Source organism: bacterium (genome assembly GCA_022616075.1).
GTDB lineage: Bacteria > Acidobacteriota > HRBIN11 > JAKEFK01 > JAKEFK01 > JAKEFK01.
This window is the reverse complement of sequence record JAKEFK010000266.1, coordinates 1-53,523: the sequence shown is the minus strand read 5'-3', so window position 1 is coordinate 53,523 and position 53,523 is coordinate 1. Positions and strand designations below refer to the sequence as shown.

Genomic DNA, 53,523 nt, shown 5'->3' with positions numbered 1-53,523 from the left:
GTGCCTGCCCGTGCGGGCGACCACAAGGGTCGCCCCTACTTCTCCAGTTTCGAAATTTCTGACAGCAATGTTCTTGCGCCATGGTGTTGGGGCGCGAGTTTGACAGCTTTTTGGCATTGCGCCAGTGCCCTTTTCGAAAGTCCATTCGTGTAATAGAAACGCGCAAGGTCCACATGATAGTCAGGGTTCCACGGATCCATCTCTAAGGCTTTATAAAAACATTGCTCCGCATCCTTTCCAAATTTCGGATGCTGCGCGTATGCTCTGGCCATCAAGTTGTAGTATTTCGGTTCTGTAGGATTATTTTTGATTGCCTGTTTGCACAGTTGAGCTACGTTCCAGTGATCTCCCAGATCGTACTTCCCTTCCGCGAGTTTGTAGAACTGTTCTGCAACTCTTACGTGATGTTCCATCTCAACGATTTTGTCTGATTTCAAGACTTCCAATCGTACCTGGTGTTTGGAGCGATCCATTTCATCACGTCCCTGTTTATCTTCTTCTTCGGGTTGAATAATCCTTCGAGCTGCGCTGAGCCGCTCCAGCAGTTCACTATCCGATTTTCCTGTTGGCATTTGCTTAATCCGGTTCAAGCTTGTGGGCTCAGGCATGGGCGGAGTTGGGGGAATGGCAGGAGGGGGTGGCGGTTGCGGAGCCGGAGTCTCGAGCCTTCGGGGAGGTCGTTTTTCGAGAGTTGGCTTAAACTGAATGGCTCCCATTTTTGCGAGCGCAAAAACAAAACGAGAAACAATTTCCGCGGGCAAACCGGTAAGTAACTGAAGAGTTTCAAGCGTCGCATCTTCCCCTTCAAAGCGAGATGCGATGAAGCTTTCTTCCGGTTTCAAATTCAAAGTGGAAAGAATGGACTCAAAATCTGCAGTTCGGCTGAGAAAATAATTTTGCGGCAGCTGATTCTTGACCGCTTCAAAATCGACAAGGGTCCGCGCGGCTTCCAGCATTATTTCCGTGATCCGGATGGAGGCAAAAGCATCCTGTTGAATGGAGCCGGTCGCGAATTCGCCTTCAAAAACGGGCCAGAAAAAAACTTGCATCAGCGCTACCTTCATCAGATCCCTGTAAGCCGTTTTGAAATCTGCGAGTGTAAAACTGCGATTCAGAAGAAAGCGGTTTAAGCTGCTTTCCATGTCTTCGGATTTCGGTGGCGAGTCCTCTTTTTTCAGCAGTCCTTTTTGAATCATGGAATTCCATATGTTTTCATCCGGCTGGCTCGATTCGAACAGAATGATCTCCCGGTGCCTTACAAGAAATCGTTTCTGCAGAGCGGCCCATCGCACAGTCAAAACGCCGGCCAGCGTTTCTGAATAAAGCGCCGTGATCAGGTCGAACAGACTCTGGCTCTTCAAAACCGGGACCGCGCTGATATTGATGGCACGCGGGAGTTTCCAATGCGATTGACTCAACAGGTCATTTCTGAGTTTATCGAGGTCTTGAATCAGTTTTGCATAATCCGGATACCGGTCATCCGGATTCTTTCCGGTCATCTTCGCGATGATGTCGTACGCCTGCCGCGGCACCAGGGGATCGAGACTTTCATAATTTGGAAATATTTGGGACGCGTGTTTGATCACCATCTCTATTGCTGATGCTGCGGTGAAGGGAAGTTTTCCATACAGCATGAAAAAGAAAGTGATTCCCAGTGAATAAATATCGGCGCGATGATCCACGGATGCGTTCTGCGCCTGTTCCGGAGCCATGAAGCTCGGAGTCCCAAGCAACTCTTGAACCTGCGTGATACGCACATTCATTTTTTCGGAAAAAGCCAGACCAAAATCCACAATTTTTACTTGCTGATTTTCATCAAACAGTATGTTGCTCGGCTTGATATCGCGGTGCACAACACCTTTTTTGGAAGCCGCTTCCAGTGCCCGCGCACTTTGCAAAATGATATCGAGCGCGGGAACAATATCGATTCTTTGCTTCTTTTTAATCAGATCCGCGACAGAGCCATTGGAACACCATTGAATGGCAAAATAGTGTTCCCCTTCTTCCTCGCCGAAACTGTAAATGAAAGCGATCCCGGGATGATTGATGGCGGCAAGCACTTTTGCTTCGCGGCGGAAGCGTTCCACAAATGCAGGGGAGTTCGATAGCTTTCTTGACAGGATTTTGATCGCAACAAAACGCTCCAGTGGCTCATCATAGGCCTTGAAAACATGCCCCATCGCTCCGCTTCCAATGAGCGTCTCAATCCTGTATACGCCGTACTTCGGCCGAATCTTTACAGCGGTGTCGCTGGAAGAGGGAGCTCCAATAAAATCCACAGTGGGAAAACTTCTTTCCTTTTCAGAAAGAACCGTTTTGGGAATCTCAAGCTGCGGAGTTGCAACAGCGATTCCCCTCCAGGATTCGATTAGACGTTGAAAACTTTTGACTCGAGCCACAAGCTCCCTCAACTCGATGGGCTTAACGAGATATTCGTTGGCGCCCATCGCGAAACAGGCAAGCTTCCGTTCCAAATCAGCGCTACCGCTGAGTATGATCACTGCGATATCGCGAAGAAAGGGGTCTTCCTTAATCACCCTGCAAATTTCATCTCCATTCATTCCAGGAAGACCGAGATCAAGGAGCACTAGGGACGGTTTTGCGCGCAGGACTTGCTCAATCGCTTCGGCGGCAGACGACGCCGTTTGAATGTCGAAACCTTCTTCTTTCAGCGTCTTTTCGAGAAGGTGCCGGTATTCCTGATTATCCTCAACAATGAGGACACTTGCGGAATTCAAACGTGAAACTCTCCTGATGGGTGATAATTTGCGCTCTCAATCATAACACGGTCACCCCTCCGTTACATTGACAAGGAGAGACCCCTTATCTATAATCTGTGTTTCATTTTTGATGTTGAGGACAGTAGTGTCATGAAACGCACGTACCAGCCGAACAACCGGAAGCGGAAGCGAACTCATGGTTTCCTTGTCAGGATGCGTTCTCGATCCGGAAGAAGAGTTCTAAGCAGACGACGGGCCAAAGGAAGGCATAGACTGGCCGTTTGATGCCCGAAAAGCGGGACGAATCTTTCTCGAAAGAACATCGACTTAGAAAATCCACTGAATTCAGACGCGTCTTCTCCAGGGGAAAACGAACAGGTACCCGTTATTTCGTGGTCTATTCGCTACCGAATCGCCTCCCCCTTCCCCGTCTTGGAATTCAAGTGAAAGCGAAAATCGGATCTGCTGCCAAACGGAATTATATTAAGCGTATGGTCCGGGAAACTTTCCGAAAGATGAAAACCGACTTTCGCCAGCCGGTGGACTTGATCTTTATTGCTGAGAAAGAGATTCTCAATCTAAGATGTTCAGAATTCGAAGAAGAATTTCGAAAGGTTGTTTCGCGGCATTTGCGATGAATCAAAGCGCGGGAAGTATCGTTGTGCTGTCACTTCTGCGGTTTTATCAAAGATTTCTTTCCCCGTTGTTGATACCGGCGTGCCGGTTTACACCGACCTGTTCGCAATACGCTCACGATGCCGTTTCAAAGTATGGGGCGTTCAAAGGAATATATCTTGGCATCAAACGAATTCTCCGATGCAATCCTTTCTGTAAAGGAGGGTTCGATCCGGTACGGTAAATTATGGATAAAAAATTAATCTTTTTTCTAGTTGGTTTTTCCTTATTTTATTTTCTCTATTATCAATTTGTTCTCCAGCCAATGGAGAAAAAACTGCCTCGCAAAACGGTTACGGCGCCGGCTCCTTCGACTCCTTCAAAGACCACGACGACACCAGCGCCCGCACCTACTCCAACTGCTCCCGCGCCTTCTGTAGCGCCGGCGACTCCCACAACGGCGGAACCGGCAAAGGTGGTGGTTGTGGATACGCCGCTTTACCGGGCCGAATTCACAAATCAAGGTGCCCTCCTTACTTCCTTTCGCTTGAAGAACTATCTGGATGATCATCGCCAGTCTCTGGAAATGGTCCCGCAATCGGCTGACGGAACGGAACATCCTTTAAAGCTGGAATTGAATGACAAAGAACTTTCGAAATTGGCGAATACTTCAGTCTATTCTGTTTCGAATGATTCCATTTCTCTTTCAGGAAGGGACAAGCAAAGGATGGAATTCACCTTTTCGGATGGCCGAAATAGCTTTTTGAAATCCTTCGAATTCCGCGCCGATAGCTATTTGATTGACTTTTCTGTTGCTGCCCAGCAGGAAAATCAATTTTTGCCGGTAAAGGTGGGTTGGGCACCTGGAATCGAGACGGTCCGCAGCTATTCCAAACCCTCGTTCCTGAATCCCTCACGGGGACTTGTAAATACGGGTGAAAAAGTGGAGCACCTCGATCCGAAGGATGGGTATCAAAGAATCGGTTCCACAGTAAGATGGGCCGGCGTCGAAAATAACTACTTTCTCGCCATCTTCATTCCGTCCAATGCTGGCTCGCAACCTGCCGACACCTACATGGCAAAAGTATCCGCTGACAAAAAACCGCAAAATGTGAACGTGGTGCTTGCGGGAGTTCGTGCCGAGCCGCTGAAAATGACCCTTTTCGTCGGGCCCAAGGATTATGTCATTCTCGATCAACTGGGCATGGATCTCAAGAATGCTGTGGATTTCGGATTCTTTGGTCCCATCACCAAAGCGCTCTTCTTCGGCATGCGTGAATGTTACAAATTCACCAGTAACTATGGCTGGGCCATCGTCCTCATTACGATTGTCATAAAGATTATCTTCACGCCCTTCACTCAAATGAGTTTTGCTTCGATGAAAAAGATGCAGCAGATGCAGCCGGAAATGAAGAAGATTCAGGAAAAATACGCCAAGATGAAAAGCGATGATCCGCGCAAACAGAGCATGAACGTGGAGGTCATGGCGCTTCACAAGCGCTATGGTGTAAATCCTCTAGGTGGTTGCCTGCCGATGTTATTGCAGATGCCTGTTCTGTTTGCCTTCTACAAATTACTATCTAATGCAATAGAACTTCGCGGGGCTCCCTTTGCATTATGGCTCCAGGACCTTTCCCGGCCGGATCCGTTCTGGGTCACCCCGATCCTGATGGGCGCAACGATGCTTCTCCAACAGAAAATGACTCCTGCGACCGATCCAATGCAGAAGAACATGATGTACATCATGCCGGTCATGTTCACATATATTTCGTTAAACCTTCCGAGCGGTCTTGTTCTATACTGGCTGTTGAGCAACGTGCTGGCGATTTCGCATCAGTATTATTTTCAACAACAGCAGCAAAAAGCGATTCCCGCCGTTGTGAAAGCGACCTGATTTGCGAGGCCCCGCGTTATGGTGTTTGAAACGGAAGATACCATCGCAGCCATCGCCACACCGTATGGACGTTCAGCGCTGGGAACCATCAGAATCAGCGGCTCCGACTCTTTTCCAATTACTTCTAAGGTATTCGTAGCCAGGAATGATTCCGCAATAACGCCGTATCGTCCTACGCTAGGAAGGATCCTTACTCAAAGCCGTGAAATCGATGAGGCTTTGCTGATCTATTTTCAAAAACCGCACTCCTACACAAAGGAAGACCTGATTGAGATCACCTGCCATGGCAACCCTTTGATCCTGGATCAAGTGCTCGGTTCTTTGGTAAGCGCCGGCGCGCGACATGCCAAACCCGGGGAGTTTACGTATCGAGCATTCTTAAACGGAAGGATTGATCTGGTTCAAGCGGGCGCTGTCAATGATTTGATCACAGCTGATTCTGTGTACCAGGCGGAGCTTGCCTTAAATCAACTGGAAGGAAAACTCAGTCGACGATTTCAAGAGTTGAGGAGCGGCTTCATTGAGCTGATTTCACTGCTGGAAGGAAATATCGATTTCAGCGAGGAGCAACATTATAATTTTATTGACAAAACGGAAACAAACCGCCGCTTGAATGAATTGATCGCGCAGGTTGAAGGACTCCTCGGCACATTTGAGCGTGGCAGACTGATCCGGGAAGGGTTTCATGTTGCTCTTGTGGGGAAACCAAATGTCGGTAAGTCCAGTTTATTCAATGCTTTACTTGAGGAGAGCCGTGCAATTGTAACGGCGATTCCTGGAACAACGCGAGATTACTTGCGAGAGCGAATGACCCTCGGGAATTTTCTTGTTCAGTTGCTCGATACGGCTGGTGTTCGTGAGAGTGGTGAAGAAATTGAGCAAGAAGGAATCAGGCGTACTCGGCAAGTTATTGCAAAAGCTGATCTTATCCTGTTTGTCCTGGACGGAAGCGGTGTGCCGGACGACCAGGACACGGCTCTATGGCAGGAAACAGAGGGAAAGGACCGGTTTATTGTTTGGAATAAATCTGATCTGTCAGGTTTTCGAGAATCAGATTGGGCTGGTGAAGCCTCGATGCGGGTTTCTGCGATGACGGGAAATGGGATTCAGGAGCTGAGATCGCGGATTCAAAAACATATGGAGGAGCGTGTTCGTTTCAACGGCGAGGATTTCCTTATTTCAAACGTCCGGCACCGCGAGATCCTGGAATCGGCTCTGCTGTCACTTCGAAGAGCCGGTGAATCTGTCAAGAAAGGAATGAGCGAGGAGTTTGCAATGGTTGATTTGCACCAGGCGCTTGGCAAAGTCGGCGAAATTACAGGCGATGTTACGATTGAAGATGTATACCAGCATATTTTCAGCAATTTTTGCATAGGCAAATGAGAAATTTTGATGTGATTGTGATCGGCGGCGGCCACGCGGGCTGCGAGGCTGCATCGACTTGCGCCCGTGGCGGCGTCCGGACGGCGTTGATTACCATGTCTCTGGATGCGATCGGTCAAATGTCTTGCAATCCTGCAATTGGAGGAGTCGCGAAAGGTCAGCTGGTACGGGAAATCGATTCTCTGGGCGGTATCATGGGCAAGTTAGCGGATCGCACCGGGATCCAGTTCCGACTACTGAATCGCAGTAAGGGAACAGCCGTCTGGTCTCCAAGATGTCAGTCTGATAAGAAAGAATACAGACACGTGATGCGTTCCCTGCTCGAATCGACCCCGAATCTGGAACTGATAGAAGGAATCGCATCTGAACTGGCCGTGGAGAAGAATGCGATCTCGGGTTTGCGATTGCTCGGTGGAGAGGAGTTATCCTGCCAGGCCGTAATTATCACCACCGGCACTTTTCTAAACGGGCTGATCCACATTGGCGAGCGGAAGATTCAGGCGGGACGCATTCAGGAACCAGCGGCCACTCACCTTTCCGAATCGTTGCGAAATTTTGGCTTCGAGATGGGTCGGCTGAAGACTGGCACTCCTCCTCGAATTCATAAGAACAGCATAGATTTTGACCAATTGCAGGAACAATGGGGAGATGAAGAACCATTCTTCTTTTCGCCGGAAACCGAGAACTGTTTTCTGCCTCAAATAGCCTGTCACATCACTTATACAAATGAGGCGGTCCATGATTTGATTCGTGCGAATCTGGACCGATCTCCGATGTACAGCGGCCAGATTCACGGGATCGGTCCCCGTTATTGCCCTTCGGTGGAAGACAAAGTGGTAAAGTTTCCGGACAAGGACCGGCATCAGCTATTCATCGAGCCTGAGGGATTGGAGACGGATGAATACTACATCAACGGACTTTCCACTTCGTTGCCGGAGGAGATTCAGCGATTGATCTTGAGGGAGGTGCCTGGACTGGAAAAAGCAGAAATGCTCAAGCCGGGCTACGCGGTCGAGTACGATTACATTCAACCGACCGAACTTTATCCGACCTTAGAAACGAAGAAGATTCCTGGTTTGTTTTTGGCAGGCCAGATTAATGGGACGTCCGGCTATGAAGAGGCAGCAGCTCAAGGCATGATGGCCGGGATCAACGCGCTGCAAAAGGTCCGGAAAGAGGAGCCATTCGTCTTAAACCGCTGGGAAGCGTACATCGGTATCTTGATCGACGATCTTGTTACCAAAGGTACAGCAGAGCCTTACCGAATGTTCACATCCCGCGCCGAATATCGCTTGATGCTGAGGCTGGACAATGTGGAGGAGCGATTGACTCCCTATGGCAGAAGGCTCGGTATCGTCGACGATCAACGTTTCGAACGGTTTGAATCAGAGCAGGAATCATTGAATAAGAGCCTGGAGCATTTGCGAAACACGAAAATCGTTTATCAACAGCAAGGCCAGACCGCCGAGCAACTACTTCGACGTCCCGAAGTGCGTCTCGAACTGGTCGAACAGCTATCGGGTCAGACGCTCCATGAGCTGAATAAGATGCAGCGTTTTGCCATCGAGAGCCGGATCAAGTATGAAGGCTACATCCAGAGACAGATTTTGGAAGCGGAAAAGATGAAGAAGTGGGAGAAGAAGGGGATTCCTGCAGATATGAGTTTCCGCTCCATTCCGGGTTTAACTCGTGAGATCGTTGAGAAACTGGAGAGGATTCGACCACAGACTTTCGGGCAAGCGCAGCGGATTTCCGGTATGACTCCCGCCGCTCTTTCCCTCCTCCGAATTTATCTCGAAAAACGTTACAGAACTACCCATGGCTCTGTTGAAGCAGTGGAGCTCTGAGGGGCTCCTACCCCAGATCGTTTTCCAAAGACTCAACCTATTTCTGGATCTTCTCGTCGAGTGGAATCAACGGATCAATTTAACAGGTCTTCGTTCGCGAGACCAAATGGAAGGTCTGCTGATCGGCGAATCGATTCTGGCCGCTCGAGCTTTTCCAATGTCCGGCAAGAGGGTATTGGATTTTGGTTCAGGCGCCGGCATTCCGGGTCTGGTTTGGGCCACCTACGATCCCTCCATTCACTTGACTTCCGTCGAGATTCGCGAGAAAAAAGTCGCATTTCAGAAGGAAGTGGTAAGAAAGCTGCAAGTAAAGGCCGAGATAATTCGGGGGAAATTTCCGGAATCCGTGAGTGATCGGCAGTTTGACGTGATTGCAACCCGCGCCATCCGATTCTCGAACCAGCTTTGGACGCAAGCGTCGTTGCTTCTTTCTCCTGGAGGCAGCTTGATGCACTTCGCAAATCCGGATGTCGAAGAGAAAGGTTGGCGTTCCCTGCCGGTTTCGGATCGGACATCCTTATTGATTCGTACGTAGCGTCGAATTCATACGCTACAATCAGCGACCAAAGTGGCTACTACAAACAAATGTTCCACGTGAAAACATTCGTCTCATGATATTCTTCTTAGAACATGGGAAAGGTAATCGCCGTAGTCAACCAGAAAGGGGGCGTAGGGAAGACCACCACCGTCGTGAATCTGTCTGCTTCGCTGGCGGCGGCCGAGCGGGAAACGCTCGTTGTGGATCTCGATCCCCAGGGTAACACCACCAGTGGATTTGGTGTCTCCAAAACACATCAGGACAACATCTACCACGGCCTCCTGTTTTCCCGTCCTCTCGTCGAGCTCTATATCACGACGCAGCTGGAACACCTGAAACTGGTGCCTTCGCACCGAGACTTGACCGGGGCAGAAGTTGAGTTGCAAACCATACCTGAAAGGGAGCAGCGCCTGAAACTACTCCTCGAACCGATACGGGCTCATTTTGATTACACTCTGATCGATTGTCCTCCTTCGCTCGGTATTTTGACTCTCAATGCACTCTGCGCCGCTGATTCGGTGCTCGTCCCCATTCAGTGCGAGTACTTCGCTCTGGAGGGACTCGCCGACTTGCTGGAAACGCTCCGGCGTGTTCAGCATCAGTTGAACCCGCAACTCGCTATGGAAGGGATCCTGCTTACCATGTACGATGAACGAACAAATCTTTCCCGGCAGGTGAGAGAGGACCTCTCCAAACATTTCGGCGATTCGTTGTTAAAAACCATGATTCCGCGCAACATCCGGTTGGGGGAAGCTCCCTCGTTTGGAAAACCAGTGTTGCTCTATGATATAAAATCCAAAGGGGCAGAAGCTTATTTGCATCTTGCCCGGGAGATTATCGCCCATGGCAACCAAAAGAAAAGCGCTCGGTAAAGGGCTCGGCGCCTTGCTCCCGTCGGTTCCAGCAGGGGCTGCCGAGAAGACGTACATGGAGCTGCCCATCGATGAAATCATGCCAAACAAGTATCAGCCGAGGACGAACTTCAATGATGAGTCCTTGAACGAGCTGGCTCAGTCGATCAAGAGTGACGGCGTGATCCAGCCTGTGATTGTACGGCGGTCCGGAACCGGATATGAGCTGATTACGGGGGAGCGTCGTTGGCGAGCTGCAAAAAAGGCCGGGCTGAGGACAATTCCCGCGGTGGTGCGGGACGTCTCTGAGTTTCGAACTCTGGAATGGGCGCTCATCGAGAACATTCAGCGTCAGGACCTGAATCCCCTTGAAGAGGCGACTGCTTATGCCAGCCTGATTGACGATTTTCACCTGACGCAGGAAGAACTGGCGCAGCGCGTGGGAAAAGACCGGTCTTCCATCGCTAACTATCTGCGTTTACTTAAGTTACCGGCAGAAATAAAAGAAAAAATTGAACGCAATGAACTAACCATGGGACACGCCCGGGCTTTAATCAGCCTGGAGAAAGCGAAGGACCAGCTTGAACTGGCAAACAGAATCATTTCTGAACAGCTGAACGTGCGACAGGTTGAGAGCCTAATCCGGTCGGGAAAAGGTTCCAGGAAGAAGAGGAAAGGTGGTTCCGGAACTGCAGCACAGGACCCGAATGTCCGGGCTGCCCAGCAAAAGCTGCAGGAATATCTGGGTACGAAGGTCCTTATCGGTCCTTCTAAAATTGAAATCCACTACGAAAATCCCGACGATCTGATCCGGATCTACGAGAAACTAATAGGTTAGTTCTAATGAAGTAGTTGCAGAGCATTTGCCACAGCAAATGTTGTTTTGTTGCCTGAAACGGCACACAGTGATTGAATCCGGACGGACCGTATGGGCAAATGCTCTGCCATTACACACCTTGACTTCGACCCTCCCTCCTCTATAATGTTTTACTTTTAAGAGAGAATCCACTATCATAGCCAATGAGTATTCGTCTTTTTTGATGGCATCCAAGGAGTAAATTGTGAAAGTACTGTTGATCAATCCCCCTGCAACCATGACGTTGTCCGGGAATCTGCCTACAGTTGTTGATGAAGAACGTGGTCATAATCCCCCGCTGGGTATTCTTTATTTAGCCGCTTTTCTCCGGAGAGAAAAAGTCTGTGACGTCGAAGTCATTGATGCTCAGGTCGAAGAGCTGGATTATCCCGGCTTGAAAGAAAGAATCCGCAATGTAAACGCGGATATGGTTGGCATCAGTGCGATGACATTTACTCTCCTGGATTGCATCAAAGTGGCGCGCATCGTAAAAGAGCTCCATCCAAACATTCCCATTGCATGGGGCGGTTCTCATATTCATATCTATGCTGACGAAACCATTCGCCTTCCGGAAGCAGATTTTTGCTTTACCGGTGAAGGGGAGCACGCTTTTGTAGAATTGATCAAAGTCTTGCACAAACCTGACGAATGGGACAAGATCCAGGGCCTCGTTTTCAGGCGCAATGGAAAAATTGTCCGCACTCCTACTCGTAAACTTCTTGCGAATGATGATTTGGATTTGCTTCCTTTTCCCGCGCGCGAGCTTGTTCCTTACCAGAAGTACAGCTCGGTCATGGCCAAACGGGATCCGATCACAACGATGTTCACGAGCCGGGGTTGTCCTTTCCGTTGCAGTTTCTGCGATCGCCCGCATCTGGGCAAAAACTTCCGCGCGAATTCTCCGAATTACGTCGTCAATGAAATGGAAGAATGCATCAACATGGGCATTCGCGAATTCCTAATCTACGATGATACCTTCACGGTTGACAAGAAGCGCGTTCATGCGATTTGCGATGAGATCCTGCGGCGCAAACTGGATATCGGCTGGGATGTCCGCGCAAAAGTAAACACGATCGATGCAGATCTGTTAAAACACATGAAAGCGGCTCACTGCGAACGCATTCACTACGGCGTCGAAGCCGGAACGGACCGGATCATGAAGGTTCTCCGGAAAGGAATCACAACAGAAGAGACCCGGAAAGTCTTTAAAATGACGAAAGAAGCCGGAATTGATACTCTTGCGTATTTCATGATCGGTTCTCCGAGCGAAACCCGCGATGAAATCAGACAGACCTTCGAGTTCATGCAGGCGCTGGATCCCGATTACACACACATCACGATCCTCACTCCATTTCCTGCTACGGAAATCTACTATCAGGGTTTGAGCAGCGGTTTGCTGAAAGAAGATTACTGGAAGAATTTTGCGCTCAACCCGAATCCGGAATTCAAGCCGAAGTTCTGGACAGAAGTTTTGAGTGAGGCGGAACTGAACCAGTTGATTGTGGAAGCGTACCGCTCTTTCTACTCGCGTCCTTCTTACATCTTCAAGAAAATGGTTCAGTTGCGCAGCTTCTCTGAGCTAAGACGCAAGGTGAAAGCCGGATTCCGCATTCTTACAATGTCTCCGGCCCCTGCCTCCGCCTAACCACGCAAAGACTCCGACGCGCACAGACGCGCGACGCCAGACTCGTTGACGCATAAGTTAGCGTGTGCTAGATTACTTGCTTTGCAAAGCACGTTCATGCGAGGCGAAGTGTGGAACACAGCATCACGCACGAGATTACACTGCTCATTTTACAACTCGCATTTATTATTTTCATAGCCCGTATTTTCGGGGAGATCTTTGAAAGATTTCTGAAGCAGCCTGCGGTCTTGGGTGAGTTAATTGCGGGAGTTCTGTTTGGTCCTTATTTGTTGGGGGCCACGATTGCTTTTCCCGGAATCGGACCGTTGTTTCCGCCGCTTGGCGCTGGCTCGCTGGAAACTCAATCTCACATTCCGATTCCACTTTCGCTCTACGGAATCGCACAGATTGCTTCCATTTTACTTTTGTTTGTTGCCGGACTGGAGACGAACCTTGCAAGTTTCCTGCGCTTTGCCGGCAAGGCAAGCGTTGTGGGTGGCGCAGGGATCGTTCTCCCATTTTTCCTGGGCGCAGCGACAACAGTCTGGTTCGGTTTTGCTGACAGTTTTTTGGATGGACCTGCGTTGTTCATGGGCGCCATCATGGCAGCGACTTCTGTGGGGATTACGGCTCGCGTTCTCAGTGATATCAAGAAGCTTGACACTCCGGAAGGGATCACAATTCTTGGCGCGGCAGTAGTGGATGATGTTCTGGGGATTCTAGTGCTCGCAATCATTGTGAACCTGGCGCAATCCGGCACTCTCAATCTTGTAGATGTTGGCTGGATCGCTTTGAAAGCGATAGGAATTTGGGTTGGCCTTTCTGCTTTCTTCATTTTACTGGCGCCCTGGCTCACGCGAATCTGGTCCTGGTTTCGCGGATCCGGATCCGCGCTCGTTCTAACTTTTTTTGCCTGTTTGATCGCTGCGGTCTTATGCGAACTGGTTGGATTGGCGATGATTATAGGTGCATACAGTGTCGGCCTCGCATTTTCTAATACACCCATCGCTCAAAAATTGATCGATGAACTGCGCGGGGTTTATCATCTCTTTGTTCCGGTCTTCTTTGTAGTGCTCGGGATGCTGGTCAACATCGATGCAATGAGTGCTGCATTGAAATTTGGACTCGTGATTTCGTTGTTTGCAATCTTAGGAAAAATAGTGGGCTGCGGAATCGCCGGGCTGGGATGCGGTTTCAACATGCTGGGAGCATACCGCATTGGAGTGGGCATGGTCCCGCGCGGTGAAGTTGCTCTGATCATTGCCGGTTATGGTTTAACACGGGGTGTGGTGAATCAGGACATGTTTGGTGTTGCTATACTCATGACTCTGGTCACGACTGTGCTCGCGCCGGTTTTTCTGGTTCGGGCCTTCAGAAATCAAAAATCAGGTTCAAGGATGGTTCATGCTAATTGAAGTTCGCGGTTCTGAAGAGATGCTCGATGAGATTCGATTGTTCTTTGAAGATGAATTACAAAAGACAGGATATGGAACCGGACCGAGGTTGGGGTCGATGGATGCCGGCATCCTCCTGAGTTTTGTAAAGGGGGATGCAATCGTCAGCATGCAGGTTACGGAAGAATCGGAAGCCGGAGTGACTACGTTAAGGATTGAAGCCGAACACGAGATCCCCGAGCTCCATGAATTGTGGGATTCGGCTTTGATTCGTTATGGAAAGAAAGTGATGAGTACTCTTATTGATTTTGCATCGGAGAAAACAAGAGTAGAGCAGGGCTTTAAATAATGGAGATTTTTCCCAACTGGACTTTTGTACCGATCGTTTTTTTCTTGATCGTCCTTACTTTTATTTTGAACCGGACATACTTTCGCCCCCTGGGAAAAACGCTGGAAGAAAGGCATCGGAGAATCGGTGGAGCCCGCAGCGAAGCAGAAGAGATCAAGAAAGCTTCGCAGGAGAAAGCTCTGGAGTTTGAACGCAGACTACGCGATGCAAGACGCGAAGCAGATCAGCAAATTGCCCAAGTAAAAACGGCGGCACTGGGAGAAAAAAATCAAGTGGTCGCGCATCAACGTTCGGAAACTGAAAAGATGCTGCAGGAAGCAAGAGCGGATATCCGGGCGAAAACAGAGGAAGCACGGCGTTCACTCGAATCACAGGCGCAGACATTCGCGGCGCGAATCGCTTCACAAATCTTAAAAAGACCCATCCAACGAAAAGGATCTTTATGAGAAAACTGATTCTGGTTTTTGTCTTTCTTTTTCTTGTAGGAGGCTCGCTCTGGGCTGCGGAGGAGGCGGCTCACGGCGCGGAAGGCGAACACCACGAGACCATCTGGCAGACTATTGGAAAGTGGGTAAATTTCGCGGCGCTTGTGTCCATCCTTTATTTGTTTCTCAATAAATCTATTCGTGTTCAAGACAAATTCAAAGCTGAAGCGGACGAAATCCGGCGTTCCATCGAAAGCGCCAGGGAAGCAAAGGAAGAAGCCGAACGCCAGCTGCAGGCCATGGATCAACGCATGCAGTTGATGAGCCAGGAGGTCACGCGAATCAAAACTCAGGCGTTACAAGATGCCGAAGAAGAAAAGAAAAGGATTCTTGACTCGGCCCAAAAAGAAGCGCAGAGAATCGTGGAGATGGCTCACCGCGAAGTGGACAACGAAGTCAGGTTGGCCCGCAAAGTGCTGCGCAGGCACGCTGCAGATCTTTCCGTTCAGCAGGGCCAGAAAATCATTGAACAGGAAATCAACGACGAAGACCAGCGACGTCTGGTCAAGACTTACATCGAAGAGTTTGGAAAGTGAAAAGAGATATTTTGATCAGTACCATTGCCCGCCGTTACTCGCGCGCCATGCTGGAAGTCTCCATCAAACAACGCAATTTTTCTACAGTTTTAGAAGAGTTGGAAAATTTTGCTGGCTTGCTCGGCTCCACCCCTCATCTCCGGACGCTCTTTGCAAACCCCGCAATTTCGTCTGAAGCCAAACAGCGAGTGTTGAAGGAGCTCAGCGCCAGGGCCAAATACCTGGAGCTGACTTTCAATTTCTTAAAAACGTTAATCCACAGGGACCGTTTGAATCTTCTGGATCAGGTGATCGTTTCAGCTGAGCAGCAATTCCTGGAGAAGCAGGGAATCATGGTGATCGAAGTCATCACGGCGCAGAGACTGTCGCAAGAAGAGGAGAGCCGCCTGGTGGAAAAACTTCAAGGTTTTACAGGTAAGAAAGTGCAGTTAGAAAATCGCGTGGATCCTTCTTTAATTGGCGGAGTCATTACCCGCATTGGCACGACTTTATATGACGGCAGCGTTCAGGCGCAGCTGGAACAATTGAGAGCGAAGATTCAGGAGGCATAGATGGCAGCAACCATTCGAGCGGAAGAAATTACATCCATCATTCAGCAGGAGATCGAAGGATATCAAACAGTACTGGATGTAAAAGAAGTTGGCACTGTGTTGTCTGTGGGAGATGGCATTGCGCGCATTCATGGTTTGGAAAAGGTCATGTACGGTGAGCTGATCGATTTTCCGCACAACGTTGTCGGCATCGCAATGAACCTCGAAGAAGATAACGTTGGCACAGTGTTGCTTGGAGAATTCGCAAAAATCAAAAGCGGAGATCAGGTCAAGCGCACCAAGCGGATCATGTCGGTTCCGGTGGGTGAGGAAATGGTTGGGCGTGTGGTGAATGCAATCGGTGAACCACTCGATGGGAAAGGTCCGATTGCTGCCACAGAATTCTCTCCCGTGGAACGAATTGCACCCGGAGTCATTGATCGCCAGCCCGTGAATCAACCGCTGCAAACCGGATTAAAGGCGATCGATTCGATGATTCCGATCGGACGTGGTCAGCGCGAACTAATCATCGGTGACCGTCAGACCGGAAAGACTGCAGTAGCACTCGACACGATTTTGAATCAGAAGGACAGCGAGGTCATCTGTATTTATGTTGCGATCGGGCAAAAGAATTCAACGATCGCACAGGTAGTTAAAATCTTGCAGGATAACGACGCGATGCGCTACAGTGTCGTGGTTGCCGCGCCGGCCAGCGAGCCGGCTCCGATGCTTTACATTGCTCCGTATGCCGGTTGCGCGATCGGTGAATACTTCCGTGACAAAGGAAAACATGCACTCGTAATTTATGATGATCTTTCCAAACACGCCGCGGCTTACCGGGAGCTTTCTCTCGTATTACGTCGTCCTCCCGGACGGGAAGCTTACCCGGGAGATGTCTTTTATTTGCATTCCCGTTTGTTGGAGAGAGCTGCGAAAATGAATGATGAAAAGGGCGCAGGCTCACTCACAGCGTTGCCGATTATTGAAACGCAAGCGGGTGATGTCTCTGCGTACATTCCCACAAACGTAATTTCAATTACTGATGGTCAGATTTATCTGGAATCGGATCTTTTCTACTCCGGTATCCGCCCCGCCATCAACGCAGGTCTTTCCGTTTCCCGCGTTGGTGGAGCTGCTCAGATCAAAGCAATGCGCCAGGTTGCAGGTATGTTGCGACTCGAACTTGCTCAGTACCGCGAACTGGCCGCTTTTGCACAGTTCGGTTCTGATCTGGATGCTGCAACACAAAGACAGTTAGCACGCGGTCAGCGTTTGACGGAAATCCTCAAGCAGAATCAGTACGCGCCGCTAACAACCGACAAACAAATCATGACAATCTTCGCGGCTACGGCCGGCTATCTGGACGATCTTCCGATAGAGGCTGCGCGAAAATTTGAAGACGGCCTGCACCAATTCTTAGACAATCAGCGACCGCAGCTTGGAAAAATGCTTCTGCAGAAAAAGCAGATCGATGACGAGCTAAGAAAAGCGATGAACGAGGCTCTCGGCGATTACAAAGCCACGTTTGTGGAAACCTACAAAAAGTAAAAATTATGCCGGCACTCATTGATCTTCGCAGAAGAATCCGAAGCGTAAAGAGCACGCAGCAAATTACGAAGGCCATGAAAATGGTTTCCGCTGCGCGTTTACGACGCTCCCAGGAAAGAATGATGGCCGCAAGACCTTTTGCAGCAAAGATGCTGCAGGTGTTGACGAGTCTTGCAACGCGCGCGAATCCCGAAAACCATCCGTTATTGAAAGTGAAAGGGGACCAGAACGTCGAGCTGATGGTGGTCACTGCCGACCGTGGATTGTGCGGATCGTTCAATGCGAATCTAATCAAGGCAGCGCTTCTGTTCCTGGAAGAAAGACGTAATTACAATCTCACTCTTCATCTGGCAGGCAAGAAAGGTTACGAATTTTTCAAGAAACGGAAGTATGTGATCTCACATCATTACCTGAATATTTTCCGGAATCCGCAGTATCACCATGCGAAAGAGATTGCGCAAAAATCGATCCATTCTTATCTGGAAGGGAATCTGGATGCAATCTATCTGATATACAACGAATTTAAATCGATGCTTCAGCAGCGAATCGTTGTGCAGCGTTTGCTGCCGCTGGAAAGATTGCCCGAAGCAACTGCGGAACAAACACTGGATTACATTTATGAACCGGATGCGGCTACCATTTTCGACAGACTCTTGCCGCTGCATCTCGAGATCCAGATCTATCGCGCATTGCTGGAGTCCGCGGCCGCAGAACATGCCGCCCGCATGGCTGCTATGGATGCAGCTACGAACAATGCAAAAGATATGATCGAAGCATTAACGCTGAAAATGAATAAGATCCGCCAGGCCGCAATTACCAAGGAAATCATCGAAGTGGTAGGCGGAGCCGAAGCATTATCCTAGAGGTCAAAAATGGCAACACCCGATTTTGAATACAAAGGCATCGGAACGATCGTGCAGGTGATCGGACCTGTCATCGATGTGCAATTTGAAGATGAACAATTACCGCTGATTTATAACGCGGTTCGCGTTTTTGATGAAAGCACGAATAACGTGCAGGTCGATATCTTTGCAGAAGTGGAGCAGCATCTGGGTGAGAATCGAGTGCGTGCCGTTTCGATGGAACCGACCGAAGGATTGATCCGCGGCATGAAGGTTTACGATACAGGAAAGCCGATCACTATACCTGTAGGCCGAGCAACGCTCGGCCGTGTGATGAACGTAATCGGAAAACCGGTGGATATGCTCGGGCCGATTGAAGCGAAGGCCTTTTATCCCATTCACAGACTCGCTCCGACGGTTGAAGAGCAGGACACGGGCTTGAGCATGCTGGAAACCGGGATCAAGGTCATCGATCTGCTGGAGCCATATCTAAAAGGTGGAAAGATCGGTCTGTTCGGCGGCGCCGGTGTTGGAAAAACAGTCATCATTATGGAGCTGATCAACAACATTGCGACGAAACATGGCGGCTTTTCTGTTTTTGCGGGAGTCGGTGAACGAACCCGCGAAGGAAATCAACTTTGGCTGGAAATGAAAGAGTCAGGTGTTATCGATAAAGCCGCATTGATTTACGGTCAGATGACGGAACCTCCTGGAGCGCGATTGCGAGTGGGTCTGACTGGCCTCACTGTCGCGGAATATTTTCGCGATGAAGAAGGCCAGGATGTTTTGTTTTTTATCGATAATATTTTCCGTTTCACTCAGGCTGGATCGGAAGTTTCCGCGTTGCTCGGCCGCATGCCATCCGCCGTGGGCTATCAGCCGACACTGGCAACGGAGATGGGTGTGCTGCAAGAACGGATCACTTCAACGAAAAAAGGTTCGATCACATCCGTGCAGGCGATTTATGTGCCTGCCGATGATTACACCGATCCTGCGCCGGCAACTGCCTTCGCTCATTTGGACGCTACGACCAATCTTTCGCGTCCGATTGCAGAGCTTGGAATTTATCCTGCAGTCGATCCGCTTGCATCCACATCGCGCATCCTGGATCCGCGCGTTCTTGGTGATGAACATTATGGAGTGGCTCGCGGAGTTCAGGGGGTCTTGCAGAAATACAAAGATCTTCAAGATATCATCGCGATTCTTGGAATCGATGAACTTTCAGAAGAAGACAAGCTCGTGGTTGCCCGCGCAAGAAAGATTCAGAAGTTCCTGTCTCAACCCTTCTTTGTTGCGGAACAATTCACCGGCACGCCAGGAAAATACGTGAAGCTGGAAGATACGATTCGCGGATTCAAAGAAGTCGTGCAAGGGAAGTACGATGAAATTCCGGAGCAGGCCTTCTACATGAAAGGCGGAATCGATGAAGTGCTGGAAGCTGCGGAAGTGATGAAAGGCGAATAATGGCAACTCTCCCTACAAGTATCCGGCTGGAAATTGTTACACCGGAACGTTTGCTTCTTTCAGAAGAGGTGCAGGAAGTAACCATTCCCGGTTCAGAAGGGTATCTGGGTGTCTTGCCAGGGCATCTTCCTTTGCTGACAACTCTGGGTGTGGGCGTTCTCAGTTATCATCAGGCGGGCAAAAAACATAGCTTTGCTGTGAGCGGCGGATTTGCGGAAGTGCTCGGTGATCGCGTGATCGTTCTTGCAGAAACTGTGGAACGTCCGGAAGAAATTGATGTGCAGCGCGCGCAGGAAGCAAAACAAAAAGCTGAACAATTGCTCCATTCCAAAGAACAAATCGATGTTGAAGCAGCAATGGCTTCGCTGTTAAAAGCTACCACCCGCATTCAAGTCGCCGAAATGCGTTCCTAGTTCGTTTGTAGTAGCGATTTCAAGTCGCTATATCAGGTTGACTTTTGCCAGAAGACTTTCCTATATATTCCAGCAGTGGGTTGCACAGAATCAGGATGATTCGTTTTCCCTGAGAGCGCAAAGCTTTCTGCGATTCAATGTTTATCGTATTGTATCAAGCCCACACGCACTAAGTAGATTTCCTGTTTTGAGGATTGGAGGAGGTTAACTTCATGAGAAAATCTTATGTTTTTTTCTTTCTCGTTTTTGTTCTGACGGCTGCGTACGCGGCTGCTCAGAGCAAATACATTCCAGCAAAAAAGAATCCTGTGAAGGGCCAATACATCGTTGTGTTGGATGAAAAATTCCTATCCGGTCCATCTGGGGTCCGTCAGACAGCAAAAGACCTCGGGTTCCGGTACAACGGGAAGATCCGCAACCTTTACGAACATGCCCTCAAGGGTTTTTCTATCCGGATGCCGGAAGCACGCGCGCGACAGCTAAGCGCCGATACTCGCGTAAAATTTGTGGAAGAAGATAGTGTGGTCAGGACATTTGCCACTCAATCGCCCGCCACGTGGGGACTGGACCGTATCGATCAGCGGAATCTGCCGCTGAATAACACCTATGTGTACAACGCTACAGGCGCAGGTGTGCACGCTTACATTATTGATACCGGGATTCGTGCAACACACACCGAGTTCTCCAGTCGGATGGGAAATGGATTCACTTCAATCAATGATGGAAATGGAACCAACGATTGTCATGGCCACGGCACGCACGTGGCCGGGACGACTGGTGGAACCACATACGGAGTTGCAAAATCAGTTGTCTTGCATCCGGTACGCGTTCTAAACTGCAGCGGCTCCGGCACATGGGAGCAAGTCATTGCCGGAGTGGACTGGGTTACTGCTAATGCTGTGGATCCCGCCGTAGCCAACATGAGTTTAGGTGGTGGCGCAAATTCAGCCGTGGATACCGCTGTGACAAATTCCATAGCATCCGGCGTTACGTATGCAATTGCAGCAGGAAACAGCAACGCGGATGCTTGTGGTTTCTCACCGGCAAGAACGCCCAACGCAATAACGGCTGGTGCCACTACGATCAGCGATGCGCGTTCCTCATTCTCGAACTTTGGAACGTGTTTGGATATTTTTGCTCCCGGTTCGAGTATCACTTCCGCTTGGAACACCAGCGATACCGCAACGAATACGATCAGTGGAACTTCGATGGCTTCGCCGCACGTTGCGGGTGCCGCGGCCTTGTATCTGGAAGGGAATCCGACAGCCAGTCCTGCAGCTGTCGCCAACGCATTGACGAGTAATGCAACAGCTGGAGTTGTAACCAGTCCGGGAACCGGTTCACCCAATCTCTTGCTTTACACAGGCTTTATCGGAGGCGGTGGTGGATGTTCTCAAACCGCTAACCTGTCCAGTTCACTGAACGCCAAGAACAATACAAAGACTTCTGCTCTTACACCCGCTTTCACAATTGGTTCGGCTAGCAGTGCGCAGCTCAATTGGAGTCTCAGCGGTAACACCAACCTTACAGACTGTGCACAAATCGTTTTGCGCGCTCCCGATTCATCGACTCAAGTTGTGAAGCCTTTTAGCCAGGCCAATGATGGTACTGAATCAGTGTTGAGTCTTTATCAATCAGCCGGTCCGGGAACCTATACATTGGAGCTAACCGAAGCAACTGGTTGCGGAAACAACGGTCGCAATGCAAGGATTACAAGCGCGAGTATGCAGGTTCAAGGCAGTTCCTGTCCTTAGAATCTCAGCAATACAAGTAAAGGGCGGCTTTACTCGCCGCCCTTTTCCTTTTTACCTCAGCAGCAATGATATAATCCACTGACGTGATTACTGCTTCGCGCTGACGTACGACATGAGCCTGCAACCTGGTCAGCACCTGGGTCCTTACGAAATTGAAAAACTTCTCGGTCGGGGAGGAATGGGCGAGGTTTATCTTGCCAGAGACACACGTTTGAACCGCCGCGTGGCAATCAAAGTTCTCCCTTCCGAGATCTTACCTGGCTCCGACTTGATGCGACGCTTTCGCAGGGAAGCAGGGTTCGCTGCGGCGTTGAACCATCCCAACATTTGCACCATCCATGAAACGGGAGAATTGGACGGACAGACGTACATCTGCATGGAGTATGTTGAAGGAATAACCCTGAACGAACGCATCAAACAGTCACGAATGGAATTGCCGGAGATTCTGGATGTAGCGATTCAGATCGCTGACGCGCTGGATGAAGCTCGCAAAAAAAATATTATTCATCGCGATATCAAGAGCGTGAACATCCTGTTATCCGACCGGGATCGCGTGAAGATTCTTGATTTCGGTCTTGCAAAACAAATGCGTGACTCGGAGCAATGGAGCGAACAGGCAACTGAACCTTACTTGAGTCAAACGGGAGATGTACGCGGCACGCCTGCATTCATGTCACCCGAACAGGCCCTGGGGAAAAAGATCGATCATCGTAGTGACATTTTTTCTTTTGGAGTTGTTCTGTATCAAATGCTCACTGGACGGTTACCCTTCACCGGAAGCTCCACAACCGAAGTGGTCGATTCGATTTTACACAAGGCGCCCACTCCCGTGACGCGCTTTAATGATGATGTTCCGGTGGAGCTCGTGCGCGTGCTGAACAAAATGCTCGAAAAAGATCCGGAAATGCGCTATCAGTCCGTGCATGAAGTCTGGGCAGATCTAAAACGGATCAAAGCAGAAACCGGCGAGGGAAAGGCGTTCGATCGCAAGAAGGCCTGGGGCTACGCAGCGACTGCTGCGGCGATTTTGATTGCTGTAGCAATCGGATGGATCTATTTCCCGCGTAATGAGGTTAAGCCATCAATCTCGCAACCGGCGGTTGCAAAGAAGGAACAGCATTCTCTTGCAGTCCTCCTTTTTCGTTATACAGGAAACGATCCCTCACGGAATTATCTTGGGATCCTTGTCACTGATGGTTTGATTGCCGGTTTGCAAACCGTGCCGGGTCTTGCAATCGCTCCTTATGCAAACGTGCGCGAGATTAAAGAATCGACTCCCATTAAAGAGATCGCGGGGGATCTCGGCGTTCGTTGGATCATTAAAGGAAACGTCACTGTGCAAGGCGAGAACACACAAGTCACAACGGAGGTTTACTCCGCTGATGGTTCGCGAATCTTGAATCAAAAACTTATCGGATCGCCGGTAGCAACCCTGGATCTCATCAAAAAGAGCATTTTAAGCGCCATTGAAGTTAATACAGCTCCCCCCAAGGATATAGAGCAGGTGCGTACGCCCAGCATGGATGCCTACAAAACGTATCTCGACGCGAGAAATCACGAGGAAGGCTGGGACGTGGAAGGTAATCAGGAAGAGGCCATCAGATTGTATCGCGAAGCTCTTCAAATCGATCCTGATTTTGCGGCTGCTCATGCTCGCCTTGCTATGGCTCTTGTAAGGCAATTTCATCTTTTGCACCACCCTTCGTTACTTTCATCATCCAGCGAAGAAGCGAAACGCGCTCTTGCATTAGATTCGGATTTGCCTGAGGCTTTGCTTGCTCATGGAATAGTACAGTTAGAAAGCGGAAACTCAGCAGAGGCAAAGAACGCCTTTGCCAGAGCACTATCTCTTGCCCCCGGAGATGATTCAGCGTGTAAGAATCTAGCCACCGTGTATTCTTCACTCGGACGGAATAGAGAAGCACGGGAAATGTATCAACGTTCAATTGATCTGCGTCCCAACTACTGGGTAAATCATTATGAATTAGGTAGGTTCGAATCACAGCTTGGCGGCGATCTCAAATCCGCTAAATTGCATCTCGAAAGGGCAATTGAACTCCATGCGGAAGGATTTGCTCCTTTGGTCATGTTAGGGCTTGTCCATTACAATCTTGGAAATCTTGAAGACGCAGAAATCTCTTTCCGCAGGTCGTTAGAGCGCTCTCCTAATAGATATGCATATAACAATCTGGGATTGATTCACTACTATCGAGGTCAATATGATCTCGCCTTAAGAAACTGGCAGACACTTCTAAACGAAATGCCGGACCGGCCGGTGTACCAGAACAATGTAGGTGATGCACTACGACAATTGAAGCAATTGGATCAGGCGAACGCAATGTATCTCAAAGCCATCAGTGCATTTCGGGAAGCTTTAAAACTGAATCGTTTAGATGATGACAGCCGGGCTGGGTTAGGAATGGCTCTGGCAGGAGTAGGACAATGCAAAGAGGCGTTCGATCAGACGCGCGAGGTTTTATCTCGGCACGCGGACAGTCCTGAATTAACTGCTTATGCGGCAATTACAGTCAGCCGTTGTGGTGATTACAATTGGGCAAAACAGATTGTGCTGGCTTCTATCGCCAGAGATAATCTATCCATGATCCAGTTTGACCCTGATTTAGAGCCGGTCAGACGACTACCGGATGTTAAACAAGCTCTGTCGCGCGTTCAGCAACTTACTTCCTCGGCGGGACCTCAACCATAGGATCTTTTTTATCCGGTGGTCCACCTAAACAAGACACTGAATACTTGTAATACCCACCATAGTCCCCTACGGTGGCGACAATGCTCGTTTCACTTTCGTATTCAGGTTGGTCAAACGGGATCGGGTCCGCGTCTTTCCATTTGAAGAAGAAAACTTGTTCTTTCAATTCATGAATTTTAATCCTTTTGCCAGCAGGAAGATTCCACGTAATGGTACCTCCTTTTTTGACGCATATTTCATTCTTGTCAACCGATGCCGGATCACACGAAATCGTCACATTCTCAATGTTTTTACAATGCGATGGTGCTGCCAGCAGCCACGAAACGGCAAACAAAAAGACTCCTGCAAAAACTATCGGCACTATCAACTGTAGCGACAGCAGCGAAATGCCGGCAAGGCCAGGTGGTGTCACTGCCCGTAAAATAAGAAAGGCAACAATCCCGGCAACAATAGCCAACACAAGCGAGATGATCAGTCTGCTGTGGGGAAAGAAAAGATCAAAAGTAAGGAACCAAACAGCGAGCGAAACAAGCAGAGCAATAACAAGGGACCTTTGCATGGTGAACCCCCATTAGCGAGCTAGATTCATAGAAACATATCCTATTACAGCTTTACGGTGAATGACAGCGGTCAGTGGATTCTGGTGAGCCCCGGCAGCAGATCGAAACCGATATCGAACGTTAGAATCTGAACAATTTCATGTTTTTGCATGATGGAAGCATGAAGAGCGTCCCGCGCTGACAATTTCTTGTAACCGAGGAGAAGCTCTTTTGCTTTCTGCACATCGGATAGATCAACCGGTAGCACCCGATCCACAATACCGAGCAAAGCATCGAAACAAGGCTGTATTGCATCCCGCCTTTTAATCGCGGTGTACCGGTGAAGAATTTCTTGCAAAACTTCGGTGTCGGTAACAAGGCGTTCCTCCTGCAAGATCAGTTCATGACAGAGACGAATCGCTCTAATTTTTAGTGGATGTTCTTTTCCGATCAGGTACATCGGAATGTTGGAATCGATCAGTACCATCGGAAGTCTCTCCATAACCGGATTCGATTTCGGCCAGCAGAATGTCCAGATCGGCGATCGGGAAGGAATATTTGGCGGCCCTTTCAATGACTTTCAGTTTCTCGGACGCGTCGTCCGCGCTTCTTTGAGGAACCGCATCCTGTAATAGCTCCCGTACGAATCTCCCTAGCGTCTGCTTTCGGCGCTTTGCCATCCTCTGTACTCGAACGTACTCCGCGTCCGAGAGTACGACTTGCAACCGCTTACTCATGAAATGAGTATAGCATACTCATTTTGTGCTCATATGTGAGTAAAATGGGAATATGAGAGAATGGGTCTATGAAAACTGTATTTCTTTCATTGGCCATTTTCTTTTGCGCGAGCGCATTTGGCGCTGATGCTCCGCTGAACGTCGGATTTCTGGTTCTACCGTCCGTATACAACAGCGAGCTGATGGCTCCATACGACATATTTCATCACACTGTGTTTCACACAAAACCGGGGATGCGCGTGTTTACTGTTTCCGAGAATCAGAAGGCGATCCGGACATTCGAAGGATTGCACCTTGGAATCGAATACACTTTCGCAGACGCACCGGCGATTGATGTCCTTGTGATTCCCAGCGCCGAACACAACATGGATGCCGATCTGCAGAATCAGGCGGTGCGGAACTGGGTAAAGAAGACAGCGGACAAGGCCAGGTACGTCGTGACGCTGTGTGATGGCGCTTTCATTCTTGCCAATACGGGTTTGCTGGATGGTAAGAAGGCGACAACCTTTCCGTCGGATATTGACGCGTTCAGAAAGCAGTTTCCCAAAATAAATACTCTGGAAAACTATAGTTTTGTTCACGATGGAAAGTATTTGACGTCACAGGGGGGCGCGCGCAGTTATGATGTTGCCATGTATCTGGTGGACCTCCTTTACGGTGAGAAGGTCGCGGCGGGAGTCGGGCGTGGTCTGATTATTTCATGGCCGCAGCCGGGCTTAACTTATCACCGGGCGGGACAGTAAACCTTTGAGTTTGTCGGGATTACTAATAATGTAGATAGATTGGATGGTATTGCCGGCCACTTCGGGAACGATCACACTGTGAGGCTGGTTGCCGATATAAAACGCAATTCCCGGAACACCGTTCACTTCTACATAGGACATTGTCAGACCGGCCGGAAGTTTCGGCATCACTCCCAGAATAAAGCGGGACACCCTGTCGGCTCCAAGGATGGGATTCAAAGCTGCGGCAACTTTTCCGCCGCCATCAGAGATGAGAGTCGCATCCTCTTTGAGTAACCTGAGCAATCCTTGCAGATCTCCGCTGGAGGAAGCATGGACGAACTCATTCAGCAAGCGGTCTCTGTCTGCGCGAGACGTTTCAAATCGGGGCCTGCGCTCAGAAATTTGTTTTCGAGCGCGCCGGACGAGCTGTCTGCAATTCTGTTCGTTTTTCATAATGATTTCTGCAATCTCCGAAAATTCGAATTCGAAAACTTCCCGCAGAAGAAATACGGCACGCTCAGCCGGAGAGAGAGATTCCATCAGTAATAGAAATCCCATTGCAAGACTTTCTGCGAATCTTGAATCGAGATCCGGTTGAGTGAAAACCGGTTCGGGCAGCCATGGCCCGACATATTGTTCGCGTTTTACCCGGGCGGATTGAAGGTGATCCAGGCAGAGACGCGTGAGAGTTGTAGCCAGATAGGACTTTGGAGCGTGCACATCCACCTCCGAAGGTTTATGCCAACGCAGAAAAGTTTCCTGCACCATGTCTTCCGCGTCGGAGATCGTTCCCAGCATGCGGTAAGCCATGGAAAAAAGCATCGCCCGGTATTGCTCAAAGATTTGAAGGCGATCCTCTAACATCTAGGCCACTTTTTGCGCTTTGTCTTGCTTGTTGAGTATGATTTCCGCAGCCTTTTTCGCGCTTGCAAAACTTGCATCGCACAGCATCCCGCGATCCCCTACCCAATCTCCACATAGATACAAACCGGCCACTTCCTTCACTTCTACAGCCGGCCTTCCCTGAAATCCGTTTGCAGCGGCCGTCACTTCTGCGGTTGCAACTGTCATTTTTGGAAGATAACTGTAAGCGACTAGCTCGTTCTTCCATCCCGGTTGGCAAATGTCTAGAAATTGTTCCAGCTCCAAGCGATCTGATTCAGCATGCGATTCCTTTCCGGGCACTAAGTATTTTCCAGCGTGGATCAATGCCGCGCCTTTTTCCATTGTGAGTTTGGCCCACGCGGAATGTACGGACAGGTACCAAGGTGAATCCATGCCGAATGCAGCGAGAAGTTTTGGGAAGGGAAGCCTATTGAGTCCGACAGTCAGAGCAGCCATTTTCACCGGCATCAAATCCAGCTGAGGAAGTCCCAACAATCTTGCTGCTTCGGTGGCGCTAGTCGCCAGAATGACGTTATTCGCAAGATAAGACTCACCGTTTGCCAGGTCGACGCCACGCACAGATGATTCCCGATCGATTCTCTCTACCGGTCTCTGCGTCAATATTTGAACTCCGGCATCTTCCGCTGCTGCGCGCAAACCATCCACCAGAACTTGCCACCCGTGATCCAAATACAGGACGCCCTTGGCAAGTACCATCTGCAATTGCGATAACGCTGCGCCAGCGCTCAGATTCTCGGCGTCGTTGGTGTATGTCGCAATGCGCAATAACATGGTCACAAAGTCTCGAACTTCCTGGTGTTGAAATGTCTGATCGAGCCAGTGTTTTAGATTTTGATTTTGCAGCTCCGCCGTTTGAGTCTTCTCCACATTCTTGAAGAACCGGATGAGTTCGAATTTGCATCGCCAGGAATCAAAGAGATTAGACCCGGTTAGTGAGAAGGGCTCGTACGGAAGTTTCGTGAGTTTATTCTTGTAGAAAACGTGACTTCTTTTAGCTGAGGGCGATTTACCAGTGAACTTGATGCCGAGTTCACTCAAGATCTTGAATCCTTCTCCACTCCGGTAGAGCGCGTGTGGCCCGAGATTCATCTGAAATCCAGCTTCATTCTCCGTTACTGCGCGCCCGCCTGCGCGTGTAGATTTCTCAAATAGAATTATAGATTTACCGCCGCGTGCAAGAAATGTTGCAGCCGTCAATCCGGCCAGACCGCCTCCAATAACAATTGCATCGAAGTTCTGTTTCATCGTGTACTCCTGGCAAAGTAGCGCGGGCGTCCCGCCTGCGTTACGTATTTTCAGGAGATAAGACGGAATGGGTTTCTGATTTGTGACACCAAGTAGCGCGGACGCCCGTTCCCCGCCAACCGCGGGCGTCCCGCCTGCGCTACTTTGCCTACAATTCTTTTTTTAATCGAGCCACTATCGTTTTCAAAACCTTGATCCGTGCGTACCATTTGTCATTAGCTTCCACAATAGTCCAGGGGGCCTGAACGGTGCTGGTCTTGAGAAGCATTTCTTCAGCGGCTTGTTCGTAGTCTTCCCATTTCCCGCGATTGCGCCAGTCCTCTTCTGTAAGTTTCCATGATTTGTAATGAGTGCGTTCGCGTTCCTTGAAGCGTTTGAGTTGTTCTTCCTGAGTGATATTCATCCAAAATTTCATCAGGATCGTTCCGAAGCCGGTCAATTGTTTTTCAAACTGATTCAATTCGCTATAGGCACGTTTCCATTCCGCTTCGGAGCAAAAGCGTTCCACGCGTTCGACTAGCACTCTTCCGTACCAGGACCGATCCAAAATGGCGATCTCGCCTTTAGCAGGAAGGCGGCGCCAAAAGCGGTACAGATAGTGGCGAGCTTTGTCGTCTCCCTGCGGCGCCGAAATCGGCCATACGGCGTATCCGCGCGGGTCCAGTTTGGCGGTGAGCCGCTTGATTGTTCCTCCCTTGCCGGAAGCATCCCATCCTTCGAACAGAATGACAACGGATTTCTTTTGTAGATATACCTGATAGCCAAGCAAATGAATCTGATTCTGTAGCTTGTCCAGTTGAGCGGAATACGCCTTACGAGAGAGACGTAGTTTCTGGTTCAATTTTTCAAGCATGCGCGCGTGTTTTCGATTTCAAACGCTTGCTGAAAGCCTGGACCAAGGATTCGTAGATTTTGATGCGCGTAAAGTACTTGTCGGTTGCTTCTACGATCGTCCAGGGAGCGTAATCCATGTCGGTTCTGGCAAGCATCTCTTCTACGGCTTTCAGATGCTTCTTGTAGGATTTATTTTGAAAAGCATCCTCTTCCGATACTTGCCATGATGTCAATTTTTTCTTCATCAGTTCCTTCAGTCGTTTCTTCTGTTCTTTTTTGCTGATGTGCAGCCAGAGTTTTACGATTGCAGTTCCGCTGTTTGCCAGTTGCTCTTCGAAGTCGTTGATATCCTGATAGGCGGTTTCCCATTCGCGTTTGGTCACGGTTTTCATCAATCGATCTGTTAGAACGCGGCGATACCAGGATTGATCGAAGATCATCATCTGACCTGAAACAGGTATCTTCAGCCAGAAGCGCCAGAGCCAAGGGTACTGCGTCTCGAAGGTTCGTGGCGGCATGATAGGGACGACACGAAAACCCCGCGCATCGAGGCGTTCGGTCAGGAGTGTGATGGTGCTTCCTTTGCCGGAAGTCGCCCATCCTTCGAATACGACAACGCTTGGGATGCCGGAGTGAAACATCGTATGGACCTGTCCATACAATTGTTCCTGAAGCTCAGGCAATCTTCGTTTGTATTCCTCTTTGGAAACAGAGAGAGTCAGATCTACGTGCTCAAGCATCCTTTTTTACCGCAGAGAACGCCGAGAGCGCAGAGTTAAAGAAGAATCTATTTTTTCTCTGCGTCCTTTGCGTTCTCTGCGGTAAATCTTTTTTCAAGTTCTTCGATTTTGGTTTTGAGTGCTTGCAGATCGCGGAGCATTTCGGGAAGGCGATTAAAGACGGCGCTCGACTTCAGCCAGGAGCGATTATCAATGGCTGGATATCCAGAGATGAAACTATTCTCTTTCACAGAGTTTGGAATGCCGGTTTGAGCCGTTGCAATTACGTTATCCCCAATCTCGAGATGTCCTGCCACTCCTACTTGACCGGAAAGAATCACATTCTTTCCGATGATGGTGCTTCCAGCTAAACCCACCTGCGCGCAAAGAATCGAATCTTCTCCCACATCGTTCGAGTGTCCGATCTGAACCAGGTTATCGATTTTTGTGCCTCTGCGAATCCTCGTTTCACCGACCGCCGGACGGTCAATCGTTGAATTGGCTCCAATTTCTACGGAATCTTCAATCACGATCTTTCCGGTTTGAATAATCTTGTAATGACTTCCATTTTCAGCTTTTGCAAATCCAAATCCTTCGCTGCCAATGACCGCACCATTCTTGATTACCACGCCGTTTCCAATCTCAACATTCTCCCGAATGGAAACGTTGGAATGAATGACGCAATCATCACCGATCTTCGCTCCCTGGTAGATTGTCGTATTGGGAAACACGTAGCAGCGGTTGCCGATTTCTACAGAATCATCGATGTAAACGAACGGTCCGATGTAGACATCCTTTCCGATCACGGCTGTAGGAGCGACGTAGGCTTGCGAAGAAATGAACGGCGCCGGTCTGTAAGGCTTGTAGAAAAGTTCTAGTGCTTTCGCGTATGTTAAGTATGGATTGGCATGTCTCAGAACGTTTTTACCGTTACAATCGGTGTTGAAATCGGTGATGATGGCTCCAGCCTGTGTCGATTTTAGTTTGGATAGATACTTCCGGTTGGCCAGAAAAGTCAGCATCTGAGGTCCGGCTGTTTCAATCTTATCAACACCCAGAATTTCAGTGCTCGGATTCCCTTCGAGCTTACATTCGAGCTTCTCTGCAATTTCACCTAATCTCATAACTCTTTCAAACCGCCGAGGCGCCAAGGTCGCCAAGAAAAAATCTATCTTTTTAAGTCTTGGCGTTCTTGGCGTCTTGGCGGTAAAAACATTATAGCATCGAGGGGCCCGGCCCTTTGGGGGCGAAGAAGCCGCTCGGGAAAAACTGATTTACCTTCTCTAAAATGTATTCGTTTACTTCGCGCGCCGTAGCCAGAGCGAGACAATGTTCCAGCACTTCTCGCGCATCCGAATAGTCTACGGAACGGATCATATGTTTGATCAGAGGAACAGAAACAGGATTCATGGAAAGTTCATCGAGCCCCAGACCAAGAAGCACAATCAAATTCTGAGGATCGGAAGCAACTTCACCGCATAACCCGACTTTCACTCCGACTTCATGAGCTTTATCCACGACGTATTTCATGATCCGGATCACAGCAGGATGCAGCGGATCGTAAAGATAAGACAGATGATCATTGTTCCGGTCGATTGCCAGGAGATACTGAATGAGATCATTTGTGCCGAGACTGAAAAAGTCGACTTCCTGTGCCAGCAAGTCGGCGGACAGAGCAGCCGAAGGAACCTCAATCATAATTCCGATGGAGATGTTCTCATTAAATTCTATTTTTTGCAGCCGCAATTCTTCTTTTGATTCCTCTAAGATTGCCTTCGTTTCGCGGAGTTCGCTCAAGCCGGAAATCATCGGGAACATAATCTTGAGCCGCCCATAAATGCTGGCGCGCAAGAGGGCGCGGAGTTGCGTTTTGAACATTTCTTTTCTTTGCAGGCAGAATCGAATTCCACGGATACCCAGAGCCGGATTCGGTTCATGATTCATTCCCATGGCGGGCGTGAATTTTTCCGCCCCGAGATCCGCAGTTCGAACAATAGCGGAATAAGGATAAACTTTTTCTGCTAATTTTCGGTAAACCACAAAATGTTCCTCTTCCGATGGAAGACGGTCCGGGTTTGATAAGTACAGAAACTCGGAGCGATAGATACCGATTCCGTGCGCCCCGGATCGAATTGCCGCTTCGAGCTCCTCCGGCAGTTCGATGTTTGCCTGCACCACAACTTTTCGCCCATCTTTCGTCATGGCAGGCAATTCTCTTTGCGTCAGCATGACCCGGGAATGTTCTTCGTAGTAATTCTTTTTGTTTTGATACTCTCGCAGCTGCGTGGTCGCCGGATCTACGATGACAATTCCTTCGTAACCATCGATGATCACGATTTCTCCCGACTTCGCGATGTCGTCGATGCCGGAGATACCTGTGACAGCCGGTACTTTTAAGGATCGCGCAATAATCGCAGTATGGCTTGTTTTGCCCCCAATCTGTGTTACGAAGCCGACGACCCTCGTATTTTGTAGTTCTACAATATCCGAAGGAGTCATCTGATACGACAAGATCACCGCGTCTTCATCAACTTGTGTCAGGTCATGAACATTAATGTGAGCCAGATTCGCCATAACCCTGTGAATAACATCCTCGACATCCGTCACGCGCTCCCTGAAGTATTCGTCTTTCATGTTTTCAAAGATGGTTGTCCATTGTTCGGCTGTCTCATTCAATGCCCATTCGGCATTCACTTTTTCTTTGCGGATCAAATCAATTGTGTTTTCGACAAGCAGCTTGTCAGAGAGCATCAACAGCTGCGAATCCATAATGTAGCCGTGTTCTTTGCCCAGACGATCGCTTAGTTGCTCTTTTAACAACGTAATTTGCGCCGTCGCTTTCTGGATCGCTTCTTTCAGACGCTGGATTTCGGATTCGACTTGCTGCTCTTCCAGGTCGATCCGGTACACAGCAACATCCTGCTTCTCCAGCAGCAGACTCTTCCCGATTGCAATCCCTGGTGAGATCGGTGTTCCCTTATACGTATTCTTCTTCACTATTCCCCTTCGTCAAATTTCCGGTTGATTAGATCGATAAGCACATCCATTGCTTCCTGTTCATCCTCTCCCTCAGTGATGATCGTCAGCAGAGAGCCCTGATGCGCCGCAAGCACCAGAACGCCCAGAATGCTCTTTCCATCGCTCTGCTGTCCGTCACGGCCGAGCAGAATCTTCGATTTGTATTTTGCAGCCAATTGCACAAGCTTGGATGCGGCGCGAGCGTGTAATCCTTTCTTATTTGTGATCTCAACGTCCTGCGTAATCATTATCTGCCTTTTTACAAGCGGGTAAACAAAGTAGCGCTGGCGTCCCGCCTGCGGAGCTCAGCGCAGACGAGACGTCTGCGCTACTTTGTTATTTATGCAAAGAAAGAATCTCACTCGCAAGATAAATGCTTTTTTTGCCCTGTTCATGAATGAGATGAGCGAGCTCCTTGAGTTTGTGCCGTTCTCCTACGTTCATGATTTTGATCAGCATCGGAAGATTTACACCGGTTATGATTTCCACTTTATCAGATAAAAAAGACAAACTGATATTGGAAGGCGTGCCCCCGAACATATCGGTCAGGATCAAAACTCCGTCACCTTGATCCACCTTGGCGATTGCCGTTGAAATGATTTTCTGAATGTCCGCCATGTCATCATTCCAGCCGACACTGATCGGAACCAGGTGATCGATGCCTTTTCCTACGATGATTTTCGTCGTTTCCAGCAGTTCCTGAGCGAGCCTGCCATGCGTGACGATTAAGATGCCAACCATTGTCTTACTCCTTATTCATATCTCTATGCTTACAGCGGACCATGTGCCCCTTTTCTTTCAATAGTTTTTCCAGATAATCGGCAATTGCCACAGACCGGTGCTTCCCGCCTGTGCAGCCTATCGAAAGCGTCAAATAGGATTTTCCTTCCCGTACAAATTTGGGCAACAAGAAAAATAGAAGGTCCGCCAGCTTCTCCCGAAACTGCATCCATTCTTCATTTTCAAAAACATATTCCTGGACCCTTGCATCGAGTCCCGTCTTGTTCTTCAGATCCTGAACAAAAAAAGGATTGGGAAGAAAACGAACGTCAAAAAGAATATCACTGTTAAAAGGGATTCCGTATTTGTAGCCGAAGCTGATCAACGAGATGATCAGAGGCTTCGCTTCGGCGGACGGCGAGTAGATCTTGTTGATGTGTTCGCGAAGCTCGTGAATGGTCAGATTCGATGTGTCAATGATTATGTCCGCCATGTCACGAAGGGCGCGAAGACGCTCCCGTTCTTCGACGATTCCTTGCAAAACCGGCCGGTCGAACGCAAGCGGATGAGGCCGTCGCGTTTCACTGAATCGCCGCACAAGTACTTCATCGGAAGCTTCCAGAAAAAGGATGGAGAAGTCATAGCCTTCCGCCTTCATGCTGTGATAAATTTCGGGGAAATCATAAATGAAATCTCGCTCGCGAATATCCATTGTCATGGCTACCCGTCGAATTTCTGCTCCTGGTTTCGTGCATAGCTGGACAAAGGTGGGAATGAGCTTTGCGGGCAGATTGTCCACGCAAAAGTATCCGAGGTCCTCGAAACACTTGTTCACGCCGCTTTTCCCTGATCCGGACAGACCTGTAATGATCAGGAATTGGGTCGGATTCTGAGGTTCCACCATTTGTTATATTCTAACCGCCAAGGCGCCAAAGTCCGCCAAGAGATAATCATAGTTCTATCTTGGCTTCTTGGCGTCCTGGCGGTTAAATTACTTGATTTTGGGCCCCGCGATCTCGTCGATCTTTTGTACGAGGTCCCCTGGAGGCGTTGTAGCCTTGCGAGCGAAGCAGGTAATTCCGAGAAGCTACTTCAATTAAGATAGCAATATTTCGTCCCGGCGCAACCGGCATCCGTATCAGTGGCGGATCTTTCTAACCCGAGCATCAGATTTACCTCGGTAGCCAATTGCCACAAGTTCTCATTTTCAGCGAGTGTGGTTGACATAATCCAAGAAAAGTTAAAGATAGAACCAGTACGATATCAGTGGCAACCTTACTCCTCAGTTTTCCATGCAAATCAAAATGAACTTTGGATACCCGTCATTGATAGAAAAAACGATCAGCATGGAGTCGCGTACCTGGGCGAACAATAGTTTAGTTTTGAAAAATTGATGACCAGGCAATCGCTTTGGTATTTTTTAACAATGGCTATTGTGTCAGTATTCCCCATCGCTTTAGCATTTTCCGATTCGAGTGTAATTTATGCAATTTCTCACGTGATCAAGGAGCCGTTCGGATACATGTAAAGAATCACGGCGATCGAACGATCACATTACACCGCTTTCTTGTAGTTTTTCTTGACTCGCAAGGAAACAGTATCGACGAACAGGATGTTCGGTGTAATGAAGATTGCACGCTACTACCACTTGAAAAGAAAGAGTTCGGGCCGTTCACTCCTCCTCCAGGTACAGATCGTATTAAGGTTCGTGATTTTGAATACACATAGGGAACTTCCTATTCTTGGCGTCTTGGCGGTTAAATTACTTGATTTTGGGGCCCGCGATCTCGTCGATCTTTTGTACAAGGTCCCTGGAGGCGTTGTAGCCTTGCGAGCGGAGCAGGTAATTCCGGGAAGCTACTTCAATTAAAATAGCAATATTTCGTCCCGGCGCAACCGGCATCCGTATCAGTGGTAGGTCGAACCCGAGGATTTCATAGCGGTTCTCTTCCAGCCCCAGCCGGTCGTACTCGACATCCGGCTTCCATCGTTCCAGCGATATCACCAGCTCAACTTTCTTGTTCAAGCTGATGGCTGAAATACCGAAGAGATCCCGGATGTTGATCACACCAAGACCACGGAGCTCCATATGATACCGGATCAAATCGGGAGCCGTTCCGATCACGATCGTGTCCGTTGTCTTTTTGATGATGACGATGTCATCCGAGATCAGGCGATGACCGCGCACGATCAGATCCAGCGCGCACTCGCTTTTTCCAATGCTGCTCTCTCCGATTAACAGAACTCCCAGACCGAAAATATCGAGCAGATCGCCGTGCAAATAAGTCCTGGGCGCAAGCATGTCCGAAAGAAAGGTCGTCATCTTTTCGATGCAAACCGAAGTAACGTGAGGAGTTACCATCAAGGGAATCTGATGCTTCTCTGCTTCCAGCAGGATTTCTTCGGTCGGTTGCATTCCTCTTGTGATGATGAAACAGGCAACATCCACGGAACAAAGTTGATGGAGTACGTCGCGCCGTTTCTCCGGTTCCATCTGGCGTAGGAAGGCGAGCTCGCTCTCACCTAGAATCTGGACGCGTCCCGGACGAACATACTCAGTAAATCCCGTAAGAGCGAGGCCGGGTTTCTGAATTTTTGGGAAGTTGATTCTCTTGCTGAGTCCCTGTTTCCCGGTGATCAGCTGAAGATTCAGGTGGGTTGCTTTTTCGGAAAGTAGCTCCGATACATGAATATAAGGGCGGTCAATGTTTTGAACTTGCATACTATGAACCGCCAAGGCGCCGAGTCCGCCAAGGAATAATTATGTCTTTGTTTCTGCAAACTTGGCGTCTTGGCGGTTGAACTTGCATTTATTTTACTAAGGTACTCTCTTCTTCGCGAATCAAATCTACAAGTTCTTTTTTCCCGGGTCTCTTCTGAAGTTGTGCCATGAAATTCGTGGATTTGAGTAGCCGTGATAGAGCGGCCAGCGCCCGCAGATGAAGCACGGAAGAACTGGCCGGTGAAAGCACAAGAAAGAAGAAGAATGTTTTGTTTCCATCAATCGCTTTAAAATCGACTCCGGAAGAGGAATACCCGACGGCTAGAATTACTTCATTCAGACTTTCGACTTTGCAGTGAGGAATTGCTACGCCATTTCCAATACCGGTGCTTTCCTGATTCTCACGCTGAAGCAAACGGTCATAGAGTACATCAGGGTTAGAAAATTTTCCCGCATCGCGGATCGACTGAGCGAACGACCGCAAAATGTCTGCGACATTCGTTCCCTTTAAGTCGGGAAAAATCAAATCTTCCGTGATAACTTCCGACAACTTCATACTATTTCTAGCTCATTTTGAACAGAAGATCGCAAAGATCGCGAAGTCAAAATTTCTATTTCTTTGCGTCCTTTGCGTACTTCTGTTCAAAAATTTGTCCGTCTTTGGCTAAATTTCTATTTCTTTGCGTCCTTTGCGTACTTCTGTTCAAAAATTTGTCCGTCTTTGGCTAAATTTCTGAATCTACCAAACCGTAGTTTCCATCCTTTCGTCTGAACAGGACGAAAATTCGATCGTTCCCTGTATCGCGATAAATCAGGAATTCCACTTTCAAGGATTCCATTTGCAGAACAGCTTCATCCTGGGACATCGGCTTGACATCCTGTTTCCGGCTGCGGATTACCCGGGGAGGAGCCAATTTCTCGGACGTCGCCATATTTTGCACAAGCTTGGTTCCCTTCGTGGGAGCCAAACGCTTGCGACCGATCATTTTTTCTTTGTGCCGCTTGACTTGTTTTTGCACCTTATCAACGACAGCATGAATCGATTTATAAATATCCGGAGTAGATTGAACCGCTGTAAACCGCGCGTTGCGGTCATGAACCAGCAGCTCGGCTTTGTAAAGATGTTTGCTCTGAGCCATCGTTAACGTCACGTTAATCAGCTCGTCCAAAGATTCAATCTTCTTTAGCTTTTCACGCGCAAATTTCTTAATCTGTTCTGAAAGCTCAAAACCACGACTCGTAAAATTAACGTTCATATCAAACCTCGATCTCTATTGTCTGCAGACCCCGGAAGGAGAGGGTTATCTTTTTGTTTACAACCCCCTCCTAATCTCCCCCTTGATAAGGGGGGAGGAATCACAGTGGTGACCTCTCCGCAAGTGAATCTCTTGAATGTTATTTCATTGCGAGATAACAGATCGCCTCTGGTGGGAAGCCGGTATCTTCATGTCTTCTCTATATTTTGCAACTGTTCTTCGCGAGATTTTAAGTCCCTCCCTTTGAAAAGCAGACGTGATTTCGGAATCACTGAGAGGCTTTAGTTGATCCTCGGATTCAATCATCTTACGAATTTTTTCTTTAATGGAAAGTGAACTGATGTCTACGCCACGGGAATTTGATAAAGAGCTGTGAAAAAAGAATTTCATTTCATACACACCCTGGGGAGTATGCATGTATTTATTTGTGACCGCGCGCGAGACGGTCGATTCGTGCATTCCGATATCATCAGCCACGGTTTTGAGGATCAGCGGTTTGAGAAACTGCGTTCCGTAATCAAGAAAACCCCTTTGATGGCGCACAATACTTTCCGCAACTTTATAGATCGTTTTCTGCCGTTGATCGATACTTTTGATCAACCACAACGCCGATTTAATTTTGTCTTTGATATAGTTTACGGTTTCTTCCGGAGTTCCTTTTTCTTCGAGCATTCTTCTGTACAAAGGATTGATGCGCAATCTGGGGATGCCATCGTCATCGAGAAGAATTTTGTATTCTCCATCCATTTTCACCACATAGACATCCGGAGTGACGTACTGTGGAGCAGAGGAGCTGTATTTCAGTCCGGGAACCGGATCGAAATGCTTGATTGCTTCCATCCATTTCTGTACTTCCGGCAAAGAACATTTTAGACGGCGGGAGATTTCCTGGTAATTATGATTTCGTAAAAGATCCAGCATCTCCCGGATCATAATCTCCACCGGTGTTCCCGCGAACCCGTAGTAAATAGTTTGAATCAGGAGGCATTCCTGTAAATCGCGCGCGCCTACCCCTACCGGATCCAGCTCCTGAACGAACTTCAAGGTCCGTTCCACATCCAGAAGCTCAAAGGGACCTGCTTGAGCGATTTCTTCAATGGAACTTTGCAGATAACCCTTATCATCGAGATTTCCGATAATTTCATTGGCAATAGAAAGGTCCGGCTCCGGCGGGTTTAACACGCCAAGCTGCCATTCCAGATGATCCGTTAGCGTGGTCTGTGTGGCTAACGTGTTTTCAAAGGAAGGATATTCGGTGATTTCTCTTGGAACATTCGGATTGTAGCTGAGATCGAAGTAGTCACGAAAAAAAGCTTCGTAATCGAAGGTATCTTCTACCTTTCGATCATTTTCAATGTTTGTATTTTCTTCCGCGATCTCCATTTCTTTTTCGGCATCGTACTCTTCATCTTCTACAGTGGTAACCTGTTCCTCAAGAATCGGATTGACCTGCATTTCTTGTGCCAGGTAATTTTGGAGTTCGAGTCGCGCGAGCGGGAGGAGTTTGATGGCTTGCTGCAGAGACGGAGTCATGTGCAGCCGGGGGCCAATCTTCAAATGGAGCTTTTGCTGAATCGACATAGAACCTAATACAGTTTAAACGATTCTCCCAAGTAAATCTTCTTCACCTCGGGATCGTTTGACAGATCGAGCGGTGAACCGGCCCGGAAGATTTCCCCGTTATTTATGATATAAGCCCGATCCGTTATTTTCAAGGTTTCGCGGACGTTGTGATCCGTGATCAAAACGCCGATTCCTGAGTCACGTAATTTTGCAACAATCTCCTGAATATCGGCAACCGCGATCGGATCGATTCCGGCAAAAGGCTCATCAAGCAACATGAAACTGGGGGACGTAGCAAGTGCGCGGGCGATTTCAACACGTCGTCTTTCACCACCGGACAGAGTGTAAGCCTTGCTGCTGGAAACGTGTTCTATTCCTAATTCTGCGAGCAAACTGAAAGTTCGTTCGCGGCGCTCCTTTCTTGTGTAGTTCATGGTTTCCAGAATGGCCATGATATTTTCGTACACGGTTAGTTTTCGAAAGACAGAGGGTTCCTGTGGTAAATAACTGATTCCTTGCCTCGCGCGCAGATACATGGGCAAATCGGTGATGTCCATGTCATTCAACAGAACGTAGCCCGAGTCCGGCGAAGTGAGGCCCACCACCATGTAGAATGTGGTGGTTTTGCCTGCGCCGTTGGGACCAAGGAGTCCAACAACTTCCCCCTGGAACAGCTGAAGTGCTACATCGCGGACGACAACTCGCCCTTTATAGCTTTTGGTTAGGTTTTCGGTCTTTAGAACCTGCATCCGGAACTTTCTTGCTGGGGGATTTTGGTGACGCTAATGGATTGCTTGCCGTTTCTAACATCTCAAGCGTCGTTGTGGCCCGGCCGTCCTCCTGACCGTCGATGAGGATTCTACCATCCGCTAAAAAGAGGGTCAACACATGACCGAGAATGTCCGCTTTTCCAGGCTCCGAAAGTTTCGGATTCCCTTCCAGAATTAACCTTCTATCGCCTGCAAAGAATGTTGCCATTTTGCCGCTTCCTCTTTTTTGCTCCGTCTGAATTGTCACTTTCCCTTGGGCGTAAAGCCGGTCAAACTCAGAGGACTTTTCCTTCAGATAAAAATCAGCTTTTTCTGAATTGATTTTTGTGGACGGAGTAATGACCTTCACATCCTTTTCAAAATGAATGATCCGATCCTTTTCCACGTAGTTCATAATTGCAGCATCCACCGAAATCGGACCATCCTGCCCCTTTTCCGGTGTCACCATTAGCTTGTTTTCCTCTTCAGCGGAAGCAGTTTCGGCAGCTTTCTTTTTTTCCTTCTTTATCGCTTTAGTGACTTCTTCTGCGACTCCCTCTTTCTGATTGTAGAAAATTGTGTGGACTTTATCATAGGCGGACAAAGTTTTTTCTTTGTCATTGATCGTCATTTTGGCGGCGGTGATGACGTTTTTTTCCTGCCACAGTTTGGCTTTGCCTGTATACACGGCTTCCGACTTGTTGGAGTCCCAATCCATTTTTTCTGCGCTGATGTAGACCGGCTGATTGGAAGGAGAGGCAAAGGGAAACGTTGTCGGTGTTTTCCCTTCTTTTTTTACAAATTCGCTTTTAACGTTTCCATCCGCGTGTATAGCGGAGGTTTGTTCGTACAGGAACATTTTTTCGGAGGTGATGTTCAGAGAAGTGTCTTGAATCTGCGGCGAACCGATCAAATCCGTTTTCCCTTCTTTCCCGTAATAAATGGCTCGCTCACTGGAGACAGTGCGTTCATTTTGCACGTGTTTGAACTCGCCGTTGAAATGGATTTCCTTCACATCACCCGTCGCAGGGACGAAAGTTGCATTCAGATCCCTGCAATAAATTGTTTGAGGGGAACCGGTTCTCCTGGCAGGTCCGGCCGGTTGCACCGTCACGGAGACGTTGTCCGAAGCATGAAATTCTTCCATATCTCCGGCGCCATTGAAGGACGCATCAAACCGGTCTCCTTTGATGATTCGGTGTTCAAAAGGTTTGTTTCTTTTATCGAAAGTGTGCAGAACAAAGGTGCAATTTCCGGTTGAGTGAAAGGAACGGATGGTGCTTCCATCTTCGAAAAAGAATAGTTCCACCTGATCGGCGTCCAGATCTTTGCCGGAAGTTTCGTCCGCAGTAAATACATTGGACATCCTGGGCGCCTGAATAGGGAGCACAGGCGTAGGGAGCGCAGGCGTCACGCCTGCATTATGGACCGCGGGCGTCTCGCCCGCCTTCTGCTTCCCCTTCCCCGGCCTTGCAAACTTAATTTTCACATTGTTGCGCGCAACGATCTTTTCTACATCATTGTCGCTGGCCTTGAAGCTCACTTCTATCCGGTCCGCATGAATCCAATCACGGCCTTGAGTGACTTCCACATTTTCATCGAAATAGGCAAAACCATTTTTGCGATCTACCGCTCCACGCATTCCGGTAACCAGGATCGGCTGCCGGTTTTCACTTGCTTTATTGATGTATTGAATCTGTGGGTCCTGGGGGAGGACCAGCATTTCTTCTTCAATTTTATACACGAACCCGCGCGCTTTTCCGTTCATCGTTTTCCAGTGAAAACGGGAAGGACTCGAGGTGTGAAACTGACGGAGCCGGCTGTCGTATCTCAATAGATTCGAGGTCACGGTCATGTCGGTCTGCGATTTCACAACCACATCATCAATCACAGTAATGGTGTTGAAATCGCGAGAGATGTTGCATTTCTTGCCGGTAACACGAATCGTTTCTTTTTGATTTTCGTCAAAGAAGATAAACAGCGGCCTTTCAAGCTGCTGGCTCTCGTTTCTAAATTTCTTGTTTCGTTTTGCTTTTACCTGATAAACCTTTAGTCCCTTGTCAAAATGAATGTACTCGATCCCTTTTACTTCATTAGTGACTCTACCCGGAGGGCGCGGAGGATTCACGCCAGAGTCCTTAGTCTCTGTTCGGCCGTAGTTCCAGTAGACGTAAGCGCTAAAGCCGATTAGCCCGACCATAAGCAATCGGGGAATCCACTTCAGGATCGTGAAACTGCGGAGTGCTACTTTTCTTTGCATATTTAATCGTGGATCGTAATCATGATCGTAATCGTAGTCGTAATCCTGAATCGTGATCCAACGAATTAAGATAGAGATTTTCGATCACGATTACGATCACGATCCACGATTATGTTACGCTCTGATGCCCAAGGTGTCCAGAACAGCCGGTTTCTCTCTCCAGTTCTCCTTCACCTTGACGACGAGTTCGATGTAGATTTTGCTTCCCAGGAGATCTTCAATATCCCGGCGGGCCAGAGTGCCTATTTTCCGGATCATTTCTCCCCCTTTGCCGATGATGATCCCTTTTTGTGTGTTTTTTTCGACCCAGATTTCCGCATAAATGGAAATCAATTTTGGTTTCTCCTCAAAAGTAATCACTTGCACGGCGGTGGAATAAGGTATTTCCTGATGAGTAAGCTGAAAAACTTTTTCTCGAACCATTTCAGCTACCAGAACTCGTTCCGGCACTTCGGTCAGATCTTCTTCACCAAACATCGCCTCTCCCTCAGGCAAATGTTTGAAAATGGATTGCCTCAAATCGTCAATATTCTCCTCTTTCGTTGCCGAAACCGGGACAATTTCCAGAAAATCGTAGGCCTTGCTGTAAACGTCCACCATGGGAAAAAGTTTATCTTTTGCGATCAAATCAATTTTGTTGATCACCAGGATCATTGGGGGTTTCTTGGACTTGATGTGTCCCATGATGAAATCATCGACCTGAGCGTCCCGTTCTGCATCGATCACCCAGAGCGCAAGATTTACATTGCTGATGGCATTCAATGCAATACTCACCATTCGCTTATTCATCACTCCAAGAGCTTTATGAATGCCTGGCAGATCCCAAAAAACAACTTGTCCCTCTTTGTTTGTAAGAATCCCGCTAATTCTATTTCGCGTGGTTTGGGGTTTCGATGATACAATGGCCAGCTTTGTTCCGAGCAAAGCGTTAAAAAGCGTAGATTTCCCTACGTTCGGACGTCCTATAAAACTAACAAATCCAAATTTCATCGATTTTTTAATTTTTACGTTTCGGCGACATCTGCATCTTCTGCGGTCGCGGGGATTTCCCGGATGCGAACGCGATGGATCCGACGTTTGTCCGCTTCCAGAATTTCCAGATTCAGGTTCTGGTATTTTACGATCTCGCCCACAAGGGGAATTCTTCCTACAACGGAGAAGATCAAACCGCTGATCGTCTCAAAATCCTCATCGGTAACCTGAACTGCAAAGAGTTCTTCGAGTCTTTCGATCGGAAATTTACCGGTAACGACATAGGCGCCATCTCGTTCGCGATGCCCTTCGTCAGGCGCTTCATCAAACTCGTCTCCGATCTCGCCCACGATCTCTTCCAGCAGGTCCTCTAAAGTCACAAGTCCGGAGGTGCCGCCGTATTCATCAATGACGATCGCCATTTGTGCGTGGGCTTCCCGGAACTCCCGCAACAAAGTGAAAACCTTTTTTGTTTCAGGAACAAATTGAGCCGGACGCATGATCGTATCCACCGTGGAATTTTTTTCAGTTTCCGGAATCCTGATAACAAAATCCATGACTCCGACAATTCCAACAATATTGTCCACTCGCTCCTTATACACAGGAACTCTGCTGAAGTTGTGTTCCTTAAAGAACTGGTGGAGCTCATCCAGTGTGGCTGAAGCTGAAATGGTTACCATATCCACACGCGGGGTCATGACTTCACGCACAGTTGTGGTCTCAATGGTGCTAACCGCTTTGATAATGTCTCCCTTGAATTCCTGAGATTCCACCTGCTCCAGCTCACCGTTCGTCTTTTTTTCTTCTTCTTGTGGCTCATGGCGGAGCACAGGAGAAGAAAGTTTATCGATAACCCATAAGGCCGGATAAAGAACATAACTGATGGCCTGAACCGAAATCCTGAAAATCTTGTATGCCGCAGGTTTTGCAAACCAGTTCGGCAAAAGATAAAGTAACGGGATTATGAAAAACACGGCAGCGATGGCGGCAACAAGATGAAACTGTGTTGCCCTTTGAAACAGCAGGAGCACCACCGGCAACGCAAAAATCAGCCTGCACAGTTGCAAAACTGCAAGCAGCTTCTCTTCACTTTCAAAAAGGGTGGAAAGGGGACTGAGTTTGTAGGATTCCGTTCTCCGTTCTAAAGGGAGTGTGATCGTCGCGAGTAGATCATGAGTGATGACCGAGAAACTCAAATACGCATAAAAACAGACAACAAAGAGAAAAACATACCAGACGGCTTGAATGAGTTCTATCATTACAGCGTTGCTTTCCGAAGCTTGCGCTCGACACGTTCCATCTGTCCATCATCGACTTCGTGATCGTACCCGAGTAAGTGTAAAACTCCATGCAAGAGCAGGATTTTAAGTTCTTTCTGGATTGTGTGCCCTTTTTCATGGGCCTGAATCGCTGTTCTTTCCATGGAAATCAAAATATCCCCCAGATAAAAAGTGTGCCGCCGGCTTCCCTTCGAGAGCTCTTCCTGTATTTCATTCACAGGAAAAGACAACACATCCGTGGGGTAATCCTTTTGCCGGTACTCCCTATTATAACAACGCATTTGCTGATCATTCAAAAGCACGACGCTAACCTCAGCAGGCACCGTGCCGTCAATCGCCATACGAAGATCTGCTTGTGGTGCGGGCGATTCGCCCGCCAGCCACGATAGTGCACGGTCATTTTTTTGCGGACGAGTCGTCCGCACCACATTTTTCAAAAATCTCGGCGGCGGGACGCCTCCAGTACAAATTTCTTTCCACGCTCTGCGTAGGTAGTTGCGTAGTGAAGCCGGATTAATTCGCCATTTTCTCTGAAAAGTCTTGAGATTCACCTGAAGATTTGGTCGTATCATCTTTATTGAATTCGTAACCCGGATAGGCAATTCGGTGGTGGAAAACGCTTTCCAGTTTGCGCACAAAGGCATCCGCAATCAAGTTGAGATCCTTCATCGTGAGGTTCGATTCATCCAACTGGCCATCTTCGAAAATGGCCCGGAAGAGCGTATTGACCATGTTCCGGATGCGCGCGGGACTTGGATCGGTCAGGGTACGTGACGCCGCTTCAGTCGCGTCTGCCAGCATCAGAATGGCCCCCTCTTTCGTTTGAGGTTTCGGCCCCGGATAACGGTAATCTTCCTCTTTTACTTCTTCGATCTCCGGGTTTTCCATGTCTTTTGCTTTTTTATAAAAGTATGTGATGAGGCGCGTTCCGTGATGCTGCGGGATCATATCGGCGATTTCGGATGGAAGACGGAGCATCTTTGCGACTTCCTGTCCTTCTTTGACATGGTTGATGATGACGAGTGCGCTCATGCGTGGGTTGAGCGTGTCATGCTTATTGAATTCACGCTGGTTTTCCACATAATATTCGGACTTTCGGATTTTGCCGATGTCATGATAAAGAGCGGCGACGCGTAAGAACAGCGGATTGGCGCCCACTTTCTCGGCCGCAGCTTCGGCGATTGTTCCCATCACGATGCTGTGATGGTAGGTGCCGGGTGCTTCGAGCGCCAGTTGGCGCAGCACCGGAAGATCGAGGTTGCTGAGTTCCAGAAGTTTGATATCGGTCGTGATGTTGAACCACCACTCAAACAACGGCGAAAGAACGGAAGCCACTGCAGCGGAAAGCATTGCAGAGATAAAAGTGCACAGAGCGTGAAACAGGATTTCGCTCCACACAAGTGGTGATTCTTGCAGAAGATGAATCGTAAATACCGTTAACAAATTCGCAAGCCAGATCCAGAAACAACTTCGAAGTAATGCCGACCGCTGATAATAGCGTTTGATCGTGAAAGCCGCCACGATGCCGCTCACCAGACAGTAGAAAGCAAGATAGAAATCTCCTCTGGTCAAAATTCCCACCAGAATTGCAAAAACAAGAGAGTAGATTGTAGCAATCTGTTTATCGGTAAGGATCGATAGTAGAAGAGCTCCGATCGCAAAAGGGATGGCCACCTGATAAGGCAGCATTTGGCTGAGCGGACCAAAAGAAAAGACCACGGAGAGCGAAGAAGCAACAAAAAATCCCAGCTTAACGAGCAGCATGTGAACGAGCAAAATCAATCCACACATCTGAAACAAGGCTTTGTTGCGAAGTTTGATTTCCGACCACTGATGAACGTTCAAGTACTTTTTCAGCGAGATTAGATAAATGGAAAGAAGAATCAGGATTCCGATGGAATAACGGATTGGCGGCCCGGGCTGCACCGCGTCACGAATCGCGTTCAGCTGCGTTTGAATGGCAGGAGTGACCTCTTCCCCATCCCTGACAATGACTTTTCCTTTTTTGATCTGATAGAAAACAGGTTCTGCATTGTCTTCGGCGGCCTGCCTTCGGGACTGGCTTTCAGCGCTGTTGTAGTAAATCGTAGGAACGAGCAAGGAATTCAACAAATTCAAGTGATGTTCGAAATTCACGTTGTGGTTCCAGGCATCTCTTTGCAGCTCCGTGATCATGATTTCCTGCATGCTGATAAGATCCTGGACCGATGTTACGGGCAGATCTTCTTCCTTGTTGGTCCCCCTGTTTCGGATGGTGAGTCCTTTCGGAGCGGTTTCGAACAAAATTTCCCGGCTCGTTACAATGTATTGCGACATCGCTTTCTTGAGATGTTCGCTCAAATATTTTTCGAGACGCTCGTTGTTCTCATTCTTCATTACTTCTTCCACAAACGCGGGGTCTACGGAGATTTTCCACTGCGACTGAATGTCTTCCGCAATTTTTTGAGAATTGCTTCTGACATTGGCGCGCTGCTGGTTCCGCAAATACACGAAAATCTCGTGTAGACGCGATACGGAAGAGTTGGCAAGATTCGCTTCATAATCGTAAACGGGAAGCACTTTCTGTTGTTCTTCTTTTCTCTTCTTTTCAGTAGTGCGTAAGTCCGGAATCTGAATGTCTCTGGGTGCGCGGACGGTGCTGTGGGCGATGTCACCAACGTTGTATTCAGGGATAGGCGTTTCGGAGCGCGTGCCGAATAAAAGCAGCAATACAAAAAGGAAAAGTAAACCCCACCAGAAATCTTTGTCCCGCAGCACTTTCGAAACTTGTTGCCTGATCCTGATTGCGGTGTTTTCAGTTTCCGGCGGATTGAATATCTTTATCTTGTGTTTCATGAATTAGTGCCACAGTAATGAGTCATGAGCAATGAGACCCTCAACACGGACTCATCACTCATTACTCATTGCTTTGAACTTCTTCAGATGCTCTCCACAGGATCCAGGGTTACCGGTGCAGTCTTTCGCTGACTTCCTGGATAGTCTTCATACGCGCGAATAATCTTTTTGACCAGAGGATGTCGGACAACGTCGTGTTCATTGAAGTACTGAAAGGAAATTTCGTCCACGTGGCTCAAAATGTCAATGGCTTCCCTCAACCCTGAAATTTTCCCCGGCGGCAGGTCAATCTGTGTGATATCGCCGGTAACCACGGCTTTTGAATTGAAACCGAGTCTTGTCAGAAACATTTTCATCTGCTCGGATGTAGTGTTCTGAGCCTCATCCAGAATGACAAAACTATCGTTGAGCGTTCGTCCTCTCATGAATGCAATAGGGGCAATTTCAATGAGTCCTTTTTCAATGAATTTGGAGGCCTTGTCCAGCTCGACCAAATCATACAGGGCATCATAGAGCGGACGCAAATAAGGATTCACCTTCTCGAGCAGGTCCCCAGGCAAAAATCCGAGTTTTTCACCGGCTTCCACTGCGGGCCTCGTTAGGATGATCCTGCTGATGGCGCGATTCGTTAGCGCCGAAAGAGCCATTGCCATCGCAAGATATGTTTTGCCTGTCCCGGCAGGACCGACCGCGAACACGAGATCGTAATTGTGCATTGCTTCAATGTATTTTTTCTGATTGAAGCTCTTTGGAACGACGTGCTTCTTGCTTGAAGGAATGATTCTCTGGCTCAAGAAAAACTGATTGAGATCCACATCTGGATTCTGTTCCATCAGGCTGGCTGCCGTTTTGATGTCGCCGGAAGTGATCGTGTAACCGCTTTGCAAGAGATCCATAAGCTTGCGTATCAGAACCTCGGTATGTTGAACCGATTCTTCCTCGCCTTCGATGAAAATTTCGTTGCCCCGGCCGGACACTCGAACACCGATATACTTTTCCATTGTTTTCAGGTTCTCATCCATTCTTCCGATGAGTGATTCGAAGAACTGCTGCGGAACCTGAATCTTCTTCATCATAATTAGAACTGGTAGGGGCAGGCCTTGTGCCTGCCCGCGCGGGCGACCACGAGGGTCGCCCCTACAAGTACTTCAAAACGGAACATCATCTTCACCCGTACCACTTGTTTCCGGCGGCAGGGTATCGATGGGCGGTTCCCCGCCTGCAGATTCAAGACCAGGTTTGCGTTCGAGCAGGCCAAATTCTGTAGCTTTGATTTCGGTCACATATCGTTTGACACCGTCACGGTCATCGTAGCTTCTGGTCTGCAATTTGCCTTCTACATAAAGATAGGTTCCTTTTTGCAGATATTCCTGACAGAATTCCGCCAGTTTTCCCCATGCGACGATCTTATGCCACTCCGTCCTTTCCTGCTTTTCCCCTGTGTTCGAGGTCCAGTACTCGTTTGTAGCAAGACTGAAATTGGCAACCGGAGCGCCCCCCTGCGTATAACGAACCTCGGGAGCGCGTCCCAGGTGACCAATCAAAATGACTTTGTTAATGGATTTCATCTTTGCCCCCTTTTCATTCCAGGCCAAGCTCCTCAAGCCTTTGTCGTGCTATCTCGGCTTCTTTGGTAGATGGATAGCGCTGGACAATTTGCTGGAGCTCAATAACGCCCTGGCCTTTCTTGCCCAGCGAAAAAAGTGAAAATGCCTTCTTCAATCGTGCTCCTGAAACCCTGTCCGAGTCCGGATAGCTTTTGATGACCTTATCATATTCTGAAACGGCATCTACGTATTCTTTCATTCCATAGTAGGATTCGCCGATCATGAATTGAGCATCATCGGATAGCTTGGAATTCGGAAATTGATCCAGCAAATCCTGAAACCCGCGTAACGCCTGCTCAAATCTTCCCTTTGTGTACTCTCCCATCGCATTTTGATAGACCTGCTGCTCACCAATACCAGCCGCTGTTGGCTGAGGTGGCGCTGGATTGGGATTCTGGCGGGGCTCTTCTACCGGATTAGTAGCACCGGGCGGCATCCCGCCAGCGGCAGGAACCGATAAATCGCGAACACGGCGATTCGTATCCTCTACCTTTTCATGAAGCGCCTGGAGCTCATTCAGAATCTTTTCCAGTTTTGCGTTAAGAGTTGCCTGTACCTGACGCAATTCTTCCGTGGAACCCTGAACACTTTTCACTGTTGCTTCCACAGAAGCGCTGTTGTCTTTTAACTTCTTTTCCAGATCCCAGAACTGCTGTTGAATCTCCAGCAGGTTTCTCTGAATCTGCGCCATGTCTTCTTTGGTGCCTGCGTAAGCAGTCACACCAAAGGCGACAAATAAAAACAGAACCAAAATACGTTTCATAACTTTAATTTAACCGCCAAGTCGCCAGGAACGCCAAGACTTTGGAGTCTATTTCTTGGCGCCTTGGCGTCTTGGCGGTTTCATTCTCAAATAGAAAAGGCGAAACGTTTGTGGGATAGCGACTGAAGCCGCTACTACAAACGTCCCGCCGGTAAATCTTTCAATTACTTTCTAACAGCGACAAAATGCGCTCTCCGGTTTTGCGACCAGGCATCTTCGCCTTGCCCCTGCGCAAACGGACGGCTTTCTCCATAACTGAGAGTACTGAGCCGGTTGTCAGGAATACCCAGTGTAACCAAATAATCCTTTGCGGAGTCGGCTCTTCGTTCTCCGAGAGCCAGATTGTATTCATCCGTGCCGCGTTCATCACAATGTCCTTCAATCAACACTGTAACTGTGCCGCACGTTGGTGATTTCAGCACTCGAGCATTGTTTTGCAACGCCGCTATCTGGTCTTCGCGGATCTCAGATCTGTTGAAATCAAAGAAAACCGGTTGCAGTTGCCTGGTGCATTCTTCAAAAATATCCGCTGTTTGAGGTTCCCCTTCTGTAGGCCTCTCTACAAGAGGCGGCGCCTCACCTGTGGTTGGTGGCGCCGAAGTCTCCGGCATCGGTTCGGGTATGGGCTCTTTCTTCTTGCAACCTGAGTAAACAAACGCTACGGAAAAAATCATCAGAACAATCAGTAAAGCTCGTGCTCTCAACTTCCTCCTCCTTCTATATCTATCTATATCAACTTCGAGTTATTCTCCTGCAGCCCAGGAGGGACTGGTGTTATTACCATCTCGCGTCAATTGACGGAGCTTGGTACCATCATACAACATCGACCAGATCTGGTACTTCCCGGTTCGGTTTGATGCGAATGCAATATGTCTGCTATCAGGAGACCAGCATGGATTCTCGTTGCTTCGTTCACTCTGGGTCAACCGTGTCACCACACTGGTATCCATCTCAACGACATATATATCAAAAATATTACCTGAACGCGAAACATATGCAAGCTTTGATCCGTTTGGAGACCAGGCCGCGGATTCATTATATTCCCCGACGAAGGTAAGCCGTCGCTCGTTGGTTCCATCATTATTCATGATGTAAATCATGGGATTGCCGCTGCGGTCCGACGTAAAAGCGATTTGTCCGCTGGCCGGATTCCACGCCGGAGATGTGTCGATTCCCCTGTGAAACGTGACCTGTTGCGGGTTTCCGCCATTGGCGTTTGCCACATAAATCTCGGCATTTCCGTTGATATTGGACGTAAACGCAATCCGTCCACCGTCGGGCGACCAGGCAGGAGCCGAGTTTAAAGTTCCCTTGGAGAAAAAGGTGTACTTTTTCGCATCATAAATGGAATAGACCACGAGGATCTGCCCGCTCCCTTCCATTGCAATTCGATAGGTGGTGTAAACGACCTTTTTTCCATCAGGGGAAAGCTCCGGTGAAAGATTGATCGCTTTACTTACGGTAATCTGTTTCTGGTTGTAACCGTCATAATCCATGAGCCAGATTTCTCGTGTGGCGCTTCCCCCACGATCCGAAGAAAATGCGATTTTGGAAGTAAAAATTCCGCGCACTCCCCACAACCGGTAAAGGATTTCATCTCCGAACCGGTGAGCAATCTGGCGGATAAATTTGCGATCCCATTTGTAAACCTTTCCCACAATCAAACTCTCGGATTGCAAATCATAAAAACGCGCTTCAACACTGATCTGCGCTGTTGTCGCTCCAACCTTCAACAGCGCAATGTATTTTGCACGCGAAGTTTTCCAAGGCGCAAGATTAACGCTTCCGGTGAATGCCGGATAAGACGAGTTATCTACAATTTCAAAGAGTCCGGAGTAGTCCAAATCCGCTGCCAGCGTGCTTTCCAGCTCATCTGCCGCGGCTCTTGCGTCCGGTGAATCTAAATGGGAGCGCGCAATCAGAACGGGATGCGGTTTGAAGTCAGGACTAAGGATGGTACCAAGATCGATTGGTTTTTCTTGCGAGCGCGAAACTAGCGGAGAAAACACAATAAAAAAAAGAACGATTCGAAGTATTGATTTCATTCAATTTGCTCCGGTTTGAAAAGTCACACGTAACGGCAATTCGGGTTCCGTAAACTGAGTTGGTAAAGGTGGAAAGGGAACGGCCCCGAGAATCGCGCTTTCGCAGGATCGATCCACTGTTACAAGTCCGCTCGTTTCCTGCACCTTCACCTCTCTAACCTGGCCATTCCTTTTGATGATGAAATAAACTACTGTGATGTATTGCTGTTGGTTATTCTCTCCCAAATAGGGTTTTCGCCAGGCCAATTCGATTTTCGTGAAAACGATATCAAGATACCATTGATAGGGAAAGGGAATACCTGTTCCTGTGCCGCCATCCCCCGGGCCTCCCATTCCGATACCAACTCCCGATTTTCCAAGGCCCTTAGTGCCCGACTTGCCTGCATCTTCCCGCTTATCGGTTCCTCTCCCGAATTCGCCTTCCTTTTTTCGGTCCTTAAGCGGCACATTCATAGTTTCTTTGGCTTTCGGTTCATCCTTGGGCTTTTCCTTTGTTTCATCTGGAAACTCAAGTTTCGAAGGAGGTGGTACTTCTTCCTCTGCAGTTAATTTCTTGATGCGATCGGCAGGTGCAGGCTCATCCTGCGTTAATTCCTTTTGCGAGATTTTTCCCTGTTGTCCAATCGCTGAACTGGAAACCCACATCACATTACCGCCTGGTCCCCCTCCGTACGGCTCGGGGTCTCCGCTGGAAATTAAGCCTGGAGCAATGATGAAAATGAGCATTGCCAGCGCATGACCAAACATCGAGACAAAAATCATGATTGGCAGACTCGCCTGTTTGCCCTGGCGCAGTTGTGAATTCTTATAGTTCATTTTCTTTGTACCGCGGGCGTCCCGCCTGCAGATTTCTTCTTTTCACGAGCTGGTTCTGTAACGAGACCGATCGTGGGAACGCCCGAGCGTTTCATCTCATCCATCACCTGCATGATGATTTCATAACGAAGAGTCTTATCGCCACGCAAGAAAATGGCTTTCGGATTCTCCGTGAGAGCGACACGACGTCGAAGGTGATCGCTCAGATCTTCGATCTGAATCTGTACATCTCCGATAAAAATCTTTCCCTCCTTACTAACTGAAACGACGATTCGCTCTTCTTGATCTGCGGATTGTGTAACCGTGCGGGGTAAATCGACATCAATTCCTCTCTGCATCAAGGGAGCTGTCACCATAAATATGATAAGCAAAACAAGAACAACGTCGACAAGCGGAGTGACGTTGATCTCAGCCATCGCGGCTCCGAATTTTCTTCCTGCCGAAAAAGCCATGATTACTTGACCACTAAGTGCTGGCTCTCTACAAAGTTCTGAAGTTCGATCGAAAATTCTTCCATTTCCGATGTCAGGTCGCGGATTTTGTGGATGAAATAGTTGTATCCGATAACTGCAGGTATGGCAGCAGCCAGACCCATGGCGGTGGCAATCAATGCCTCGGCGATCCCGGGGGCAACAATGGAAAGGTCGGTGCTGCGCGCCGCGCCGATCGATTCAAATGCGTTGATGATTCCCCAGACCGTTCCAAACAGACCGATGAAGGGAGTCGCGCTCGCCGTGGTTGCGAGGAACGATAAATTCTTCTCAAGCGCTGATGCCTCGCTGAGCCCTGCCTTGCTTACCGCCCGGTCGATCCTCTCATGAGTGATCGGAGGGGGCATTCCTTTGATCGTGGCAGCGCTGCC

The 53,523-nt window shown here is 48.7% G+C and carries 53 protein-coding genes; 22 read left to right on the top strand and 31 right to left on the bottom strand.

Annotation, left to right across the window (positions count from 1 at the left end):
• Positions 1–35: 35 nt before the first annotated feature.
• On the bottom strand, positions 36–2,738 hold the full coding sequence (locus L0156_22180) for a protein kinase (protein MCI0605705.1): 2,703 nt from the start codon (positions 2,736–2,738) through the stop codon (positions 36–38).
• 132 nt (positions 2,739–2,870) lie between these two features.
• On the opposite strand from L0156_22180, the gene rpmH reads away from it, so the two are divergent.
• From rpmH to L0156_22075, 21 genes are all read left to right on the top strand, one after another.
• A complete protein-coding gene (gene rpmH / locus L0156_22175; protein MCI0605704.1) occupies positions 2,871–3,005 on the top strand; it encodes a 50S ribosomal protein L34 in 135 nt (44 codons plus the stop codon).
• Positions 3,005–3,358: a ribonuclease P protein component gene (rnpA, locus tag L0156_22170; protein MCI0605703.1), complete on the top strand. Its 354-nt coding sequence runs from the start codon at positions 3,005–3,007 to the stop codon at positions 3,356–3,358. Before rpmH ends, rnpA begins: the two co-directional genes overlap by 1 nt.
• The gene (gene yidD / locus L0156_22165) at positions 3,355–3,579 is read left to right on the top strand and encodes a membrane protein insertion efficiency factor YidD (protein ID MCI0605702.1); all 225 of its coding nucleotides are present in this window, start codon (positions 3,355–3,357) and stop codon (positions 3,577–3,579) included. The genes rnpA and yidD overlap by 4 nt, the downstream gene beginning before the upstream one ends.
• 3 nt (positions 3,580–3,582) lie before the next feature.
• Entirely contained in the window at positions 3,583–5,229 is a 1,647-nt protein-coding gene (gene yidC / locus L0156_22160; protein ID MCI0605701.1) for a membrane protein insertase YidC, read from the top strand.
• A gap of 18 nt (positions 5,230–5,247) precedes the next feature.
• Entirely contained in the window at positions 5,248–6,612 is a 1,365-nt protein-coding gene (gene mnmE, locus L0156_22155) for a tRNA uridine-5-carboxymethylaminomethyl(34) synthesis GTPase MnmE (GenBank protein MCI0605700.1), read from the top strand.
• Positions 6,609–8,459, top strand: coding sequence for a tRNA uridine-5-carboxymethylaminomethyl(34) synthesis enzyme MnmG (gene mnmG / locus L0156_22150; GenBank protein ID MCI0605699.1), 1,851 nt, complete (start codon positions 6,609–6,611; stop codon positions 8,457–8,459). Before mnmE ends, mnmG begins: the two co-directional genes overlap by 4 nt.
• Positions 8,431–8,994 carry a 16S rRNA (guanine(527)-N(7))-methyltransferase RsmG gene (gene rsmG, locus L0156_22145; GenBank protein MCI0605698.1) on the top strand — a complete coding sequence of 188 codons (564 nt, stop codon included), beginning with the start codon at positions 8,431–8,433 and terminating at the stop codon, positions 8,992–8,994. Before mnmG ends, rsmG begins: the two co-directional genes overlap by 29 nt.
• 95 nt (positions 8,995–9,089) lie before the next feature.
• On the top strand, positions 9,090–9,869 hold the full coding sequence (locus L0156_22140) for an AAA family ATPase (protein ID MCI0605697.1): 780 nt from the start codon (positions 9,090–9,092) through the stop codon (positions 9,867–9,869).
• Entirely contained in the window at positions 9,841–10,686 is an 846-nt protein-coding gene (locus L0156_22135; GenBank protein MCI0605696.1) for a ParB/RepB/Spo0J family partition protein, read from the top strand. Before L0156_22140 ends, L0156_22135 begins: the two co-directional genes overlap by 29 nt.
• A gap of 223 nt (positions 10,687–10,909) precedes the next feature.
• Positions 10,910–12,349, top strand: coding sequence for a B12-binding domain-containing radical SAM protein (locus L0156_22130; protein MCI0605695.1), 1,440 nt, complete (start codon positions 10,910–10,912; stop codon positions 12,347–12,349).
• Between the two features lie 110 nt (positions 12,350–12,459).
• Positions 12,460–13,743 (top strand): cation:proton antiporter, encoded by a 1,284-nt coding sequence (locus tag L0156_22125; protein ID MCI0605694.1) that lies wholly within the window; start codon positions 12,460–12,462, stop codon positions 13,741–13,743.
• Positions 13,733–14,071, top strand: coding sequence for a hypothetical protein (locus tag L0156_22120; GenBank protein MCI0605693.1), 339 nt, complete (start codon positions 13,733–13,735; stop codon positions 14,069–14,071). The genes L0156_22125 and L0156_22120 overlap by 11 nt, the downstream gene beginning before the upstream one ends.
• On the top strand, positions 14,071–14,517 hold the full coding sequence (locus L0156_22115; GenBank protein MCI0605692.1) for an ATP synthase F0 subunit B: 447 nt from the start codon (positions 14,071–14,073) through the stop codon (positions 14,515–14,517). The genes L0156_22120 and L0156_22115 overlap by 1 nt, the downstream gene beginning before the upstream one ends.
• A complete protein-coding gene (locus L0156_22110; GenBank protein MCI0605691.1) occupies positions 14,514–15,092 on the top strand; it encodes an ATP synthase F0 subunit B in 579 nt (192 codons plus the stop codon). Before L0156_22115 ends, L0156_22110 begins: the two co-directional genes overlap by 4 nt.
• Positions 15,089–15,643: an ATP synthase F1 subunit delta gene (atpH, locus tag L0156_22105; GenBank protein MCI0605690.1), complete on the top strand. Its 555-nt coding sequence runs from the start codon at positions 15,089–15,091 to the stop codon at positions 15,641–15,643. Before L0156_22110 ends, atpH begins: the two co-directional genes overlap by 4 nt.
• Complete coding sequence (gene atpA, locus L0156_22100; protein ID MCI0605689.1) at positions 15,644–17,170, top strand: F0F1 ATP synthase subunit alpha; 1,527 nt, start codon at positions 15,644–15,646, stop codon at positions 17,168–17,170. It begins immediately after the preceding gene.
• 5 nt (positions 17,171–17,175) lie between these two features.
• The gene (gene atpG, locus L0156_22095) at positions 17,176–18,033 is read left to right on the top strand and encodes an ATP synthase F1 subunit gamma (GenBank protein ID MCI0605688.1); all 858 of its coding nucleotides are present in this window, start codon (positions 17,176–17,178) and stop codon (positions 18,031–18,033) included.
• 9 nt (positions 18,034–18,042) lie between these two features.
• Positions 18,043–19,476 carry a F0F1 ATP synthase subunit beta gene (gene atpD / locus L0156_22090; GenBank protein MCI0605687.1) on the top strand — a complete coding sequence of 478 codons (1,434 nt, stop codon included), beginning with the start codon at positions 18,043–18,045 and terminating at the stop codon, positions 19,474–19,476.
• Positions 19,476–19,889, top strand: a complete 414-nt coding sequence (locus tag L0156_22085) for a F0F1 ATP synthase subunit epsilon (protein ID MCI0605686.1) — start codon at positions 19,476–19,478, stop codon at positions 19,887–19,889. The genes atpD and L0156_22085 overlap by 1 nt, the downstream gene beginning before the upstream one ends.
• Positions 19,890–20,101: 212 nt before the next feature.
• Positions 20,102–21,643 carry a S8 family peptidase gene (locus tag L0156_22080; GenBank protein MCI0605685.1) on the top strand — a complete coding sequence of 514 codons (1,542 nt, stop codon included), beginning with the start codon at positions 20,102–20,104 and terminating at the stop codon, positions 21,641–21,643.
• Between the two features lie 112 nt (positions 21,644–21,755).
• Positions 21,756–24,350: a protein kinase gene (locus L0156_22075; GenBank protein ID MCI0605684.1), complete on the top strand. Its 2,595-nt coding sequence runs from the start codon at positions 21,756–21,758 to the stop codon at positions 24,348–24,350.
• Here the strand turns inward: L0156_22075 and L0156_22070 are convergent.
• The 3 genes from L0156_22070 to L0156_22060 form a co-directional block, all read right to left on the bottom strand.
• The gene (locus L0156_22070; protein ID MCI0605683.1) at positions 24,322–24,909 is read right to left on the bottom strand and encodes a hypothetical protein; all 588 of its coding nucleotides are present in this window, start codon (positions 24,907–24,909) and stop codon (positions 24,322–24,324) included. The genes L0156_22075 and L0156_22070 overlap by 29 nt on opposite strands.
• Positions 24,910–24,980: 71 nt before the next feature.
• On the bottom strand, positions 24,981–25,376 hold the full coding sequence (locus tag L0156_22065; GenBank protein MCI0605682.1) for a type II toxin-antitoxin system VapC family toxin: 396 nt from the start codon (positions 25,374–25,376) through the stop codon (positions 24,981–24,983).
• The gene (locus L0156_22060; protein ID MCI0605681.1) at positions 25,312–25,626 is read right to left on the bottom strand and encodes a hypothetical protein; all 315 of its coding nucleotides are present in this window, start codon (positions 25,624–25,626) and stop codon (positions 25,312–25,314) included. Before L0156_22060 ends, L0156_22065 begins: the two co-directional genes overlap by 65 nt.
• A 68-nt stretch (positions 25,627–25,694) precedes the next feature.
• Here L0156_22060 and L0156_22055 point away from each other — a divergent pair, with 68 nt between their 5' ends.
• Positions 25,695–26,369: a DJ-1/PfpI family protein gene (locus tag L0156_22055; protein ID MCI0605680.1), complete on the top strand. Its 675-nt coding sequence runs from the start codon at positions 25,695–25,697 to the stop codon at positions 26,367–26,369.
• Here the strand turns inward: L0156_22055 and L0156_22050 are convergent.
• The 27 genes from L0156_22050 to L0156_21920 form a co-directional block, all read right to left on the bottom strand.
• The gene (locus L0156_22050; GenBank protein MCI0605679.1) at positions 26,343–27,215 is read right to left on the bottom strand and encodes an RNA polymerase sigma-70 factor; all 873 of its coding nucleotides are present in this window, start codon (positions 27,213–27,215) and stop codon (positions 26,343–26,345) included. The two genes, L0156_22055 and L0156_22050, sit on opposite strands and share 27 nt — an antisense overlap.
• Complete coding sequence (locus L0156_22045) at positions 27,216–28,502, bottom strand: FAD-dependent oxidoreductase (GenBank protein ID MCI0605678.1); 1,287 nt, start codon at positions 28,500–28,502, stop codon at positions 27,216–27,218.
• Between the two features lie 148 nt (positions 28,503–28,650).
• Positions 28,651–29,355 (bottom strand): hypothetical protein, encoded by a 705-nt coding sequence (locus tag L0156_22040; protein MCI0605677.1) that lies wholly within the window; start codon positions 29,353–29,355, stop codon positions 28,651–28,653.
• Positions 29,348–30,076: a hypothetical protein gene (locus tag L0156_22035; GenBank protein ID MCI0605676.1), complete on the bottom strand. Its 729-nt coding sequence runs from the start codon at positions 30,074–30,076 to the stop codon at positions 29,348–29,350. The genes L0156_22040 and L0156_22035 overlap by 8 nt, the downstream gene beginning before the upstream one ends.
• Positions 30,077–30,123: 47 nt before the next feature.
• A complete protein-coding gene (gene lpxD, locus L0156_22030) occupies positions 30,124–31,179 on the bottom strand; it encodes a UDP-3-O-(3-hydroxymyristoyl)glucosamine N-acyltransferase (GenBank protein MCI0605675.1) in 1,056 nt (351 codons plus the stop codon).
• A 91-nt stretch (positions 31,180–31,270) separates the two neighbouring features.
• The gene (gene ptsP, locus L0156_22025) at positions 31,271–33,052 is read right to left on the bottom strand and encodes a phosphoenolpyruvate--protein phosphotransferase (protein MCI0605674.1); all 1,782 of its coding nucleotides are present in this window, start codon (positions 33,050–33,052) and stop codon (positions 31,271–31,273) included.
• Positions 33,052–33,321 (bottom strand): HPr family phosphocarrier protein, encoded by a 270-nt coding sequence (locus L0156_22020; GenBank protein MCI0605673.1) that lies wholly within the window; start codon positions 33,319–33,321, stop codon positions 33,052–33,054. The genes ptsP and L0156_22020 overlap by 1 nt, the downstream gene beginning before the upstream one ends.
• Before the next feature lie 88 nt (positions 33,322–33,409).
• Positions 33,410–33,814: a PTS sugar transporter subunit IIA gene (locus L0156_22015; GenBank protein MCI0605672.1), complete on the bottom strand. Its 405-nt coding sequence runs from the start codon at positions 33,812–33,814 to the stop codon at positions 33,410–33,412.
• Between the two features lie 4 nt (positions 33,815–33,818).
• Entirely contained in the window at positions 33,819–34,697 is an 879-nt protein-coding gene (rapZ, locus tag L0156_22010; GenBank protein ID MCI0605671.1) for an RNase adapter RapZ, read from the bottom strand.
• An 858-nt stretch (positions 34,698–35,555) separates the two neighbouring features.
• Positions 35,556–36,515 carry an HPr(Ser) kinase/phosphatase gene (hprK, locus tag L0156_22005; protein MCI0605670.1) on the bottom strand — a complete coding sequence of 320 codons (960 nt, stop codon included), beginning with the start codon at positions 36,513–36,515 and terminating at the stop codon, positions 35,556–35,558.
• A gap of 88 nt (positions 36,516–36,603) precedes the next feature.
• Positions 36,604–37,071, bottom strand: a complete 468-nt coding sequence (locus L0156_22000; protein ID MCI0605669.1) for a PTS sugar transporter subunit IIA — start codon at positions 37,069–37,071, stop codon at positions 36,604–36,606.
• 169 nt (positions 37,072–37,240) lie between these two features.
• Positions 37,241–37,771: a ribosome-associated translation inhibitor RaiA gene (gene raiA / locus L0156_21995; GenBank protein MCI0605668.1), complete on the bottom strand. Its 531-nt coding sequence runs from the start codon at positions 37,769–37,771 to the stop codon at positions 37,241–37,243.
• 144 nt (positions 37,772–37,915) lie between these two features.
• On the bottom strand, positions 37,916–39,352 hold the full coding sequence (gene rpoN / locus L0156_21990; protein MCI0605667.1) for an RNA polymerase factor sigma-54: 1,437 nt from the start codon (positions 39,350–39,352) through the stop codon (positions 37,916–37,918).
• Positions 39,353–39,357: 5 nt separating this feature from the next.
• Positions 39,358–40,083 (bottom strand): LPS export ABC transporter ATP-binding protein, encoded by a 726-nt coding sequence (gene lptB, locus L0156_21985; GenBank protein MCI0605666.1) that lies wholly within the window; start codon positions 40,081–40,083, stop codon positions 39,358–39,360.
• Positions 40,043–42,343: an LPS export ABC transporter periplasmic protein LptC gene (gene lptC / locus L0156_21980; protein MCI0605665.1), complete on the bottom strand. Its 2,301-nt coding sequence runs from the start codon at positions 42,341–42,343 to the stop codon at positions 40,043–40,045. Before lptC ends, lptB begins: the two co-directional genes overlap by 41 nt.
• Positions 42,344–42,457: 114 nt before the next feature.
• Positions 42,458–43,333 carry a GTPase Era gene (gene era, locus L0156_21975; protein ID MCI0605664.1) on the bottom strand — a complete coding sequence of 292 codons (876 nt, stop codon included), beginning with the start codon at positions 43,331–43,333 and terminating at the stop codon, positions 42,458–42,460.
• A gap of 14 nt (positions 43,334–43,347) precedes the next feature.
• On the bottom strand, positions 43,348–44,574 hold the full coding sequence (locus L0156_21970) for a hemolysin family protein (protein MCI0605663.1): 1,227 nt from the start codon (positions 44,572–44,574) through the stop codon (positions 43,348–43,350).
• Positions 44,574–44,936 carry an rRNA maturation RNase YbeY gene (gene ybeY / locus L0156_21965; GenBank protein MCI0605662.1) on the bottom strand — a complete coding sequence of 121 codons (363 nt, stop codon included), beginning with the start codon at positions 44,934–44,936 and terminating at the stop codon, positions 44,574–44,576. The genes L0156_21970 and ybeY overlap by 1 nt, the downstream gene beginning before the upstream one ends.
• A 172-nt stretch (positions 44,937–45,108) precedes the next feature.
• A complete protein-coding gene (locus tag L0156_21960) occupies positions 45,109–47,430 on the bottom strand; it encodes an HDIG domain-containing protein (GenBank protein ID MCI0605661.1) in 2,322 nt (773 codons plus the stop codon).
• Between the two features lie 83 nt (positions 47,431–47,513).
• Entirely contained in the window at positions 47,514–48,506 is a 993-nt protein-coding gene (locus tag L0156_21955) for a PhoH family protein (protein MCI0605660.1), read from the bottom strand.
• Between the two features lie 72 nt (positions 48,507–48,578).
• Positions 48,579–48,998, bottom strand: a complete 420-nt coding sequence (locus L0156_21950; protein ID MCI0605659.1) for a single-stranded DNA-binding protein — start codon at positions 48,996–48,998, stop codon at positions 48,579–48,581.
• Between the two features lie 13 nt (positions 48,999–49,011).
• A complete protein-coding gene (gene ybgF / locus L0156_21945) occupies positions 49,012–49,800 on the bottom strand; it encodes a tol-pal system protein YbgF (protein MCI0605658.1) in 789 nt (262 codons plus the stop codon).
• Positions 49,801–49,964: 164 nt separating this feature from the next.
• Positions 49,965–50,504, bottom strand: coding sequence for an OmpA family protein (locus L0156_21940; GenBank protein MCI0605657.1), 540 nt, complete (start codon positions 50,502–50,504; stop codon positions 49,965–49,967).
• A 39-nt stretch (positions 50,505–50,543) separates the two neighbouring features.
• Positions 50,544–51,845, bottom strand: a complete 1,302-nt coding sequence (gene tolB / locus L0156_21935; GenBank protein ID MCI0605656.1) for a Tol-Pal system beta propeller repeat protein TolB — start codon at positions 51,843–51,845, stop codon at positions 50,544–50,546.
• Positions 51,846–52,661, bottom strand: coding sequence for a TonB C-terminal domain-containing protein (locus L0156_21930; GenBank protein MCI0605655.1), 816 nt, complete (start codon positions 52,659–52,661; stop codon positions 51,846–51,848).
• Positions 52,658–53,113 carry a biopolymer transporter ExbD gene (locus tag L0156_21925; GenBank protein MCI0605654.1) on the bottom strand — a complete coding sequence of 152 codons (456 nt, stop codon included), beginning with the start codon at positions 53,111–53,113 and terminating at the stop codon, positions 52,658–52,660. The genes L0156_21930 and L0156_21925 overlap by 4 nt, the downstream gene beginning before the upstream one ends.
• Before the next feature lie 2 nt (positions 53,114–53,115).
• Positions 53,116–53,523, bottom strand: a 408-nt coding sequence (locus L0156_21920; protein MCI0605653.1) for a MotA/TolQ/ExbB proton channel family protein, incomplete at its 5' end; no start/stop codon positions are given.

Bases quoted from the DNA above. Each gene is read 5' to 3' on its own strand.
- rpmH (MCI0605704.1), top strand. From the start codon at position 2,871: ATGAAACGCACGTACCAGCCGAACAACCGGAAGCGGAAGCGAACTCAT.
- rnpA (MCI0605703.1), top strand. From the start codon at position 3,005: ATGCCCGAAAAGCGGGACGAATCTTTCTCGAAAGAACATCGACTTAGA.
- yidD (MCI0605702.1), top strand. From the start codon at position 3,355: ATGAATCAAAGCGCGGGAAGTATCGTTGTGCTGTCACTTCTGCGGTTT.
- yidC (MCI0605701.1), top strand. From the start codon at position 3,583: ATGGATAAAAAATTAATCTTTTTTCTAGTTGGTTTTTCCTTATTTTAT.
- mnmE (MCI0605700.1), top strand. From the start codon at position 5,248: ATGGTGTTTGAAACGGAAGATACCATCGCAGCCATCGCCACACCGTAT.
- mnmG (MCI0605699.1), top strand. From the start codon at position 6,609: ATGAGAAATTTTGATGTGATTGTGATCGGCGGCGGCCACGCGGGCTGC.
- rsmG (MCI0605698.1), top strand. From the start codon at position 8,431: ATGGCTCTGTTGAAGCAGTGGAGCTCTGAGGGGCTCCTACCCCAGATC.
- L0156_22140 (MCI0605697.1), top strand. From the start codon at position 9,090: ATGGGAAAGGTAATCGCCGTAGTCAACCAGAAAGGGGGCGTAGGGAAG.
- L0156_22135 (MCI0605696.1), top strand. From the start codon at position 9,841: ATGGCAACCAAAAGAAAAGCGCTCGGTAAAGGGCTCGGCGCCTTGCTC.
- L0156_22120 (MCI0605693.1), top strand. From the start codon at position 13,733: ATGCTAATTGAAGTTCGCGGTTCTGAAGAGATGCTCGATGAGATTCGA.
- L0156_22115 (MCI0605692.1), top strand. From the start codon at position 14,071: ATGGAGATTTTTCCCAACTGGACTTTTGTACCGATCGTTTTTTTCTTG.
- L0156_22110 (MCI0605691.1), top strand. From the start codon at position 14,514: ATGAGAAAACTGATTCTGGTTTTTGTCTTTCTTTTTCTTGTAGGAGGC.
- atpA (MCI0605689.1), top strand. From the start codon at position 15,644: ATGGCAGCAACCATTCGAGCGGAAGAAATTACATCCATCATTCAGCAG.
- atpG (MCI0605688.1), top strand. From the start codon at position 17,176: ATGCCGGCACTCATTGATCTTCGCAGAAGAATCCGAAGCGTAAAGAGC.
- atpD (MCI0605687.1), top strand. From the start codon at position 18,043: ATGGCAACACCCGATTTTGAATACAAAGGCATCGGAACGATCGTGCAG.
- L0156_22085 (MCI0605686.1), top strand. From the start codon at position 19,476: ATGGCAACTCTCCCTACAAGTATCCGGCTGGAAATTGTTACACCGGAA.
- L0156_22080 (MCI0605685.1), top strand. From the start codon at position 20,102: ATGAGAAAATCTTATGTTTTTTTCTTTCTCGTTTTTGTTCTGACGGCT.
- L0156_22075 (MCI0605684.1), top strand. From the start codon at position 21,756: ATGAGCCTGCAACCTGGTCAGCACCTGGGTCCTTACGAAATTGAAAAA.
- L0156_22070 (MCI0605683.1), bottom strand. From the start codon at position 24,909: ATGCAAAGGTCCCTTGTTATTGCTCTGCTTGTTTCGCTCGCTGTTTGG.
- L0156_22065 (MCI0605682.1), bottom strand. From the start codon at position 25,376: ATGGTACTGATCGATTCCAACATTCCGATGTACCTGATCGGAAAAGAA.
- L0156_22060 (MCI0605681.1), bottom strand. From the start codon at position 25,626: ATGAGTAAGCGGTTGCAAGTCGTACTCTCGGACGCGGAGTACGTTCGA.
- L0156_22055 (MCI0605680.1), top strand. From the start codon at position 25,695: ATGAAAACTGTATTTCTTTCATTGGCCATTTTCTTTTGCGCGAGCGCA.
- L0156_22050 (MCI0605679.1), bottom strand. From the start codon at position 27,215: ATGTTAGAGGATCGCCTTCAAATCTTTGAGCAATACCGGGCGATGCTT.
- L0156_22045 (MCI0605678.1), bottom strand. From the start codon at position 28,502: ATGAAACAGAACTTCGATGCAATTGTTATTGGAGGCGGTCTGGCCGGA.
- L0156_22040 (MCI0605677.1), bottom strand. From the start codon at position 29,355: ATGCTTGAAAAATTGAACCAGAAACTACGTCTCTCTCGTAAGGCGTAT.
- L0156_22035 (MCI0605676.1), bottom strand. From the start codon at position 30,076: ATGCTTGAGCACGTAGATCTGACTCTCTCTGTTTCCAAAGAGGAATAC.
- lpxD (MCI0605675.1), bottom strand. From the start codon at position 31,179: ATGAGATTAGGTGAAATTGCAGAGAAGCTCGAATGTAAGCTCGAAGGG.
- L0156_22020 (MCI0605673.1), bottom strand. From the start codon at position 33,321: ATGATTACGCAGGACGTTGAGATCACAAATAAGAAAGGATTACACGCT.
- L0156_22015 (MCI0605672.1), bottom strand. From the start codon at position 33,814: ATGGTTGGCATCTTAATCGTCACGCATGGCAGGCTCGCTCAGGAACTG.
- rapZ (MCI0605671.1), bottom strand. From the start codon at position 34,697: ATGGTGGAACCTCAGAATCCGACCCAATTCCTGATCATTACAGGTCTG.
- hprK (MCI0605670.1), bottom strand. From the start codon at position 36,515: ATGCAAGTTCAAAACATTGACCGCCCTTATATTCATGTATCGGAGCTA.
- L0156_22000 (MCI0605669.1), bottom strand. From the start codon at position 37,071: ATGAAGTTGTCGGAAGTTATCACGGAAGATTTGATTTTTCCCGACTTA.
- raiA (MCI0605668.1), bottom strand. From the start codon at position 37,771: ATGAACGTTAATTTTACGAGTCGTGGTTTTGAGCTTTCAGAACAGATT.
- rpoN (MCI0605667.1), bottom strand. From the start codon at position 39,352: ATGTCGATTCAGCAAAAGCTCCATTTGAAGATTGGCCCCCGGCTGCAC.
- lptB (MCI0605666.1), bottom strand. From the start codon at position 40,083: ATGCAGGTTCTAAAGACCGAAAACCTAACCAAAAGCTATAAAGGGCGA.
- lptC (MCI0605665.1), bottom strand. From the start codon at position 42,343: ATGCAAAGAAAAGTAGCACTCCGCAGTTTCACGATCCTGAAGTGGATT.
- era (MCI0605664.1), bottom strand. From the start codon at position 43,333: ATGAAATTTGGATTTGTTAGTTTTATAGGACGTCCGAACGTAGGGAAA.
- L0156_21970 (MCI0605663.1), bottom strand. From the start codon at position 44,574: ATGATAGAACTCATTCAAGCCGTCTGGTATGTTTTTCTCTTTGTTGTC.
- ybeY (MCI0605662.1), bottom strand. From the start codon at position 44,936: ATGGCGATTGACGGCACGGTGCCTGCTGAGGTTAGCGTCGTGCTTTTG.
- L0156_21960 (MCI0605661.1), bottom strand. From the start codon at position 47,430: ATGAAACACAAGATAAAGATATTCAATCCGCCGGAAACTGAAAACACC.
- L0156_21955 (MCI0605660.1), bottom strand. From the start codon at position 48,506: ATGATGAAGAAGATTCAGGTTCCGCAGCAGTTCTTCGAATCACTCATC.
- L0156_21950 (MCI0605659.1), bottom strand. From the start codon at position 48,998: ATGAAATCCATTAACAAAGTCATTTTGATTGGTCACCTGGGACGCGCT.
- ybgF (MCI0605658.1), bottom strand. From the start codon at position 49,800: ATGAAACGTATTTTGGTTCTGTTTTTATTTGTCGCCTTTGGTGTGACT.
- tolB (MCI0605656.1), bottom strand. From the start codon at position 51,845: ATGAAATCAATACTTCGAATCGTTCTTTTTTTTATTGTGTTTTCTCCG.
- L0156_21930 (MCI0605655.1), bottom strand. From the start codon at position 52,661: ATGAACTATAAGAATTCACAACTGCGCCAGGGCAAACAGGCGAGTCTG.
- L0156_21925 (MCI0605654.1), bottom strand. From the start codon at position 53,113: ATGGCTTTTTCGGCAGGAAGAAAATTCGGAGCCGCGATGGCTGAGATC.